The 57,671-nt window shown below is 45.1% G+C and carries 51 protein-coding genes, 1 tRNA gene and 2 rRNA genes (1 of these 54 running past the window's edge); 33 read left to right on the forward strand and 21 right to left on the reverse strand.

The features are described from left to right. The 5 genes from CBX98_RS06745 to CBX98_RS06765 form a co-directional block, all read left to right on the forward strand. Window positions 1–95: ribosomal RNA gene (locus CBX98_RS06745) — 23S ribosomal RNA — on the forward strand; the annotation flags it as partial. 164 nt (window positions 96–259) lie between these two features. Then, window positions 260–376, forward strand: a 5S ribosomal RNA gene (gene rrf / locus CBX98_RS06750). Between the two features lie 101 nt (window positions 377–477). Next, a tRNA-Ser gene (locus tag CBX98_RS06755) sits at window positions 478–568 on the forward strand. Between the two features lie 277 nt (window positions 569–845). Then, entirely contained in the window at window positions 846–1,607 is a 762-nt protein-coding gene (locus tag CBX98_RS06760) for a cytosolic protein (RefSeq protein WP_109168815.1), read from the forward strand. A gap of 103 nt (window positions 1,608–1,710) precedes the next feature. Further along, window positions 1,711–2,742, forward strand: coding sequence for a hypothetical protein (locus CBX98_RS06765; protein WP_005393521.1), 1,032 nt, complete (start codon window positions 1,711–1,713; stop codon window positions 2,740–2,742). Between the two features lie 156 nt (window positions 2,743–2,898). Here CBX98_RS06765 and CBX98_RS06770 read toward each other — a convergent pair whose 3' ends face one another. Further along, the gene (locus CBX98_RS06770) at window positions 2,899–3,255 is read right to left on the reverse strand and encodes a YibL family ribosome-associated protein (RefSeq protein ID WP_005374274.1); all 357 of its coding nucleotides are present in this window, start codon (window positions 3,253–3,255) and stop codon (window positions 2,899–2,901) included. An 85-nt stretch (window positions 3,256–3,340) separates the two neighbouring features. Beyond that, a complete protein-coding gene (locus tag CBX98_RS06775) occupies window positions 3,341–4,336 on the reverse strand; it encodes a 2-hydroxyacid dehydrogenase (RefSeq protein ID WP_109168816.1) in 996 nt (331 codons plus the stop codon). A gap of 289 nt (window positions 4,337–4,625) precedes the next feature. Here CBX98_RS06775 and CBX98_RS06780 point away from each other — a divergent pair, with 289 nt between their 5' ends. Then, complete coding sequence (locus tag CBX98_RS06780; protein WP_041853100.1) at window positions 4,626–5,108, forward strand: L,D-transpeptidase family protein; 483 nt, start codon at window positions 4,626–4,628, stop codon at window positions 5,106–5,108. Window positions 5,109–5,143: 35 nt separating this feature from the next. Here the strand turns inward: CBX98_RS06780 and CBX98_RS06785 are convergent, their stop codons facing one another. Continuing rightward, the gene (locus tag CBX98_RS06785) at window positions 5,144–5,854 is read right to left on the reverse strand and encodes a glycerophosphodiester phosphodiesterase family protein (protein ID WP_109169002.1); all 711 of its coding nucleotides are present in this window, start codon (window positions 5,852–5,854) and stop codon (window positions 5,144–5,146) included. Between the two features lie 239 nt (window positions 5,855–6,093). Here CBX98_RS06785 and CBX98_RS06790 point away from each other — a divergent pair, with 239 nt between their 5' ends. The 10 genes from CBX98_RS06790 to CBX98_RS06835 all read left to right on the forward strand — a co-directional run bounded on the left by CBX98_RS06790 (window position 6,094) and on the right by CBX98_RS06835 (window position 16,494). After that, on the forward strand, window positions 6,094–7,047 hold the full coding sequence (locus CBX98_RS06790) for an L-lactate dehydrogenase (RefSeq protein ID WP_109168817.1): 954 nt from the start codon (window positions 6,094–6,096) through the stop codon (window positions 7,045–7,047). A gap of 147 nt (window positions 7,048–7,194) precedes the next feature. Next, window positions 7,195–7,860, forward strand: a complete 666-nt coding sequence (locus CBX98_RS06795; protein WP_046873911.1) for a response regulator transcription factor — start codon at window positions 7,195–7,197, stop codon at window positions 7,858–7,860. Next, a complete protein-coding gene (locus CBX98_RS06800; RefSeq protein ID WP_046873910.1) occupies window positions 7,860–9,233 on the forward strand; it encodes a sensor histidine kinase in 1,374 nt (457 codons plus the stop codon). The genes CBX98_RS06795 and CBX98_RS06800 overlap by 1 nt, the downstream gene beginning before the upstream one ends. Window positions 9,234–9,440: 207 nt before the next feature. Next, window positions 9,441–11,540, forward strand: a complete 2,100-nt coding sequence (locus CBX98_RS06805; protein WP_109168818.1) for a TonB-dependent siderophore receptor — start codon at window positions 9,441–9,443, stop codon at window positions 11,538–11,540. A 74-nt stretch (window positions 11,541–11,614) separates the two neighbouring features. Continuing rightward, window positions 11,615–12,382 (forward strand): DUF3450 domain-containing protein, encoded by a 768-nt coding sequence (locus CBX98_RS06810; protein WP_053807981.1) that lies wholly within the window; start codon window positions 11,615–11,617, stop codon window positions 12,380–12,382. Next, complete coding sequence (locus tag CBX98_RS06815) at window positions 12,383–13,750, forward strand: MotA/TolQ/ExbB proton channel family protein (RefSeq protein WP_109168819.1); 1,368 nt, start codon at window positions 12,383–12,385, stop codon at window positions 13,748–13,750. Next, on the forward strand, window positions 13,750–14,304 hold the full coding sequence (locus tag CBX98_RS06820) for a MotA/TolQ/ExbB proton channel family protein (RefSeq protein ID WP_006741219.1): 555 nt from the start codon (window positions 13,750–13,752) through the stop codon (window positions 14,302–14,304). Before CBX98_RS06815 ends, CBX98_RS06820 begins: the two co-directional genes overlap by 1 nt. Then, complete coding sequence (locus tag CBX98_RS06825; protein WP_005374257.1) at window positions 14,301–14,705, forward strand: biopolymer transporter ExbD; 405 nt, start codon at window positions 14,301–14,303, stop codon at window positions 14,703–14,705. The genes CBX98_RS06820 and CBX98_RS06825 overlap by 4 nt, the downstream gene beginning before the upstream one ends. Next, entirely contained in the window at window positions 14,705–15,325 is a 621-nt protein-coding gene (locus CBX98_RS06830) for an energy transducer TonB (protein WP_006741220.1), read from the forward strand. Before CBX98_RS06825 ends, CBX98_RS06830 begins: the two co-directional genes overlap by 1 nt. Then, window positions 15,322–16,494 (forward strand): hypothetical protein, encoded by a 1,173-nt coding sequence (locus tag CBX98_RS06835; RefSeq protein WP_046873906.1) that lies wholly within the window; start codon window positions 15,322–15,324, stop codon window positions 16,492–16,494. The genes CBX98_RS06830 and CBX98_RS06835 overlap by 4 nt, the downstream gene beginning before the upstream one ends. 66 nt (window positions 16,495–16,560) lie before the next feature. On the opposite strand, the gene CBX98_RS06840 is transcribed toward CBX98_RS06835, so the two are convergent. Continuing rightward, a complete protein-coding gene (locus CBX98_RS06840) occupies window positions 16,561–17,049 on the reverse strand; it encodes a hypothetical protein (RefSeq protein ID WP_109168820.1) in 489 nt (162 codons plus the stop codon). A gap of 379 nt (window positions 17,050–17,428) precedes the next feature. Here CBX98_RS06840 and CBX98_RS06845 point away from each other — a divergent pair, with 379 nt between their 5' ends. The 10 genes from CBX98_RS06845 to CBX98_RS06890 all read left to right on the forward strand — a co-directional run bounded on the left by CBX98_RS06845 (window position 17,429) and on the right by CBX98_RS06890 (window position 25,033). Continuing rightward, window positions 17,429–18,058, forward strand: coding sequence for a PepSY-associated TM helix domain-containing protein (locus CBX98_RS06845; RefSeq protein WP_046873933.1), 630 nt, complete (start codon window positions 17,429–17,431; stop codon window positions 18,056–18,058). A 21-nt stretch (window positions 18,059–18,079) separates the two neighbouring features. Further along, entirely contained in the window at window positions 18,080–18,619 is a 540-nt protein-coding gene (locus CBX98_RS06850) for a DUF2271 domain-containing protein (protein ID WP_006741224.1), read from the forward strand. Window positions 18,620–18,633: 14 nt separating this feature from the next. Beyond that, window positions 18,634–19,464 carry a DUF4198 domain-containing protein gene (locus tag CBX98_RS06855; protein ID WP_109168821.1) on the forward strand — a complete coding sequence of 277 codons (831 nt, stop codon included), beginning with the start codon at window positions 18,634–18,636 and terminating at the stop codon, window positions 19,462–19,464. A 42-nt stretch (window positions 19,465–19,506) separates the two neighbouring features. Further along, complete coding sequence (locus tag CBX98_RS06860; RefSeq protein ID WP_065645581.1) at window positions 19,507–19,827, forward strand: hypothetical protein; 321 nt, start codon at window positions 19,507–19,509, stop codon at window positions 19,825–19,827. Continuing rightward, complete coding sequence (locus tag CBX98_RS06865) at window positions 19,824–20,378, forward strand: DUF6162 family protein (protein ID WP_109168822.1); 555 nt, start codon at window positions 19,824–19,826, stop codon at window positions 20,376–20,378. The genes CBX98_RS06860 and CBX98_RS06865 overlap by 4 nt, the downstream gene beginning before the upstream one ends. Window positions 20,379–20,400: 22 nt before the next feature. Next, on the forward strand, window positions 20,401–21,327 hold the full coding sequence (locus tag CBX98_RS06870; RefSeq protein ID WP_065645583.1) for a zinc ABC transporter substrate-binding protein: 927 nt from the start codon (window positions 20,401–20,403) through the stop codon (window positions 21,325–21,327). Then, window positions 21,327–22,055 carry a metal ABC transporter ATP-binding protein gene (locus CBX98_RS06875; protein WP_005393557.1) on the forward strand — a complete coding sequence of 243 codons (729 nt, stop codon included), beginning with the start codon at window positions 21,327–21,329 and terminating at the stop codon, window positions 22,053–22,055. Before CBX98_RS06870 ends, CBX98_RS06875 begins: the two co-directional genes overlap by 1 nt. Next, entirely contained in the window at window positions 22,055–22,930 is an 876-nt protein-coding gene (locus tag CBX98_RS06880; RefSeq protein WP_109168823.1) for a metal ABC transporter permease, read from the forward strand. The genes CBX98_RS06875 and CBX98_RS06880 overlap by 1 nt, the downstream gene beginning before the upstream one ends. Before the next feature lie 22 nt (window positions 22,931–22,952). After that, window positions 22,953–23,822, forward strand: coding sequence for a zinc ABC transporter substrate-binding protein (locus tag CBX98_RS06885; RefSeq protein WP_109168824.1), 870 nt, complete (start codon window positions 22,953–22,955; stop codon window positions 23,820–23,822). 215 nt (window positions 23,823–24,037) lie between these two features. After that, a complete protein-coding gene (locus CBX98_RS06890) occupies window positions 24,038–25,033 on the forward strand; it encodes a porin (RefSeq protein WP_006741232.1) in 996 nt (331 codons plus the stop codon). Between the two features lie 215 nt (window positions 25,034–25,248). Here CBX98_RS06890 and CBX98_RS06895 read toward each other — a convergent pair whose 3' ends face one another. The 4 genes from CBX98_RS06895 to speA form a co-directional block, all read right to left on the reverse strand. After that, window positions 25,249–27,414 (reverse strand): S9 family peptidase, encoded by a 2,166-nt coding sequence (locus CBX98_RS06895; RefSeq protein ID WP_109168825.1) that lies wholly within the window; start codon window positions 27,412–27,414, stop codon window positions 25,249–25,251. 311 nt (window positions 27,415–27,725) lie between these two features. After that, window positions 27,726–28,931, reverse strand: coding sequence for a multidrug efflux MFS transporter EmrD (gene emrD, locus CBX98_RS06900; RefSeq protein WP_005393574.1), 1,206 nt, complete (start codon window positions 28,929–28,931; stop codon window positions 27,726–27,728). Between the two features lie 411 nt (window positions 28,932–29,342). After that, complete coding sequence (gene speB / locus CBX98_RS06905; RefSeq protein ID WP_005393578.1) at window positions 29,343–30,263, reverse strand: agmatinase; 921 nt, start codon at window positions 30,261–30,263, stop codon at window positions 29,343–29,345. Between the two features lies 1 nt (window position 30,264). Beyond that, window positions 30,265–32,175, reverse strand: coding sequence for an arginine decarboxylase (gene speA / locus CBX98_RS06910; RefSeq protein ID WP_161444533.1), 1,911 nt, complete (start codon window positions 32,173–32,175; stop codon window positions 30,265–30,267). A 323-nt stretch (window positions 32,176–32,498) separates the two neighbouring features. Here speA and CBX98_RS06915 point away from each other — a divergent pair, with 323 nt between their 5' ends. Then, the gene (locus CBX98_RS06915; RefSeq protein ID WP_046873896.1) at window positions 32,499–33,224 is read left to right on the forward strand and encodes an MBL fold metallo-hydrolase; all 726 of its coding nucleotides are present in this window, start codon (window positions 32,499–32,501) and stop codon (window positions 33,222–33,224) included. Window positions 33,225–33,290: 66 nt separating this feature from the next. On the opposite strand, the gene CBX98_RS06920 is transcribed toward CBX98_RS06915, so the two are convergent. From CBX98_RS06920 to CBX98_RS06940, 4 genes are all read right to left on the reverse strand, one after another. Then, window positions 33,291–33,719: a RimK/LysX family protein gene (locus CBX98_RS06920; protein ID WP_005393584.1), complete on the reverse strand. Its 429-nt coding sequence runs from the start codon at window positions 33,717–33,719 to the stop codon at window positions 33,291–33,293. Window positions 33,720–33,781: 62 nt separating this feature from the next. After that, the gene (rimK, locus tag CBX98_RS06925) at window positions 33,782–34,687 is read right to left on the reverse strand and encodes a 30S ribosomal protein S6--L-glutamate ligase (protein ID WP_005393586.1); all 906 of its coding nucleotides are present in this window, start codon (window positions 34,685–34,687) and stop codon (window positions 33,782–33,784) included. Window positions 34,688–34,987: 300 nt separating this feature from the next. Further along, a complete protein-coding gene (locus CBX98_RS06935) occupies window positions 34,988–35,896 on the reverse strand; it encodes a LysR family transcriptional regulator (protein ID WP_005393588.1) in 909 nt (302 codons plus the stop codon). A 529-nt stretch (window positions 35,897–36,425) separates the two neighbouring features. Next, window positions 36,426–36,671, reverse strand: a complete 246-nt coding sequence (locus CBX98_RS06940) for a hypothetical protein (protein WP_109168828.1) — start codon at window positions 36,669–36,671, stop codon at window positions 36,426–36,428. A gap of 167 nt (window positions 36,672–36,838) precedes the next feature. Here CBX98_RS06940 and CBX98_RS06945 point away from each other — a divergent pair, with 167 nt between their 5' ends. Further along, window positions 36,839–37,705 (forward strand): AraC family transcriptional regulator, encoded by an 867-nt coding sequence (locus CBX98_RS06945; protein WP_109168829.1) that lies wholly within the window; start codon window positions 36,839–36,841, stop codon window positions 37,703–37,705. Window positions 37,706–38,336: 631 nt separating this feature from the next. On the opposite strand, the gene CBX98_RS06950 is transcribed toward CBX98_RS06945, so the two are convergent. Continuing rightward, window positions 38,337–38,675: a 50S ribosome-binding protein YggL gene (locus CBX98_RS06950; protein WP_109168830.1), complete on the reverse strand. Its 339-nt coding sequence runs from the start codon at window positions 38,673–38,675 to the stop codon at window positions 38,337–38,339. Window positions 38,676–38,941: 266 nt separating this feature from the next. Between CBX98_RS06950 and CBX98_RS06955 the strand changes: the two genes are divergently transcribed. After that, window positions 38,942–40,978: a PhoX family phosphatase gene (locus CBX98_RS06955; RefSeq protein WP_109168831.1), complete on the forward strand. Its 2,037-nt coding sequence runs from the start codon at window positions 38,942–38,944 to the stop codon at window positions 40,976–40,978. Between the two features lie 99 nt (window positions 40,979–41,077). Here CBX98_RS06955 and ascB read toward each other — a convergent pair whose 3' ends face one another. The 3 genes from ascB to CBX98_RS06970 form a co-directional block, all read right to left on the reverse strand. Next, entirely contained in the window at window positions 41,078–42,469 is a 1,392-nt protein-coding gene (ascB, locus tag CBX98_RS06960) for a 6-phospho-beta-glucosidase (RefSeq protein WP_109168832.1), read from the reverse strand. A gap of 191 nt (window positions 42,470–42,660) precedes the next feature. Further along, on the reverse strand, window positions 42,661–43,788 hold the full coding sequence (locus CBX98_RS06965) for a conjugal transfer protein TraF (protein ID WP_109168833.1): 1,128 nt from the start codon (window positions 43,786–43,788) through the stop codon (window positions 42,661–42,663). 213 nt (window positions 43,789–44,001) lie between these two features. Further along, complete coding sequence (locus CBX98_RS06970) at window positions 44,002–46,074, reverse strand: ATP-binding protein (protein ID WP_109168834.1); 2,073 nt, start codon at window positions 46,072–46,074, stop codon at window positions 44,002–44,004. A gap of 169 nt (window positions 46,075–46,243) precedes the next feature. Between CBX98_RS06970 and CBX98_RS06975 the strand changes: the two genes are divergently transcribed. Beyond that, entirely contained in the window at window positions 46,244–47,593 is a 1,350-nt protein-coding gene (locus CBX98_RS06975) for a sigma-54 dependent transcriptional regulator (RefSeq protein ID WP_006741248.1), read from the forward strand. A gap of 45 nt (window positions 47,594–47,638) precedes the next feature. Here the strand turns inward: CBX98_RS06975 and CBX98_RS26565 are convergent, their stop codons facing one another. Together CBX98_RS26565 and brnQ are read right to left on the reverse strand one after the other, a co-directional pair. Continuing rightward, window positions 47,639–48,292, reverse strand: coding sequence for a GGDEF domain-containing protein (locus tag CBX98_RS26565; protein WP_242446576.1), 654 nt, complete (start codon window positions 48,290–48,292; stop codon window positions 47,639–47,641). A 658-nt stretch (window positions 48,293–48,950) separates the two neighbouring features. After that, window positions 48,951–50,261, reverse strand: coding sequence for a branched-chain amino acid transport system II carrier protein (gene brnQ / locus CBX98_RS06985; RefSeq protein WP_109168836.1), 1,311 nt, complete (start codon window positions 50,259–50,261; stop codon window positions 48,951–48,953). A gap of 836 nt (window positions 50,262–51,097) precedes the next feature. On the opposite strand from brnQ, the gene CBX98_RS06995 reads away from it, so the two are divergent. The 3 genes from CBX98_RS06995 (at window position 51,098) to lhgO (ending at window position 55,555) form a co-directional block, all read left to right on the forward strand. Next, the gene (locus CBX98_RS06995) at window positions 51,098–52,108 is read left to right on the forward strand and encodes a TAXI family TRAP transporter solute-binding subunit (protein ID WP_005374185.1); all 1,011 of its coding nucleotides are present in this window, start codon (window positions 51,098–51,100) and stop codon (window positions 52,106–52,108) included. Between the two features lie 88 nt (window positions 52,109–52,196). After that, entirely contained in the window at window positions 52,197–54,320 is a 2,124-nt protein-coding gene (locus CBX98_RS07000) for a TRAP transporter permease (protein ID WP_047007972.1), read from the forward strand. Between the two features lie 8 nt (window positions 54,321–54,328). Continuing rightward, window positions 54,329–55,555 (forward strand): L-2-hydroxyglutarate oxidase, encoded by a 1,227-nt coding sequence (gene lhgO, locus CBX98_RS07005; RefSeq protein WP_109168837.1) that lies wholly within the window; start codon window positions 54,329–54,331, stop codon window positions 55,553–55,555. A 46-nt stretch (window positions 55,556–55,601) separates the two neighbouring features. On the opposite strand, the gene CBX98_RS07010 is transcribed toward lhgO, so the two are convergent. The 3 genes from CBX98_RS07010 to CBX98_RS07025 all read right to left on the reverse strand — a co-directional run. Then, on the reverse strand, window positions 55,602–56,006 hold the full coding sequence (locus CBX98_RS07010) for a cystatin (RefSeq protein ID WP_109168838.1): 405 nt from the start codon (window positions 56,004–56,006) through the stop codon (window positions 55,602–55,604). 174 nt (window positions 56,007–56,180) lie between these two features. Beyond that, window positions 56,181–57,179: a cytochrome d ubiquinol oxidase subunit II gene (gene cydB / locus CBX98_RS07020; RefSeq protein ID WP_109168839.1), complete on the reverse strand. Its 999-nt coding sequence runs from the start codon at window positions 57,177–57,179 to the stop codon at window positions 56,181–56,183. Window positions 57,180–57,190: 11 nt separating this feature from the next. Continuing rightward, window positions 57,191–57,671, reverse strand: the 3' portion of a protein-coding gene (locus tag CBX98_RS07025; RefSeq protein ID WP_109168840.1) for a cytochrome ubiquinol oxidase subunit I. 908 nt of this gene lie beyond the right edge of the window; the window shows 481 of its 1,389 coding nt (coding positions 909–1,389); its start codon lies off the right edge, out of view — the gene reads right to left on this strand; the stop codon is at window positions 57,191–57,193.

Here is a 57,671-nt window from a genome sequence, read left to right on the forward strand (position 1 = left end):
AGGGTTGTCGTAGACTACGACGTTGATAGGCAGGGTGTGTAAGCGTTGTGAGGCGTTGAGCTAACCTGTACTAATTGCCCGTGAGGCTTAACCATACAACACCCAAGGGGTTTTGATGGACTCAATGAAAGAACGTTGAATGTGTAAGAACGAGAATTAAGAAACAGCTTTCCGAATTATTCGATTTGCAAGCAAATCTCACCCTAAAGGGCCGCACTAAAGTGCGTTTGAATTTGCGAGCAAATTGATAAAGAATTTGCTTGGCGACCATAGCGTTTTGGACCCACCTGATTTCCATGCCGAACTCAGAAGTGAAACGAAATAGCGCCGATGGTAGTGTGGGGCTTCCCCATGTGAGAGTAGGACATCGCCAGGCTTTAAACATCGCTTTCAAGTTTTCTTTTTAATTAAGATAACTGAAGGCAAAACTAAAAATTAGCATCGATAGTATAAGACTAAGTTTTAGTGACAATTTGTGGAGAGATGGCTGAGTGGTTGAAAGCACCGGTCTTGAAAACCGGCATACGTTAATAGCGTATCTAGGGTTCAAATCCCTATCTCTCCGCCACCTTTAAAAAACCGCTGTTCTTACAGCGGTTTTTTTGTATCTGCTGTTTTTTAACAGCTGTTATCGAAAACTTCTAATTGGCTTTTCTCCGGCCCTTTCTCTAAGTTCTTTAGCGTACTCACTTTGGGTGTAGTTTACGCAGTAATATCTTCAATCGAAGACATTTCCATAGGTCATTTGGGCTTTAAGTAGAGCTTTGTTAAGTCTCAACGTGGGATGCTTAAAAGCATTTTGATAGAGTTTCAGTCTAAATACTGCTGATGTACTTGGAGAAAAAATGAAGCTACTTTACTGGTTAGATGAATGGCAAGCGCTTACTCAAAAAGAGCAAAATGCTGCTTTACCAATTTCTGGCTACGATTTACTTGATGATGTATTTGTGAAGTATGAACTCGTCGATCTTAACAAGTCATTGTTGTTCACATTTTCTCCTTCCGGCACTGATGTGCAGGTACAAGATTTAACTCCGGATTTTTCTCCTTGGGGTTACGACCTCGGAATACAACAACAAATAAATATTATTGCCTTTCAACATTTAGGTAAAAGTAATTGGTTCCGTAGCCGGAATTTAATTTTCTTTCTGGAGCAGTTGTCGGAGTTGCTAAATCCCTTCAAATGTCGTTTGGGTTATGGGCAGAGCCGAGGTGGTTTTGCTATTGGCGCATTCGCTGACTTATTGAAGTTGGAGCATCTTTTGTTGTTTTATCCTGTTAGCACAAAAAATAAAGCGTTAGTGCCATGGGATGATCGGCCCAGTACTGAGCTTGCTCAACAGTTCGATTGGGAAAGCGGCTATCATGATCGAGATTTGGGCAATGCCAAAGGTTACATTATTTATGACCCCACCAATCGTATTGATCGTCTTCATGCTGAACGTTATCCAGAGCTTACTCATTTAAAAGTCGTCGGTATGGGGCACGGCACTCAATCCACACAATTAGATAAATTAGAATTTTTTAATCTGGTGGCGAAGGAGTTTGTTCGTCATCAAACCATAGATATTGACCAATTTAATAAGCAAATTCACGCTTTGTTTTAAAAGAGGACTGATATCAGAGTCCCCTGTAACCAGGGGGAGATGATCACACACTAAAAACTAGATTTTTAACACAATTGCTAGGCGCAATTTAGATGGAGGATTAATGAAGTTACTGTACTGGTTGGATGAATGGCTGGCTCTTTCTCGTGAAGAACAGCAAACCAGGCTACCGATGTCCGGGGAGGACTTACTTGATGATGTGTTTGTTAAGTATGAGTTTGTCGACCGCAATAAACCGCTGTTGTTCACCTTTTCCCCTGCTGGTACGAATCTACAAGTACAGGACTTACACTCAGACTTTGCGCCTTGGGGCTATCGATTAGCCCAGAAACAAAAAGTAAATATTATTTCTTTTCAGCACCTTGGGAAAAGTAATTGGTTTCGCAGCCGTAATTTGATTTTCTTTCTAGAGCAGTTATCGACATTACTTGAGCCTTTTGAATGCCGTTTAGGTTATGGCCTTAGCCGCGGTGGTTTTGCTATTGGCGCTTTCTCTAATCTATTAAAGTTGGATCAAGTATTGATGTTTCACCCGGTCAGTACAAAAAACAAAGTGCTAGTGCCATGGGATGACAGGCCAAGTACTGAACTTGCCCAACAATTTGATTGGGAAGGAAAGTACCACGACCTCGACCTTGGAGATGCAAAAGGTTACATCATTTATGATCCAACCAATGAAATCGACCGCCTTCACGCCAAACGCTACCCAGAGCTCACTCACTTGAGAGTTTTCGGTATGGGACATGGTACCCACGCGACGTATTTGAATAAATTCGGTTTTTATAAGCAAGTGGCTGTAGACTTTATACGTTATCAGAAGATAGATATAGCGCAGTTTCGTCATCAGACTAAAACGCTGCGATTAAAAGAAGATTACTATCAGTGCCTTAACAAGGCGAATGCGAGTTCACAGCATCGTTTGAACTTACTGAGTACCGCTCATAATGTGTTAATTGAAGAAAAGAAAGAACATGTGAAGGAGCATCAAGCGCAAATCGATATTCAGCCACTTGTTGATATTGCGATGAAGCATGAGCATGACAATCCGCAAGATGCAGTACAACTTTTGGAAGTGGCTCAGCAGTTAGTTCCGAATGACCCCGTTGTGGAGCACAAGTTGCAGCAACTGTCGTAGGCGAGTAATGCAGACTGGCATTTTGAATTTGGTCAGTGGCTTTTGTCGCTGGCCTTTTTAAGAGTTTATGGGTTGATATTTCGATGAAATTTAATGAAGCAGTACAAAATAAAAAGCCCAAGCAAATGCTTAGGCTCAACGAGTATTAATATGAGTTTAAAACTCTTTTGGCGCAAAGCCTGTCATGACATCGAGGCGAAGCTCTTTACCAACTTTTGTTAGTGGGTGAACGATTACTAAGCCGCGTACGCGTTTTTTCAGTTTGCCGATGTCCGCTTGTTCTGCTTTGGTGATTTCACGAGAGAATGGCATATCAAGTAAGCTTTTACGTTCTTTGTTCAGCTCATAGTTTTGCTTATGCTTTAACTGGTTAAGCTTTTTGGTTAGCTGTTCTACTTCATCCGTGAACTTTGTAATCATTTCGTGATCACCACGAGAACGTGCCGCATCAAGTTTACGTTGGCATGTATCTAAACGGTTGTGCAGCTTTTGAATATCAGTTTTTATGCTCATGGTAATTTGGCTCAAATTTTAAATAAGCGAGAAGTATAGCATAGCTGAGATCACACGCTCTACTATACTTCTCGATTGTCTGGCTTTAGTTAATCAGTTCATTGCCCGATACGTTACCAGAGAAGAAGGCTTCGACGTTATCAAGCGTCACAGAGGCAATATTATTAAGTGCTTCGTGAGTCAAGAATGCTTGGTGGCCAGTAAACAGCACGTTATGACAAGCCGATAAGCGACGGAAAACATCGTCTACGATGACATCGTTAGATTTATCTTGGAAGAACAAGTCTTTTTCATTGTCATACACGTCTAGACCAAGCGCGCCAATCTTACCTTGTTTCAAGGCTTCTATCGCCGCTAGTGAATCCAGCAACTCGCCTCGACTAGTGTTAATGATCATCACACCATCTTTCATTTGCGCGAAGGCTTTTTCGTTCAATAGGTGATAGTTTTCTTCACTCATTGGACAATGGAGAGAGATAATATCCGCATTAGCGTAGATTTCTTCAAGCGAACAGTAACGCGCTCCCATTTCTAGTGCTAATGGATTTTCGTAAGGGTCATAGCAAAGCAGCTCCATGCCAAGCCCTTTGAAGATACGCATCGTCGCGATACCAATCTTACCTGTACCAATGACACCAACGGTTTTCCCGTAAAAGTTAAAGCCAACTAGGCCCTCTAGCGAGAAGTTGGCGTCACGTGTACGTTGGTAGGCTTTGTGAAGGCGACGATTTAGGCACATCATCAAACCGACTGTGTGTTCAGCCACCGCTTCTGGTGAGTAAGCAGGAACTCGAACCACTTGTAAGCCAAGTTCTTTAGCGGCTTGTTGATCCACTTTATCAAAACCCGCGCAGCGCATGGCAATAAGCTTAGTTCCGCCTAGAGAAAGCTGTTTAAGAACGGGAGCTGAAAGGTCATCATTGACGAAAGCACACACGACATCGCAACCATGTGCCATTTTGGCGGTTTTTTCGGTTAGCCGGAAGTAGTGATAGTGGAATTCAAAATCTCGGTTATTTTTAATTTTATTAAAAGAGGCCTCGTCGTAGGATTTTGCACTAAAAAAAGCAATATTAATCATGGTTCCCTCTCAAAAAGTGCGGACTTTATAAATAAATATACTTATAAAGTAATGCAACTTAGGCGGAATGAATAGAGAAATCTTCTCTTTAACTTTTGCACTATCAAACAACGATAACGATCACGTCTTTCAATGAGTATTATCTTACGACTCTGCACTTGTGCGTTCATCACATTAGCTCCTGGGGTAATACCGGTTCTACCCTAGATACTGTTTGCTTTACGGGCGCTAACTGACTAGCATAATCGCTCTTTTCTTGTTCACTTTAGTTAGGTTAGGCGTTCCGGCAATGTCAGTGAAATGGTGCTCTATGTTCTTGTGTTGCGTGTTGGCTTCTGGCGTCCATGCAGCTGTAGATCTTGTTAAAGTCGACAAGTCAAAGCGTCGAATGTATTTAATGGAACAAGGCACAATACTAAAAGAATACCGCATTGCTTTAGGGGCGAGCCCTAAAGGGCATAAACAAGAAGAGGGAGACAATCGTACACCTGAGGGCGAATACACCTTAGATTACGTTATAGAAGACTCTGCTTTTTATCGTTCTGTGCATATTAGCTACCCTGATGCGATTGATACGTTGGAAGCGAAGCGCCGAGGTGTGTCCCCAGGAGGGAACATCAAAATTCATGGTTTAAAAAACGGTGAGAGTCAGTTGCCGATTTATATCCAAAGTTTTGATTGGACCAATGGGTGTATTGCGATTACCAATGAAGAGATGGATGAATTTATCCAGCTTGTAGAGATGGGGACACCAATTCAGATTGAGTGGTAACGAAATGGTGCCTCTGAAGCTCAAGGTGGTATGTGCTATGGCATAAAGCGTTGTGGATGATCACTGAATATACCGTCTAACTGAGGTAGGTACTTCAGTTTGTTTGGATTGTTCACTGTATAACACATCACTTTGTAACCCGCCTGCTGGAGTTTGTTTATTTGGCGCGAGCGAACCCAGTTAATGTTTAGGTTGCAGCTATAGGCGTTAACTTCTTCCAAAAGGCGTTTATCTTTTCTCGTTAAGAATTCACTCAATACACCTAATCGATACTCATTGCAGTATTTATGCAGCGCTCTAATGACATCATGACTAAAACTGGAGAGTAGTACCTTCTCTTGCGGCATGGGACTTTTTGCTAGTACGTTGGCGAGAGCTTGTGCCACTTCTTCTGCTGGGTGGCGATCTACCTTAACTTCAATATTCAAGTTAAGCTTGTGCTCAGTAGCTAAAGTGAGCAGCTCATCTAATGTCATGATTTTCTCACCTGAAAAATCTGCGCTGAACCAGCTACCAAAATTCAACGCCTTTAACTCTTCCAGAGTCAGTTCATCGACACGCCCTTGTCCATTACTGCATCGATTTATGGTGTGATCATGGCAAACCACTAAAACATTATCTTTGGTCGGTTGTACATCAACTTCAACCCAATTTAATCCGAGGTCAATGGCGGCCTGAACGCTCACTTTTGTATTTTCTGGGTATGAGCCAGCAACACCACGATGACCAATTACTAATGTTTCCATGTTCTTCATCTTCTGCTTTGTGTTGAGCAGATTGTACTCGTTTTTTGCTTTGAAGATATACCTCAAGGTGCATGTTGTCAGATCGTCTTAATAAAAGCCAAATCGCCCATTCGTCAAGGTAGGTCGTTGGAAGCACTCCTGTCGAATCATGAACCAAAGTTGGACTTTTATTCTCCTGCCGCTCATTTTTAAAGAGCAAGGTAGTTGCGAATGCATCATGGTTATCGGGAGAGAGAAATATGAAGATCGGTGTTATTGGTGCAGGTGCTGTTGGTGTGGGAGTATGTAATTACTTACTCACTCTGGGTGGTTTTAGCGAGCTTGTTCTACTTGATAAAAATTTAGAACGTGCCGAGGGTGAAGTGTTTGATTTTCGTCACACGATGGCACTGACTTTTTCAAAAAACACACGCATTATGCCGTCGGATGATTACTTAGATTTACTCGAAGCCTCTCTTGTTGTTATCACCGCTGGTACGCAGATTAAACAAGGACAAACTCGTTTGGATATTGCTGAGGTTAATGCTCAAATTGGAGTTGATATTGCTCGTCAAATAGAACGCGTAGCGCCAAATGCGGTGTTGATTGTTGTGTCAAACCCATGCGATATCGTGGCGCACTTTATTGTCACCAACACCGGTTTTGAGCCGAGTAAAGTTATTAGCAGTGGCTGTGTAGTTGATACCGCTCGTTTAATGAGTATTGTTGCTGGCCGTGTAGACCTAGACCCGAAGAACGTGTTTGGTTATGTATTAGGAGAGCATGGTAGCCATTGCTTTACTCCTAAGAGCTTAATTTCTATCGCTGGGCAACCGGCCGACTATTACTGCGATACCCATAACATTGAGAGAATTGATCCGCACGCACTTCTTGAGGCGGTGAAACAGGCGGGATATGAAATCTTTCGGCGTAAGCAGAACACCGTTCATGGCATTGCCGCCAGTGTCTTTCGAATCATTCAAGCTGTGACGATTAACGAACGATCGGTGTTGCCCGTCGGTACGATGATGTCGGGGCAATATGGTTTGCATGATGTTGTTCTCAGCCTACCTACGGTTATTGGAAAAAGCGGAGCAAATTCAGTTCTGATGCATCCCTTCACTGAAGAGGAGCTTGTCACATTAAAAACGATCAGCACCCATTTAAAACACATCGCGGAAAATGTCGCTAAGCAGACGAATCTAACGCCCTGATCTACCCTCATTATCAGGTGCTAGTTAGCTTAGCACTCCGGGCTACTGCTATAGAGCTATTTGTACTAAAGCCCTAGGGTGTGTAGTTGTTTAATTTGTAAATGAGTAATAGAATGCGAACCATTTTTATTTGAATGGTGAGTGGTAATGTCTCGAGTTTTGATAGTGGATGATGACGTTCCTTTGTGTGAGCTATTAGAAGCAGTTTTGCAAGAGGAGGGCTATATTGTCTCTTCTGTACATTGCGGTGAAAGTGCTTTGCAATATATGGAAAAAACGCCGGTAGATCTTGTACTGCTTGATGTCATGTTACCAAACCTTAACGGCATGCAAGTTGCCCGTAGAATCTGTCAACGCTTCGCGACACCTATTCTAATGCTTACTGCGCTTAATGATGAAAACTCGATGCTTGATGGCTACCAAGCGGGAGCCGATCAGTACATAGGAAAGCCTTTTAATGTTGCTGAGCTTCTGATGCGCATCAAAGCGATTCTTCGTCGTGTTGGTTTAGAGCGCCAACGTCAGGCGATGTGCAGTACCGTTCAAACGATCAGTGATCAGCTCAATAGCTTACCACTCACAAGCACGGAAGCCGAATTACTGAGCTATTTAGTCAAAAACCAAGGTGTGGTGATTTCAAAAGCGGAACTCCAAACCGAAGTATTAAAGAAAGAGCTAAGCCCTTTTGACCGCAACCTTGATATGCACATCAGTAATATACGTCGCAAGCTAGTAGAAGCAGGGCTCTCTAAGCAACATATCAAAACCTTCCGTGGCAAAGGTTACAGCTACCTAGAGGCTGTAAACAATTAATGAAGCTCACGTGCCCACCTTTTATCGCGAAACGTAAAGACAGCTTAGCGTTTAAGTTGTTTAGTTATATGACTGCAATTGTGATAAGTATTTTGGTCGTACAAGCAATGGCGGAGCAAGCTCTCGTGAAAGCCATGCTAAAAGTGCCGGACAGTGTGCGAGAAGAAATGCTCGATCTTGCACATCAAGCCAATGTGCTGATTGAGCACGGAGACATGGATGAACTTGCTGACTGGGCGAACGCGCAAAACTTTTATCTGTTTGTGCTGAATGAGCACCAGCAACCCGTCACTCACCGTTTAATGCATCCACACTTCGAGTTCAAGCTTCAATTTAAAAGAAGTATTGATGATCAACTTGAGGGAAAGGTAAATCGCCCGATTATCAATATCCCTTTGGTTAAAGATAATAGCTTGGTGATTCAACTGCCACATCGACTGCATCCCGCACATGACTTCATTTTATATTTCTCTATTCTCAAAGTGGTGATTGCGGTAGTTATTTTGGCGTTGTTCTCATTGCTAATGGCACGTAACTTACAACAGCCGCTTGATCGCTTAAGAGAAGCAAGCAAAAAGCTATCTAACGGCGACTTTAATGTCAGTGTGGTGAAAGAGTTAAAATCGAATACGCGCGAGTTTAACGAGCTGGCGCAAGACTTCGACCACATGACACAGCAAATTCATTCTCTTGCCGAAAAGCAGCGATTGCTTATAAGAGATGTCTCCCACGAGCTCCGAACGCCGTTAGCAAGACAGAATTTAGTTCTACACCTTTTGCGTAAGCGAGTTGGGGAGAACGAGCAAAGCTTGGTGACCAGGCTAGAAGATGAAGCTAAAGAGCTAAACCATTTGATAAGCGATATCTTGGAGTTCAGTCGCTTGGAAAATGCGCGTTTCGACAAAGGTGCGAAACGCCGTGATTTAGAGGTGTTGCTCGCACCGCAAGTAGAGCGGTGCAAAATCGATTTAAAACCAGAACAAACATTGTCATTCCGTTCAGAAGCAACATGCGCCAAAGCTTTTTGCGAAGAAACGCTCGTCATTCGTTGTTTGAATAACCTTGTTGGAAATGCCATCAAATATTCAGGGCAAGCATCTCAGATAGAAGTTTATCTGGCTAATCATGTCAAAGATGGGCAGCAATTGATTTCCATGTCTGTATCCGACAATGGGCCTGGTATTCCAGAGAACAAGTTGGTCGATATTTTTGACCCGTTTACTCGCTTAGATGCATCAAGAGATAAGAAGCTTGGCGGCTACGGCTTAGGTCTCGCGATTGTCAAAGAATCCATGCGCATTATGGGTGGATCCGTTACGGCGAAAAATCGTGAACAAGGAGGCCTGAGTGTTACTTTGGTGTTCAAGCAGTAAGTATGGTTAAGTCTTATTAACCGTGATTTTGATCACGTTATTGTAGCTCATCATCAGAGAGTACTTTACAAAAGTTTGCAAATGCAAAGAATGTAAATTTAATGCAAATGGTAATACTTATCACTTATATTCACCCGCGAAATAATTAAGAGGGAATCGCATTCAACAAGTATGTGACCCGAAAAATAATAATCGGAGTGAAAGGATATGTTTACTAAGAGCCATTTGGCGCTAGTGATCGGTGCGGTGTTAGCAACACCTGCAGTGGCGGACGTTCAAACAGACGAACATGTAGTTGTAGAAGGTCGAGAGTTCGGCTACAAGGCGGATACAAACAGTACAGCAATGCGCATGGAAATGACGCAGCTGGAAACGCCAGGACAAGTAGCGGTTATCGATGAAACGGTAATTGATGAGCAGCGTGCAAGTACACTTGGTGAAGTGCTACGTAACGATGCAAGTGTTAGCGCGGGTGGTACAAGCCGTAACCGCGAACGTTTCTCTCTACGTGGTTTTGAGCTTAGCAGTTCAGACGGTTTTCTTCGTGATGGCCGTCAACACTGGTCACACTACCGTCAGCCAATTGAGCTTTTAGAACGTGTTGAAGTGCTTAAAGGTCCATCAGGCCTGCTATATGGTAAATCTGAGCCGGGTGGCTTAGTAAACATGGTTTCGAAAAAACCAACAACTCAAACACAAGCTAGTTTGAGTCAAGATCTAGGTTCGAATGATCACTCACGTACTGTGCTTGATGTGAGTGGCGCGCTAAATGATGCAGAGACACTGCGCGCGCGCGCAATTTTTGCCAAAGAAAGCTACGGCTCTTGGCGCAGATACGGCGATGGTACCGAGTCAGAAACGGATCGTACGGTTGCGGGTCTAGTGGTTGAGTACGACATCACCGACAACTTTATGGTGTCAGCGCATTACGATCGCACGAAAGACGATGGTAGCGTGGATTCTGGTGCTTACATTGTGGATGGTAAAGCGGTTCGCGGTGACAAGCACATCTGGGATGCCCAGTGGTCAAAGATTGACAACGAAGTAGAAAACTACGGTATCGATATTAATGCTCAAGTGACTGACAATGTAAACGTAAAAGCGGGTTACAACCGTCAAGACTTTAAGCGTTTTGATGTAGAGTCTTACCCTAAGTTTGACAATTATGACAAAGACGGTGTGATTCGACACAAAGGGAATGATCGCTCCGATAATTGGGTATTTGATACTGCATATATAGATGTGACGACGGACTTTACTTTGTTCGGTACGGAAAACACGTTGTTAGTGGGCGCTAACTACTTAGATTACAGTTATGATCGCTTTATGGCATTTCATAATGAGGCGAGTATTGCGCCAGGAGAAACGGTGCCTAAGCCTGGCTATCGTAGTTCGAAGAAATCACCAACAACTGAGTACGACACTTGGGGTATCTACGCGCAAAACATGATGACGATTAATGATTACTGGCAAGTGCTTGCAGGTGTTCGTTATGACGAAAAGCGTGACGATGACCTGACTGAAAACCAGGTTTCTCCAAAATTTGGTGTAATTTTCCACCCAGCGACGAATGGCTCGGTTTACGTTCAGTACTCTGAAAGCTTTATGCCGCAAGGTGAAGTCAGCAGTGGTCGTGGCAAAACTTACGTGAACGATGGCGAGAAGCTAGATGCAGAGCGCGGAATTTCTTATGAAATCGGTACGAAGTGGGAACTTTTTGATCAGCGCTTATTTGTATCCGGTGCAGTGTTTGATATCACATTAGAGAACATCTCGCTGGATGTTGAAAGCGGCAAAGACGCGGGCGGTAACCTCCTACACAAGAAAACGCAAGGTGGTGAGCAAGTTCACAAAGGTGCTGAGTTAATGGCTCAAGGTTTTGTGACCCCAGAGTTGTCGCTAACGGCTTCTGCAATGTATTTGGATGCAGAGTTGACGAAAGCGGATAAAAAATTCGAGGGTAACCGCCCTGTAGACGTGCCAGAGTTCTCGGCAAGTCTATGGTCTAGCTACAAGGTTCAAGACAACACTAACTTAAACCTCGGTTTGATTTATGAAGGTGATCGCTACGGTGATGCAAAGAACACCTTCAAGAAAGATGGCTACGCTCGCGTTGATATGGGCGTGTCATACAAACATAAGTACGATGAAAACTTGGATATCATTGCTCGATTCAATGTCGAGAACTTATTCGATACCGACTACTTCGCAGGTGGCGGTAGCACGAATAGCGAGCAAAAAGGTGCGAGTGGGGTTGTGGTTGGAGAAGACCGCAACTACATGGCAACAATCCAGTTCAAGTACTGATAACAATTTGATTATTAAAGGGGAAGGGTAGTCTTCCCCTTTGGTCGTTTTTGGAACACAGAAATATAACTCGTATGAATCTAATGAAATCAAGTATCGCTCTGTTGATATCATCGGTTTTGATTCCCGCTCACGCGGCGAACTTAAACGATGCACAAGCTGTGCAGAGTAAAACAAACCAGTCGTCGGCGGTAAGCCAAAAACGTATTGATGCAAGCGCAGAAAAATCACTTACTCTAGAAGCTGAAATTGAGCAGCTGCAAGAGGAAGTCGGTAACTTGAAGATTTATCGCGATCATCTTGCAAGCCTTGTTGAGAGCCAAAATCAAGAAGTTGATAGCTTGAACGAGCAAATTGAGCAGATTGCTCAAACTCGTCAAGGTGTTGTGCCTTTGATGTATCACATGCTTGAGGGCTTAAAAGTGCTCGTCGCTAACGACAAGCCTATACGCAAAGCGCAACGTGAGGAGCGAATTGCAAAGCTGGATTCCATGATGACGCGTGCAGACGTTGCGGATGCAGAGAAGTTTCGTCGTATTTTAGAAGCGTACCAAATTGAAATGGATTACGGCACCAAGCTTGGCGTTTACCAAGGCAAGATTAACCTGGGTGACAATGAAGCTGTGGAGGCGGACATTCTCTATTTAGGGCGTTTGTCTTTGGTAGCACGTAGCTTATCTGGTGAGACATTCTGGAGCTGGTCACAGCAACAACAAGCATGGCAACAAGTGGGTTCTGAGCAAAAATCAGAGCTAGATAAAGCGTTCGCTATGGCGAATAAACAGATCGCGCCGAGTATGTTAACTCTGCCAGTGTCGTTAACCGCTGCGGAGGGCAAATAAATGATGAAAAAATGGTTATCAGTTGCACTAATCTCGACATCCGCATTAATGCCTCATACAACTTTTGCTAGTGATGCGTTGTTACAAAAGGCGCAGCAAGAAAATCGTCAACAGCAATCGCACAATGTCGCGCGTGAATCAGGTTTTAAGAAAACAGAGCAAGAGCTACAGGCTATAAAGAATAAATTGGCTGCAGAGCGAGCGGCTCTTCAAGCAGAAGCGGACTCATTAAGTGTTACTTTCGGTGAAAACGAAGCGGAACTGGCGCAGCTAGAAGAAAAGCTACGTCTAGAAACCGGGAGCTTAGGTGAGCTATTTGGCGTCGTTCGCCAGAACGCAAAAGAGCTAGAGTCAGAGCTCAAGAGCTCAGTAACGGGTGTTGATGCAAACTCATATCAGAAAGATATCGATGCTATTGTTGCAGCTAAATCACTGCCAACGTTGACCCAACTTCAGGCGATGTGGCGCAGCATGGAAGAACAAATCAAAGCAAGTGGTGAGATGGCAAACGTCTCTTTCACACTGCTAAATGGCGAAGGTCGTGAACAAACGGTTAATGGTGTTCGTCTTGGTTCTATGGCGCTGCTGGATGACACTGGCTACGTTAAGTGGAATGGTCAACGCGGAGATGCGGTAAACTATCTTCGTCAGCCTGAAAGCGGTCCAACAGCGAATACTATTTCCTCTGGTGACATTGATGCGCTTGTCATTGACCCGTCACGCGGCATTCTTCTTGAGCAGCTCGCAAACTCACCGACTTTGGCTGATCGCCTAAATGCAGGCGGCGTTGTCGGTAAAATCATCCTTGGTTTATTAGCTATCGGCCTATTGATTGCTCTCGTACGTGGTGCATCTCTGATGATTTCGCGCCAGAAAATCATGAAGCAACTGAAAACTCCAGCACAGCCAGGAGACAACCCTTTAGGTCGTGTGCTTGCGGTGTATCAGAAAGATAAGCATCGCAGCGTAGAAGCGTTAGAGCTACGTCTTTTGGAAGCCGTTGTTGATGAGCAAACCCACTTAGAAAAAGGGTTGTCGATGCTGAAGCTTCTTGCTGCGCTGGCCCCTATGCTTGGTCTACTGGGCACGGTAACGGGTATGATCGAAACCTTCCAAGTCATCACTCAATTTGGTAATGGTGATCCGAAAGTAATGGCGGGTGGTATTTCGATGGCGCTTGTAACTACTGTACTTGGCCTTGTTTCAGCCATGCCATTGTTATTGGCGCACAACGTATTGAGCTCTCAAGCAGAAAATATTCGCAGTATCTTAGAAAAGCAAGGTATCGGTTTAGTTGCAGAACAAGCTGAGCGTGATATGCCGAGCAACAAGAGTCACTCTAACACCTTAGGGGAGAACGCAGCGTAATGGAGCAGATCCTACTCAACACATTGGGTTTGATCAGTGAGGATTGGGCCACAACCTTGATGAGCTTTATGCAGCAAGGTGGTCAAATCCTATGGTGGCTGGCTGCCGTCGTGGCGGTGTGCTGGCTGTTGGTTATGGAGCGGGTTATTTATCTCACAACGGTTTTCCCTGGGGTAAAGAAACAGCTTTGTGAGCAGTGGCAAGCAAGATCAGAGCACCACTCTTGGTACGCGCATCAAATCCGTGAAGGATGGATTGCAAAAGCGCAAATCGAACTGCGCCAAAACCTATCGACTATTAAGCTGCTTGTGGCGGTTTGCCCAATGCTAGGGTTGTTAGGGACGGTGACGGGCATGATTACGGTGTTTGACGTAATGGCATCGCAAGGCAGCAGCAATCCGAAATTGATGGCTTCTGGTATCTCACTTGCTACGCTGCCAACCATGGCGGGTATGGTAGCAGCGCTTGCGGGCATGTTTATTCATGCTCGCCTTAGCAAAGTGTGTGAACGAAAAGCTATCCAGTTAGAACAATCTTTAAGGAGTCAAAAGTGAGACTCGGACGCAGACCTAACCAACAAGATGAAGCTCAAGTCGATTTAACGTCGATGCTTGATATCGTCTTCATCATGTTGATCTTCTTCATTGTGACCAGTTCGTTTGTACGTGAGTCCGGTGTAGAAGTGAATCGCCCTCAGGCTTCTAATGTAGTAAGCCAAAAAGACGCGGGCATTTTTATCGCAGTAACGGCAGCGAATGATGTGTACATCGACAAACGAGTGGTTGATATTGAGCGTGTTGAGGCCTCTATTGAGCACCTGTTACTTGATCAACCTGATGCCTCGTTAGTTATCCAAGCTGACGAGCATGCTTACAATGGCACTGTCGTGAAAGTGATGGACGCTGCAAAGGCGGCGGGCGTGAAAAACATCGCATTGGCGGCGGAGAAACCTTAATGGGCAGGCTGTTACTTGCACTACCAGCATCATTGTTAATTTCTGTGAGCCTGTTTAGCTTTATGGCGTGGATGGTTGATAAAGGCAACCAGCGTGCGCCAGAAGCTTCGGAAGCGGTTCGTTTTGATATGGTGATGGTAGAGAATGAAGCAGACGTGCAGCGTCGTCAGCGTTCAGTGCCGGAGCAACCAGAACCACCCCAAGCGCCGGAGCCAATGGATCTGTCTCAAGCCGACACTCAAATGGAGCCAATGAGCCAGATGACGCCAGTCAGTGCTTTAGGTTTGAACACTGCCCTTGAAGGTATCGCGATCAGTGCACCAAACTTGAAGGGAACAATGGGCAACCAACAAGCACTGCCGTTGTATCGTGTTGATCCTCGCTATCCAAGTAAGGCGCTGAAACGTAGAGTTGAAGGCTATGTCATTATGCGTTTCACGATCGATGCAACTGGACGACCAAAAGATATTGAAGTGATCGAGGCTGAGCCACAGCGTATGTTCGAAAGGGAAGCAATCCGTGCGCTTAAAAAATGGAAGTATCAGCCAAAAGTTGAGGATGGTGTGTCAATTGAGCAGTATGGACAAACCGCTAAAGTGGAGTTCAAGTTAGCCAAATGATGAAAAAATTCTTAATCGGTACGGTATTAAGCCTGAGTGCACTTTCAACCATTGCCAGTGAGTTAAGCCAATACACTGCCGCGAGAGTTCAACGAGCACACAACTTGGCTCAAGAGGAGAAACTAAAAGAAGCGATTTCATCTCTTGAAGCTATGGAGCTTTCTCGTGGATATGACCAAGCTTATGTCGCTCGAATGTTGGGTATTTTTTACTGGCAGAACGAGCAAACTCAAGCGGCGATTAAGCAACTTGAGTTGGCAGTCAATAGTGGGTTGCTACAAGATGAGCAAGCATGGCAAACCCGAAAAATGTTGGCAGATATACTGCTGAACGAGCAACGCTTTTCTAAGGCGTTACCTCATTACTATGCCCTGAGCAAAAACATTCCTAAAGGTCAAAAAGCGCATGAGCTATGGCTGCGTATTTCCCAATCTCATTATCAACTGAGTCAGTGGCAGAAAGTGCTTTCAGCAATGGCTCGTTATGAGAAGTTTGGTCAGCCAGACAAGCTTGGCGCATTGTCGATAAAGCTTTCTGCTGAGCTAGAACTGAAAAAGTGGAAGCCGGCAATCTCGACCATCAAACGCTTGATCGCGATTGAACCTGAGCGAATTGAATGGTGGCGTCAGCTTGTTGCTCTTTACCTGCGTGTTGATGACAACAAACGTGCTCTGGACTCTTTGGCGTTGGCAAAACTGAAAGGATTACAACTTAGCCAAGATGACTTAAAGCTGCTGGCACAATTGTACGCGAAACGAGGTATTCCTGAGAGAGCTGCGTTGGTGATGAACGAGCTAGAGGATGTAAACTCGAATAGTAAACTGAAAGCTCAGCAAGCGACGTATTGGCAAATGGCAAAAGAGTGGGAAGAGTCTATCGATAGTTGGCGTGTTGCTGCTCAGTTAGACCGACAGTATTACTGGAACTACTCTCAATTATTGGTGCAAGAAGGCCACTATAAAGATGCCCTTGCCGCGCTCGATAAGGTCAGCGGTCGTAAAGCGGATGTCGCACTTATCAAAACTCGCGCTTACTACAAGCTTAAGCGGTTTGACGATGCACTTGCTAATGCCAAAAGAGCGGATGAGATAAAACCGTCGAATCAGGCAAAAAGTTGGGTTAAGTATCTATCTCAGCTACGCAAAGTAGAATCGACGCAAAACTCATAGCGAACATTTTTATTAAATACCCGAGCTCAGTCTCGGGTATTTTTTGTCTAAAGTCATAAAAGCTATTTACTGTATGAGCTTTTCATAAAAAGCTAATGCATCAAATGGTCGGGAGAAAAAAGGGCTTTTCTCTATATATTCTTGATGTACCTTGCTCAGTGTTTCAAACTTTTCTCTCGATGTAGGTTCGATATGAAAAGTAAGGCTTTCAGTCGATTCTACAAGCTTTAATGTTGAGGTTCTTGAAGCGTTATTTTTTGCTATTAATAGATAATATGCTAGCTCTTGCTTCTCTTTTAATACACAAGCCTCAAAAGCTTTCTCGCTTAAAAACGGCAGAACAGGAGTTAATGCTTCTATATGCTTCTTTGAATACTCTAGGGTTTGTTTGTCAGGTGTATTCTGGTCTGCCATAGATTCGCACTGCTTTATTTTCGCACCATAATTATCGATAGATTGGCTTACGTTGTTAAACAAACTGGCTTCAAACTTTTCACTTGCGAAAGTGACACCTGAGAAAAGTGATAAGAGAATTATTACAACATTCTTGTTCATATTTTTCCTTCTGAACTGCACCATAGCGTTTGGCTAGCATCAGAAAATTTTCTCTATCTAACCCTACACTAACTTCTTAGCTTACCTTTTTAATCTAGCTTATCGATAGCTTTTAAGCTTTTCATTAAATATACATAAAGGCGCATTTTGGTGGAGTCTATCCCACTTTTTAGTATTGGAAATATCATTAAATTTTTAGTCATTAAAATCAATAGGGTTATTATCTAGAGGGTAAGCAATCGGTAACTCACATTGGCTCAAATAGTTACAACATGCGCCAGCCAAGCTGAATTGAAAAGGTAAACAATGTAAATTAAATGCCAATACGAATGATTATCACCTAAATTATGCCCCACATTTATTGGTGATGATTGTTTCTATGTTGCTTAAAAGCAAAGGTGTTCAAACTTGGGCTCGCCGCCTACATATCTATATTTCGATGGCTCTTCTCTTAGTTACGCTGTTTTTTGCAATAACTGGAATTACCCTCAATCGCCCCGAATTATTTGAACGCAGTGAACCTATCATTCAACAACATACTCTGACGGTTCCGCACTCAGTTCTATTCTCACATTCAGATACCTTTCAACCTAATCGTGAAGGGCTGGTGGCTTTCTTGACTAAAGAAACCGAGCTTCGCGGCACTCCCTCCGCACTAGATGTGTATACCGAAGTTGAGCAAGGTGAGTTGTTACTCGGAGAGCTGTCTATGGATTTTAAAGGCCCAGGTTATAACGCTACGGTCTTCATTGATATGACCACCGGTGCGGCAGAGGTTGAAACGACGCACTACGGTATTGTTGCGCTGCTGAACGATCTACATAAAGGACGCAACAGTGGTGGGATTTGGAAGTGGTTTATCGACGTCACTGCGCTTTTGATGGTGTTTTTTGTTCTAACAGGTGTGTGCTTATTACTGCCTAAGAAGAAGACGCTTAGAACGTCAATGCAATGGATGAGCTTTGGTACGTTACTGTCGCTCGTGATTTATTTTGTTGCTGTTCCATAACAGCTTTTTTAGAGAACACTTATGTTGAACACAGGAAGATTTTTCCGCCGTAATCACTTTTGTAAAGCCGCTTTGATCGCGGCTTTTGCTCCTTTCTCTCTTTCTGCGGCTCCTCTACCAGATAACGCGAAGATCGATTTCGAATTCGAACTTCCAAAGATAGACACTTCAATGTACGCACGCCCTTATGTGGCGGTGTGGGTTGAAAATGACCAGCGTAAACCGGTTAAAACCATTCAGCTATGGGTAGGAAAAGACGAATGGCTAAAAGACCTGCGCAGCTGGTGGAGAAAAGCGGGTCGTTATGATCGTGAACTTGTTGATGCGGTGACGTCTGCAACGCGCCCTGCTGGACAGTACCGTTTTGTCTGGGACGGAACCAATGATGCAGGAAAGCGTTTGGAGCAAGGAAATTACACGTTGTACGTCGAAGTTGTTCGTGAACATGGTGGGCGAAACTACTTACGTCAAAAAATAACGCTAGCGGACAGTGAAGTGCGCTATGAGCTTAAACCAACACAAGAGACGGGTGTCATCACCGTCAATTATCAAGTTAAGTGATTAAAGGACAAACAATGAAAACCAAAATGAAAGCAGTGGCATTGGCGAGTGTAATGGCAATGGGATTGGCTGCAACAACCACCGCACAAGCGCATCCACGTTGGGTTCTGCCTTCTCACTTTACGGTTTCAAAAGAAGGCGGTGACTGGCTGACATTTGATGTTACTGCTTCTCACGGAACGTTTGTTTTTGATAAGCCTGCGGGTAGTGACCAAGCGTTCGTGGTGATGCCGGATGGCCGTTCTGAGCGTCCTAACTTTGTTGTTCGTGGTAAACGTCGTTCTATGTTTGATTTCTTTTTTACGGAAGAAGGCACGCACAAAGTCGCGATCAATAATCAGCCGAGTTACTACACCCAATACAAAGCGGGTCGTCGTGATACGGTGAAGTGGGCGCGAGCAAACAAAGCTGAGCGTGGTGATGTGCTTCCCGAGCAAGCACGTGATGTGGTTACTCAACTAAGCTACACCCGAGCAGAAAGCTACATTACGGTTGGTATGCCAACGGACAAAGCGTTGGAGATTGAAGGCAAAATGCTGGAGATGAAACCGATCACGCATCCATCGGACATCATTGAAGGTGAACCAGTCACTTTCCAGTTTTTCTTCAATGGTGAGCCACAAGAGGGCGTCACAGCGGAGATCACACGTGAAGGCACCATGTACCGAAACCATCAAGAACAAATCGATGTGGTGAGTGATAAAGATGGCAAAGTGATCTTCACGCCAGAGGTCGCAGGGCGCTACTTAATGAAAGCGAACTACAAAGGTGAGTTAAAAGATAATCCATTGGCGGATAAAGCGAGTGCCAATGTTCACCTTACGTTTGAAACTCAACTTAACTAATCGAATTAGGCTCAGCAATCGCTGGGCCATTTTGGAATCACCATGAATAACACTTCTCTTCTCAAAGCTGCTTTGATTTTTTCTGGATTTACTTCTTTTCACGCTGCTGCACATTTCCCTCTGATGAGTTGTCACTTGGCGCAAGATAAAGTGATTTGTGAAGCGGGCTACTCGGATGGATCGACAGCGGTCGACTACGATGTCGAAATGTACGATTACGACGACAATCTGATCGCCAAAGAAAAAACAGATAAGCGTTCCATCGCAGAATTTACTCACCCTGAAACAGATTTCTATTTGGTATTTGATGCCGGACATGAAAGCCCGGTGGAAGTGGATATCGTTGAGCTGAAAGAGAAATGAGTGTACAGAAAGTTCGCCCTGATGATGGTAACCGAGAAGGAAAGTGGGTCGTACTGACAATCGCAGCGATTCTCAGTTCAGCAGCCATACTTATGCCCTACCATCAGGTCGCGACTGAAAAGCCAGACATACAGGCTCATCAAGTTTTAATCACGGACTTACATCAAAACGAGTTGGGTTTGATCGCTGAACTTAAGCTTGCTCATGAAGAGATTCGTGATTTGCAGCTAGAAACTGGAACTTGGCCTGAGGTCTCTGACATGGAGGCGCTTTGGATTGCTCCTTTCGTAAAAGACCAAAATTGGAAGCGCAAAGGGTCTCATCAGTGGAAACGAATCGATGACGGAGTCTACATTGGCATGAAGAAAAATGCCCAAGGTTCTGCCTCTATGCTTCTAGATAGCCGTGGCTCTCAAGCTGATATTTGGTTTAGTGATTCTAGCCGATCGTTAAATGCGGAGGTACTAAGCGATCTAGCAAAACGCCGCCAGCATGGCTGGCAACAAATCGTTCTGTCAGATTCCTTTTCTTCCCATTCTCACGCCCATTAAGACAACATAATTGATAAGTACTATGATCAAACGCTCTCTTTTACGTCGTATTCTTACAGCCACCGTGTTATTGACGGTGCCTTCTACTGGCTTTGCTGCCGATAAACTCAGTATTGGTATTACGCTTCAACCTTATTACAGCTATGTCAAAGCTGTTGTTGATGACAAGGCGAACATCATTCCTCTGGTCGATGCTGGTTTTAACCCTCATAACTATTTACCGCAACCCAATGATCTTAAGCGTTTGAATGAAATGGATGCGATAGTGATCAATGGTATTGGTCATGACGATTTTGCACTGAAAGTGATCAAAGCCTCTCAGCGTGATGATCTCGTGGTTATCGAAGCAAACAAAGAAGTGCCTCTGTTACCCGCTATGGGGCAGTCAGTTGGTCAAGGTGCAGTGAACCCTCACACCTTTGTTGGTCTATCGACCACTATTCAAAAGGTTTACACCATCGCGAGTGAGCTAAGTAAACTGGACCCAGACAACGCTACTTTTTATCGCCAAAATGCTCGTAAATATGCGAAAACTTTCCGCCTGATGAAGCGTGATGCAATGTTGTCTCTTGGTGAGTTGGACACGGCTGGTATGAAGGTGGCGACAACCCATAATGCTTACGGCTATATCCTTCAGGAGTTTGGTGTTGATGTCGCAGCTGTCATTGAGCCTGCTCATGGCGTTGAACCAAGTGCCAGTCAGTTGCAGGAAACGATTGAGAAAATTCGTGAATCCGGCATTGATGTGCTGTTTTATGAGCTCAATATGCCGAACCGTTTTGTTGATACCATCGAAGAGGCGACAGGGGTGCAGCTTTATCGCTTTTCTCACATGACTCACGGTGAGTATGAGGCTGATAAAGTCGAGGTTGAGATGCGAGATAACGTGGAAACGCTCATTGAAGCAATGAAGTTTGTTGCGAGCAAGCGAGCAGGGGAAAAGGCGTAATGACAGGTCCTTCCGTTTCCTTAAATAACGTGGGCCTGAAATACGCCGACAATATTATTTTGCAGAACATCAGCGCTGAATTCGAGAGCGCCAAATGCCACGTTATCATGGGGCCGAATGGTGGTGGGAAAACCTCTTTGCTTCGTTCGATACTTGGGCTAACACCATTTTCGGGAAACATTGCACTCAATTGGCCAGAGCAATCAGCTGCATCGGGTAAGATAGGATATGTACCACAAAAGGCGATGTTCGAGGCAAGCCTCCCGTTAACCGTGATGGATTTTGTGCTGCTTAATCAAACCCGTATTCCTCTATTTTGGCGACGTAAAACAAAGCAGACTCAACATGCTCTGGCCCAGCTTGATCGTGTGGGCATGGCAACGCGTTGCGATCGTCGTATGGGGCAACTCTCTGGCGGAGAGCAACAGCGTGTTTTGTTTGCGCAAGCTTTACTGGATGAGCCCAATTTATTGGTTTTAGATGAACCTACAACTGGCATGGATGAGCAAGGTGTTCGATATCTTGAAGGTTTGATTCATGAAGTCGTTGGAGAAGGCAAAACGGTACTGGCAGTACACCATGACGTGACCGCAGTGCGCCGTTTAGATGCGCAGGTCCATGTTGTAAATCGTCAAATTGTGGCGTCAGGGCACCATTCAGATGTGCTAAGTCCTGATCGTATAGAAACATTATTCAAGCACTACACAGCAAAAGTGGAGGCTGCATAATGGATTGGTTACGAGAGTTAGCGGTTAGCGGCGTTGAAGCTGGATGGTTAAGCGATAGCTTTTCTTATGCCTTCATGGTGAACGCAATTGTGGCAGCGCTGATATTAGGACCATTACTTGGTGGTCTTGGGACCCTAGTCATCGCAAAGCGACTGGCTTTTTTCTCCGAAGCGGTTGGGCACGCTGCGCTTACCGGAATCGCGATTGGTGTGTTGCTCGGTGAGCCGCCAGAGAATCCGATCATCGGATTGTTTAGCTTTTGTATGATTTTTGCGCTGTTGCTTCACTTTGTTCGTAATCGTACCAATGTACCTTACGACACACTGGTTGGGGTTTTTCTTGCACTAGCGTTAGCGGTTGGTGCTGCGCTGTTAATGTACGTCGCTCGTAAGATCAACATTCACATGTTGGAGAACGTGTTGTTTGGATCGATCTTGACTGTGACGGACAACGATATCCTTATTTTAGCGATCAGTTGTTTGATCATATTACTGCTTCTTATTCCAACGTTTAACCGCATTTTGCTGACTTGTATCAGCCCGGATATTGCACGTGTACGCGGCTTTAATACCAGCTTTTATGATTACTTATTTGTCATGATGATCACCTTGGTCACCATCGCCGCGGTAAAGATTATTGGCGCGGTATTGGTTGGTGCATTGCTACTGATTCCTGGTGCAACGGCTAGGTTATTGACTAAACGCATGGGCAGTTTCGTTCTCCTTTCTTCTTTATTGGCAACCATTGCGTGTTTAGTCGGAGCCATACTGCCGATGGAGCTTGAGCTACCAGTGCCATCAGGCGCATCCATCATCATTGTTTCTGCGGCCTTTTTCCTAACGGCAACGGTTTACCGAATTATCCAAAAAGCGTAACCCTTTTTATAAAGTAATGAACATGAAGATAAAAAAATTAGCGATAACTTTTGGTTTGGTTATAGCGACGACACTTCCATCGTTGGCAAGCGCCAAAGACATTTTAACCAGCACTCCCGTCACGTACATGTTGTCTGAGCAACTCATGAAAGGTACAGGGATAGAGACTCAGTATCTGCCTCCAAAGCGTTACGGCGTTGAGCGTCTTGAGAACTGGTTCGCAAATAAAGGTACAGAGCAAGTTAAGCAAGCGGGTCAAGCCGCGACGGTTGCTATTACTCTTGGTGCGATTTGGAAACAAGACCCGACTTATGTTTACGCTCGACAGGGCAACATTCACTTGATTGAAATCGATGCATCGCAGGCCATTTCTCCTAGAGCTCAAGGAGTTGCAGCACTGACATTGGAAAACGGGTCAACATCGAAGTACGCGTGGCTGAACCCTACAAACTTAATCCGAATGGCGGGCATTGTTGGAGAGGATCTACAACGTGTATATCCTGAACACCAAAAGGCGATTCAAACGAATCAACAGGCTTTTATGCTCAATGTGCGTGAACTGATCAACCAACAACAGGCAGAGATCTTCGATAAAGGCATCGATTCAGTGGTACTGATGAGTGAGTCACTAGAGAACTTTGCCTCTGGCAACCAATTGTTTGTGGTTGGGCGCGAATTTAAGCCAGAACTCGAGTGGACAGAAGAAGACAAATTATCTTTAAAAGCTCAGTTTGAACAAGATAAAACGCTATGGTTAGTGACGGATAAACGACCGTCGAAAACCTTGACATCGCTTATTAAACCGAGTCGTATACTGCAAATTGATGTTATTGACCGCTGGGGCAGTAAGGGTATCAAAACTGAGAAGCCACTCGCACGTTGGGAGATGTGACACGTAAAAAGCCACAGATTTTATGATGGGGAATGAAAAGTTCCCTATTTTTTTGTGATTTAGTTCAAAACGTGAGCATTAATACCACTGGTTGCATAAGAAAGTGTTTGTTTCATTTCTATTTCATTACTACTTTGTTATGTGTTCGTTGCGATTGATTCGGATTTAATCTGTCTCTAAGCGAACCGGTACAAACAACTATACGGATGTTAACAATGAAAATGAAAACTCTAGCCGTTGCAGTGGCGGCACTAGCATGTGGTTCACAGGCCTTCGCAGCAGAAGTTTATAACAGCGATGGTACATCTTTATCGATCGGCGGTCACGTTTCAGTTGGCGTGGGTGAGTACTACGAGGAAGATGTGAAAGTTCATCAAGTGTCTCCACGTATTAACGTCGCGGGTAAGAAAGACATTGGCAACGGTATCACTATCGACGCTAAAGGCGAATGGGCGCTTAACTACCTAAATGGTGGTGAACAGTCATTCAAAACTCGTCTAGGTTACATCGGTGCAACTCACGAGCAGTACGGTCGCCTTGTTGCAGGTACTCAATGGTCACCTTACTACGATGTCGCTGGTGTTGCGGATCTACCAATCGCGTTTGCGAACGACTTTTTGTACGACAACCACGGCAACCTAGGCTCAGCTCGTGCTGATAAAATGCTTAGCTACCGTAAAGGTTTTGAATTTGGTGAAGGCTTTGCTTTCAACCTAGGTCTAGGTTGGCAAGGTGAGCAAACTTCAGATGCAACAACATACGAGCAACGTGGTCAAGTTGCACTGAGCGGTTCTGTAGCTGGCTTTGGCCTAGGCTACGTATACAGCGGCGGTGATGTTAAAAACGCGACTCTAGGTACTAAGAACGCTGAATCACACCTATTCTCTGTAAACTACGGTCAGTACGGTTCAGGTCTATACGCAGCAGTAGTATACGGTATGAACGATTACTTCTACGAGATGCGTAAAGAGACTTCTCAAATTGAAGCTCTTTTGGCATACGGCGTGAACGATTGGACATTCAGCGTTAACTACGAAGGCGTAGAAGACGAAGAAGACAACAAGACAGTTTCAAGCGAAACTGCGCTACAAGCAGAGTACGCTGTAACTCCTGCTTTCGTAACGTTTGCTGCTTACCAGTTTGACCTAGGTAACGATTACACTAGCGAAGAGAACGACTACTGGACTCTAGGTGCTCGTTACTACTTCTAATAAATAGGCCAGTTTCTACTGCCTAAACACATTTATTGTGTTAACGCCTACTCGTTGTGAGTAGGCGTTTTTCTTTCTGCTTTCCGTTGGCTATAAGAGACACTGGTAATGATGTGCTTAGGTACCCCAACTCTCTGTTTAGAGAGCGCGTCTATAAAAAATGCCCGCAAGTTGCGGGCATTTTTGTTGTTAGAGATGCAGTTCTATTAATACGCTTATTTTTTATCGAGTAAATCGAGGAAGAACGCGTACTCTAACGCATCTTCTTTCAAGCGCTTAAATCGACCAGATGCGCCGCCGTGTCCGGCTTCCATATCGGTTTTGAACAACAAGACGTTATCGTCAGTCTTCATTTCACGAAGTTTGGCGACCCACTTCATTGGTTCAAAGTACTGCACTTGAGAGTCGTGCAAGCCAGTCGTTACCAACATGTTCGGGTAGTTTTGTGCCTTGATGTTGTCGTAAGGCGAGTAACTCAACATATAGTCATAGTATGTTTTGTTATTTGGGTTACCCCATTCATCATATTCATTGGTGGTCAATGGAATTGATTCATCGAGCATAGTGGTTACCACGTCCACAAACGGAACATGAGCGCCGATACCGCGATACAGTTCTGGTGCTTGGTTGATGACTGCCCCCATTAAGAGACCACCTGCAGAGCCACCAACAGCGAAGACTTTATCTTTCGCGCCGTAGCCTTGTTCAACCAAACCTTTAGTTACATCAATAAAGTCGTTGAATGTGTTTTGCTTGGTGAGTTTTTTACCATCCTCATACCAAGGACGGCCAAGCATTTCAGATCCACGGATATGAGCGATGGCGTAAACAAAGCCGCGGTCTAATAGACTCAAACGTGTCGAGCGGAAAGTTGGCTCAATGGTTGCGCCATAAGATCCATAACCATATTGGTAGAGTGGATTCGTACCATCCTTCTTAAATAAGTCTTTACGATACACCAAAGAAACGGGTACTTCTTTACCGTCACGGGCTGTGATCATAATGCGTTCTGATTGGTAATTGTCAGGATTAAAATCACCAAGTACAGGTGTTTGCTTCATGATTTCTGACTCGCCCGTTTTTAGATCGAAATCGTAGTAGGTTCCTGGAGTGGTTAAACTGCTGTAATAAATACGAACTTTCTCGTTATCCAGCTCTAGGTTACCTGTCAAATAGGCTGCAAACGCATCGTCATTAAATGTGAGGGGGAATTCTTTTCCTGTAGAGAGCTGACGTACAGTGACGCTTGCTAGGCCGTTAGAGCGCTGCTCATAGACGAGGTGATCATCGAATAGCTCGAAGTCGACAAGTTGAGTGTTGTCGTCTGCGGCAATCACGTCTTGCCACTTAGAGCGATCGTGCATCTCTTCTTGCTTAACTTTCATCAAACGGAAGTTCACGGCTTGATAGTTGGTATAAATGTAATACCAATCGCCTAGCTTAGAAATGCTGTATTCAATGCCATTTTCACGAGGATAAAAAGGCTTCGCCTTTGCTTTAGGGTTGTTCGCATCGAGGATGGAGACGCCGCTGGTTTCTGTACTGGAATGCCAGATATAAATATCTTCGCCATCTTTGCTTTTGCTTAGAGAGGTGTAATAGGCGCTGTCGGTTTCTTCAAAAATCAACTCATCGCTGCTTTGTGGCGTACCTAAAATATGACGATACACTTGGTAGCCCAGCAAGGTCTGTGGATCTTTTTTGATGTAGTAAAAGGCGTTGTTATCGTTCTGCCATGCAATCGCGCTTGAGGCGCCTTCGATTTCATCTTGCAGGTAATTGCCTGTTGTCAGGTCTTTGATCTTAAGAGTGTAAACGCGGCGGCTTAATGTATCTTCGCCATACGCCAGTAAGTTTTCATTCGGACTGAGGTACAAGCCGCCAATACTGAAGAACTCATGTTCTTTTGCAAGTTCATTGACATCTAAAATGACTTGCTTGTCTTTGCCTGCAAAATCTTTCGCTCGAAGATGAACTTCATACTCGTTATCTCCGGTCACTTCACTAGAGTAGAAGTAGTTGCCTTTACGCACAGGAACGGAGTTGTCGTCTTTTGCTATACGACCTTTAATTTCTTCAAATAGCTCATTTTGAAGAGCTTCAGTGTGCTTGAGAACGGTTTCCGCATACTGATTTTCTTGCTCTAGGTGCTGCAAAATTTCCGGATCTTTACGTTCGTCGTCACGCATCCAGTAGTAGTTATCAACGCGAGTATCACCATGAATAGTCATCGCGTGAGGGACTTTTTTCGCAACCGGAGCTTGAGTTTGTTGAGCAACGATCTGTGATTGGGAGTATTGATTCATGCTGGGAGTTCCTTGATTGCTGCATCCGGCGACAAGCGCGACCGAGACGGCCAACGTAGTTAAAGTGAAACGCATCTGTTTTTATCCTTATTGTACACCCAAGTGGCCTCATCCTGAGGGCTGGGCTTTCATTTCGTTAGTGGTTTTCAGTTGTCCATTCTTTGTTATGGGGTGTGCCGAAAAAGTGAGAATTCTCAATATTTCCGAGTTGGCTACTCAATTTGAAGGGAGCTGAAAACACATTGTGTAAGCAGCTGTTATTTTTAACAAATATCAATTCGAAAGTTAAATCATTCTCATCGGTAAATCGATATAGTGTGATATGAAAAAAGGGACACACTAGTTTAGTGTGTCCCTTTTGGATTTTGAACGTTAGTCGATAATGATCAGATGACTTGCGGCACTTCGTTTGAGTGGTTGTGCGCTCGATTTACCCACATGAGCCCAAGCATTGCAATTACCGACATTGCCATCATCAAAACACCTAGTGGCATCTGGTTGTGCGCTGGAAATAGTGATGCAAGCAAGGTCGCAATACCTGCTCCCAAGTTTTGCATGCCACCCAATGTCGCGCCTGCTGTTCCTGCATGATATGGGAATGGCGCAATTGCTCCGGTTGTTGCGGCTGGGAATAGGATACCCGCACCCAAAAAGTACACGGTTGCGCCGCCAACCAGCGTTAACGCCGTGGTTAAACCAAACAAGCCAGGGATGAGCACAATAGCAGAGCCAACAAAAATCGATACCAAACCCACATTTAAAGCACGACGCTCAGAGCGGCGCTGCGCGATGTAGCTAGATAAGCCCGCACCCACCAAGTAACCCGGGATCGGCAAGATAAACAGCAAACTTACTGTGGTCGCTGGTAATGCCAATACACCACCTAGCAATACCCCAGCTGCTGCCTCGAACACACCTACGCCAGCAAACGTCGCAACTAGGCAGATCAAAAAGCCTTGGAAGCGGCGGTCAGACAAAACGTGTTTGTAGCTTTTGGCTACTGGTTCGAACTTGCGTTTCTCTTTTGGTAGCGTCTCCATCATGCTGGTCATCATGGTAATCACCACTGCAATGCCAAACAACGCTAAGAATAGGTAGCTAGAGCGCCAGCCAAACGCTTCGGTTAAGTAGCCGCCAAGTACGGGAGCCAACAATGGTGAGAAAATCACACACATGCTGATTAAGCTATTTGCTCTGTGTAGCTCAGAACCTTCAAAGCAGTCGCGAGTCAGAGTACGTGACATCGCACCACCGCAGCCAATACCTAAACCTTGGATGAAACTACCAATCAAGAACCATTCAAATTGGTGTGCAAAGAGCGCCACCAATGTACCTACGATGTAGATAAGTAGGCCTGCTATGATGATTGGCTTGCGACCTAAGCGGTCCGATAACGTACCGTACACGAATTGCGATAAGCCATATGGAATTAGGTAACAAGCCATCACAGCTTGAAGTGATGACGCAGACACCAAAAACTCACCCGCCATATGACCGATTGAAGGCACGTACATTGTTTGGGTCATTTGACCCACGGCAGTCAATATTGCGATTAAAAAGGTAAGTTTCGCTAATGGAAACGAAGCAGACATTTGCGTATCTCTCCAAAAAATTTAAGACGTAAAAACCCTTAGCGCTCTAATGCAGAGTGCCAACAGACTTTTGGTGTTACGGGGCTATTTGCGCGAGATATTAGTCTTTGCGTGTACAATTAGCAATCGAAAAGTGTGAAGTTGAGCAAGATAAAAATCTATAATATGCATTAGAAAAACTAATCTTGATTTGCATTCGGAAATAGGCTGCTTTTCTTTGTTGAATTACGTTAAATCTCTTATTTGTTGTGAATGTAAACTCACTTATAGGTCATTGGTTTTTATGGTTAAAATCGAGGGGAGAAGAATTGCTTTGGTTAGCCAGAGCAAGACATGGTTCGAACGAAGAAAAGACTGGAGAAGGCACCATGAACAAAAAGGGAGCCGAAGCTCCCTTAGAAATGATTATGTTTATTCGCGGCCAGATGCGTATGCGTAAAGCATTTCTAGCGCGATGGTTGCTCCTGCTAATGCGGTAACATCACTGTGGTCGTACGGAGGCGATACTTCTACAACATCCATACCCACAATATTCATACCGGCTAAGCCACGAATGATCTTCAGTGCTTTGTCTGAGTTCAAGCCACCACAAACGGGTGTACCTGTTCCTGGTGCGAAGGCTGGGTCCAAGCAGTCGATGTCAAAAGTAACATACACTGGCTTATCTGCGACGGTACGACGAATCTCTTCTAAGATCTCGTTCACCGACATGTCATTCGCCTGCATCGCATTAATCACATTAAAGCCGTGATCCTGCTGTTTGTATTCAGTACGAATACCGATTTGTACGGAGTTCTTCGCAGAGATCAAGCCTTCTTTCGGCGCATGGTAGAACATTGTACCGTGGTCGTATGAACTGCCATTTGCGTAGGTATCCGTATGAGCATCAAAGTGAATCAGAGCCATTTGACCATGATGCTTCGCGTAGGCACGCAGGATAGGCAGTGTGATGAAGTGGTCACCGCCCAATCCCAACATGGTTTTACCGCTTTTTAGAATTTCACTGGTTGCTGCCTCTAGACGGTAAGTGAAATCTTCCGCATCACCGCAATCGAACACGAGGTCACCCGCGTCGATCACTTTCAGCTTATCCAATACGTTGAAGTCCCACGGGAACTTCTTACCTTCCCATGCCAAGTTGACTGAGGCACGGCGAATCGCATCTGGCCCCATGCGTGCGCCTGGACGACCAGATGTAGCCATGTCCAGAGGAACCCCTAGCACCACAACGTCTGCGTCTGCCGATACCGGATTACGAATGTACGGTAGACGTAAAAACGACATAGAGTTGGAGTAAAGCGAATAATCGGTTTTAGTAAACAAATCATTCATATCAGAAGTCCTCTAAATAGGTGTATCCCGCTAGACCTTGTTCTAGTTCTGCTAGGATTTGTGCTTGTTCATTGGCTTCAACTCGTTGGGAAACCAATTGTTTGTAATTGTCACGAATCGCATCCACGTCGATATGAACGTAGCGCATCATGTCTTCTACACTATCACCTTCATTGATGTAACTGATCTCAAATTGACCGTGTTCATCAACATTGACTACTGCACTGTGGGTGTCACCAAATAGGTTGTGCATGTCACCAAGGATTTCTTGGTATGCGCCTACTAGGAAAAAGCCCATTAGGTATGGTTTGTCTTTGCTCCAAGCTGGTACAGGTAGCGTGCTCTCGATGCCTTGACCATCAACGTAGTGATCGATCGCGCCATCAGAGTCACAGGTGATGTCCAACATTACGGCACGACGCTCTTCCGCATCGCCAAGGCCAGAAAGTGGTAGAACAGGGAACACCTGATCAATACCCCAAGCATCTGGTAGAGATTGGAAGAGAGAGAAGTTCACGAAGAACTTATCTGCAAGACGTTCGCTCAACTCGTCCAGAATCGGACGGTGGAAGCGATTTTTAGTGCTCATCTTGCGGCTTAGTTCGAAGTAAATGCGCAGTGACAGTTGTTCTGCCCACGCACGTTGCTCCAAGTTAAGCACGCCAGTTGCGAATTGAGAGTGTACCTCTGCCAAATCACTTTGGGTATCGTTGTAGATCTCAATTAACGCACGAGCGTCTGTACCATCTTGTAAGTTTTCCCAGTTTCGCCACATGTTTTGTAGTAAAAGTGGAGCATCTGCGCCAAGTTCATGCACTTCTTCCGGTTGGTATGTTTCTGTACCAATTACGTTAGAAATCAACACAGCGTGGTGCGCTGTCAGTGAACGACCGGATTCAGATATGATCACTGGCATCGGTTGTTCGTATTGCTGACACACGTCGCCCACTGTGTTGACGATATTACGTGCGTACTCTGCAAGGCCGTAGTTCATCGAGTTCGATGATTGGCTGCGTGTGCCGTCGTAGTCGACTGCCAAACCGCCGCCCACATCGAAGTATTCGATGTTTGCACCCAGTGCGCGCAGTTCGCAGTAGAAACGTGCAGACTCATTCACACCATTACGTACATCACGGATGTTTGCCATCTGTGAGCCAAGGTGGAAATGAACCAGTTGCATCGCATCTAGGCTGCCTTCGCGTTTCAGACGTTCAATAACACTAAGCACTTGCGATGCAGACAAACCAAATTTCGATTTTTCACCGCCACTTGCTTGCCATTTCCCCGCACCTTGAGAGGCGAGGCGAATGCGTAAACCAAGGCGCGGTTTTACGCCCAAGCTTTTCGCTTCTTCTAGCACCAGATCCAGCTCAGAAAGCTTCTCTAGTACGATGAATACCTTGTGGCCCAGCTTTTCACCGATCAGTGCAAGACGCACATACTCACGGTCTTTGTAGCCGTTACACACGATCACGGAGCTGCCTTGTTGAGCCAATGCAAGTACTGCCAACAATTCTGGCTTGCTACCCGCTTCAAGACCAAGCTGTTTGGTTTCTAGTTGAGCTTGGCTCGCTAGAATTTCATCCACCACTTCACGTTGTTGGTTTACTTTAATTGGGTACACCAACAGGTATTTGTTTGGATATTGGTATTCTTCAATTGCTTGGTTGAAAGCGTGGCAAATTCCATGCACACGTTGGTGCACGATTTGCGGGAAGCGCACTAATACAGGCAGATTTAACTGCTTCGCTTCTAGCTCATTTACAATGGCACTGAAAGGGATTTGATGTGCACGATCACTACGAGGTGATACGTAAACCTCGCCTTGGTCATCAATACCGTAGAAACCTTGGCTCCAGTAGTGAACGTTGTAGTCCGCGCGGATGCGGTCTAATTTAGTTGCTTTTTCCAACTCGATTCTCACAAAAATGTACTTAAGTCCTTAATTAATTAGAAGGAAAAGTACAAAAAAGCAAATCATGAGGCATTAACCTCATACCCTGACACGAACTCCGTGTGCGCGCATTAACGGATAAAAGTGCCGCTGAGTCTAATGATTAAAATCTATCATCTCGATTATGATTTCTTGTCGTGCGCTGATGTGAACATTTGTTTACCAGTGCGTCCATTCAGCTGTTATAGTTGGTCTGACCAGCATGGAAGCGGTCATGAAAAATCTCACTCAAATAAGGACATATTTTGCAGCTGCACAGAATTCAGGGATACATTCAGACCATGTATCTCGCCGAATATCCCGATAAATTAATGTTGCTTGATGGTGCAAGTCGAGCAGACATTCCTCACCTTAAAGATTTTATTGAACATCAACTCCATCGTCCTTTTTCTGACCTAAAGTTGGTCGTTGTAACTCACATGCATCCAGACCACGCTGGTGGCGCGCACAAACTGCGTGATTTAACTGGATGTAAGCTATTGGCCGCAAAGCGAGAGAGCCAATGGTATAGCGGTGTAGATGGTTGGCTAATGCATTTGACCGATTTGATGTTAGCGCGCTGGATGGCGAACCGGATGCGTAAACCAAAGCAAAACCTGTGGTATTCGCGCAAGTTAAAGCCCGATATAGAACTCATCGATGGTGAGTGTATTCCGGGGTTTGATGATTGGCAGGTGCTAGAAACGCAGGGACATACCGATAGAGATTTGTCGGTTTATCATTCTGAACAAGATGTATTGTATGTGGCGGATTTGATGGTGCAGGTTAAGAAACATCTTATTGCGCCGTTTCCCATATTTCATCCAAACCAATATCGCCAATCATTAAAGCGTGTGTTTGAGATGAATCCGCAATGTTTGCTTTTGGCGCATGGGGGAGAGGTGACTTTTGATGAGAAAGCGTATCAGCACATTCTGCATACTGCGCCAACTAAGCCGATGACCCATTGGCGAGTTACAAAGGTCAAAGCGAAGGGATTGTTGTTTGCGCTATTTAGTAGGAAGTAGACGAAGATAAAGCCAGACGAGTGATGCTCAACAAAAACGTTCGATCACTCATCTGAAGCTACGGGGTTAAGATGCCAATAAGTGAGATTGGCTAGGGTCTACCAGCACTTTGTCTGCCATGCCCTGACGACCTAACAGCATCATGTAAGTCATTTTTTCACGGTTGGTCAACGTAATGTCGATTGGCCATTGTTTGTCACCCATGCGCAGCATGGTGGTGATAACGCAGCGATGCTCAAAGGTACCGTTTGAAGATTTAACTTTACGGTTTGCCTTTAGCTTCGCTGTGCAGCGAACCACTTGTTCTAAATGATAAACATCCGGGTGTAGATCGAATGCAACGTAAGACTGACCATCTTTTTCAAAGCAATCAATGTTATCTACATGCAATGAAGAGGTTTGTGCGCCCGTATCAATGCGCGCTTCAAGGTGAGTAATCCCTAACTCAGGTAAGCAAATAGCTTCGGCGTTCCCAATGATCATTTTCTGATTCATAGTGTCATCCTAGCGATGAGTAATACGAGAGCCTACTAAGCAGGCTCTCACTCAAACAATTATCAACCTTTACCACGAGTACGGTTTGCGTGTGGTTTTGCGTTTTTCTCGATAAAGTCGAAAATCATACCAGCAACGTCTTTTTCTGTAGCGAGCTCGATACCTTCAAGACCTGGTGAAGAATTCACTTCCATTACCACTGGGCCGTTTTTAGATTGAAGGATATCTACACCGCATAGGTTTAACCCCATGACTTTTGCCGCGTTAATCGCAGTAGCGCGTTCTTCTTTGCTTAGTCGCACTAACTGTGCAGAGCCGCCGCGATGTAAGTTAGAGCGGAACTCGCCTTCTTTCGCTTGGCGCTTCATCGCTGCAATCACTTTATTACCGACAACAAAGCAACGTATGTCTGCGCCTTTAGCTTCTTCGATGAACTCTTGCACCATGATATTTGCTTTCAACCCCATGAATGCTTCGATCACGCTTTCTGCTGCTTTGTTGGTTTCAGCAAGCACAACACCGATGCCTTGAGTTCCTTCTAGCAATTTAATGACTAGAGGTGCGCCACCAACATTTTTGATCACGTCCTGAATGTTATCAGGGTGGTGAGCAAAGCCAGTGCGCGGCAAGCCGATGCCTTTACGCGATAACAGTTGCAACGAGCGTAATTTGTCACGAGAACGACTGATTGCGACCGATTCGTTGACACAAAATGTGCCCATCATTTCAAACTGACGTACAACCGCGGTACCGTAGAATGTGATGGATGCACCGATGCGAGGAATCACAGCGTCGTATTGTGGCAATTCTTCACCCTTATAGCGGATCTTAGGGTTGTTGCTCGTAATGTCCATATAACAGTGCAGAGTATCGATGACGTCTACTTGATGTCCACGCTCTTCACCTGCCTGTTTTAGGCGCATGGTTGAATATAAATTCTCATTACGAGAGAGAATAGCAATACGCATGGCAATTCCTTAGTAAGTCAGTACCAAATTAAAAATATAAGTATAGAGTATAGAATGCAGCAGGTATGTGATATTTAGGTGATATTACCTACTGACTTCAACGATTTAGATGTGTGGTTGGACAACCACTTCGTTAGAGGTGCGCACCTTAGTTTTTTTTCTTGCGAGAAGAAAACGAAAAAAACTCGTCGTTACGACAAAAGTAATTTGTTGAATCATCGGACATTCTCGCGTCGTAAGCCGGAAGTTGTCTATGGACTTTTTTAAGCAAACGGATTACGACGAGTTTAAAACGCTAGGCTATTCTGTAGTTTGTTTTGAGTTTGTGATGACGTCCAATAACACATCTTTAATTGTTTGATAGCGCAGTGGCAGAACACGACTTCGTTTGCGAACTAAAAATAACTCTTCACACACGGTGTTTTTCAGTTGTGCGATGTGCAAGGTATCTTTTTGTGGGAAGTTGTCGACAGCACTTTGAGGCAGCACGGTGAAGCCGAGTCCTTTACTCACAGGTAGTAAAATTTGGCTTAATTGATTCACGTAGCCGGATAATGGTAAATCGCTCATCTTAATTTCTTGGAGATCTTGTTCCGCGCATTGGTCAAAAAACAGCGTCATGTAGTGCTTGGCATCAGGATGGGCAATGACACCACAGTCGTGCAAGAGTTGTGGTGTTATCTGCTTTTCGCGGTATTGATTAGGTAGGACTAAGCACAACTGCTCCTTACCAATTCTTTCACTGTGAAATAAACCTTTGTGAGGAACATCAGTTACGATACCAATATCAATGCTTCCTTCCGTTATTGCATTGAGAATCGAGTGATTGGGTGCGGCTTCTAAATGCAGCGATAAGCCTGGGTGCTGTTTTTGCTTTTCTAAAAGAGGGCCATACAGCATCAATGCCATTGCGCCAGAACAGGCCAGTTTACAGTGACCTGAAAATGCATCATCAAAACTGAGTTCTTCGAGCAACGCTTTCTCTCTTTCTTCTAACTCCAGCGCGTAGGCGTAAACAATCCGACCTTGCTCTGTTAATTCGAAGCTTTTGTTTTCACGTTTGATCAGCGCATGCTGACAACTTTGCTCTAACTTTTTGATGTGTTGGCTGACACCAGGTTGGGTCATAAAAAGTTTTTCTGCCGTTTGTGTGAAATGACCGACTTCAATCAATGTCTTAAATGTATGTAACCAAACAGGATTAAGCATAATGTGAGATTTGCTGTGAGCTTGCTGAAAGACGTAGAGAAAATGATAGCACGGCACGAAATAAATCGACGCAAGAGAATCGGGTGCCTCGCGAATAATAAATAGCAGACAAAATAAAACCCCGCCTGGTTTCCCAGACGGGGCTTATTCTTTTTCGCAGCAATCCGGCTACTATAGGTGCTCCCTGCATCTATCCTTGATTGTGGTTAAGTCCTTTAACCGAGTTCCTTGTTCATCGCCTTCCTAGCGGTGTCCATTCTTGCCTATCATCCTGACGGGCGAACTCTATCCTAGAGCTTAACTACATCCTTGCTGATAACTCATCCTAAGCTACCAAATCTTCATCCTGAAGATACCTAGTCCATTAGGTTTTTTTCCTGTTCCCGCCAACATCCTGTCGACACAATCAGTATTGATGTTTTGCTGATTACTCTCAATTAGCTAGGTAAAAAAACTTTGGCAGCGAATATTGTTTGAAATGATATAACTGATAATTTTCAATGGCTTATGTTAATTTTTCGATTTTGTCTTAGTCAATGATGGTCGTTTTGCTTACATTGCTTGTAAGAGATTTCGCACAAGGTGTCGAGCAAATGTCCGAACTGGCGTCGTTTTCATCCTGTTTAAGAATTTGCTCAAGATCACAACTCGATTTGTAGCCATAAAATTTGGCGATAGTGTCAGGTGGAATTTCCATTTCTTTGATGGCGAATGTTGCCCATTCATCACGTGTTTTGTGCAGGGCTTGGCGTAGCTTGACAGTGAAGTGACTCATGAAAGCCTCCTTAGTTATCTTGTCTTTCAAGGCAACAATAAGGAGCGTGACGACACAAAGTTGATAGTATGCCGCTTAATATCAATACTATTTCGGCGTGATGAAGATTAAGCTGGCAATACTGATATTATTTGAGCGTGAAACAATACTATTTTGTGGAGTAGCCAATGGCACACATCGAAAAAGTACCACAAAGACCAGGTTTTTCTTGGCGCTATCGTCGCATTGATGAGCCAGAAAAAGAGTACGATCTCCATTTTCACGATGATGTGTTTGAATTAGTCATCCATCGCCACTTCACTGGTAGTTTGCATATTGGTCATCACGAATTAGAAGTGACTCACAACCAAATGCTATTGATCGCGCCTGGTGTGCCTCACTCTATTCACTCCACATTGGTCGAAAGCAAGTGCGAGACTCATGTGATTTGGTTTAAGCGTGAGTGGATTGCCAATTTGATGTTCTATTGCGCAGAGCTTAGAAAGCTTGATCCGCTTTTAAAAGCGGCCAACAAAGGTGTGATGTTTTCTGAGCGGACAGCTCAGCACGTTGTGGATCTTCTGCATGAGCTCATGACGTTTCCTGCAATGGAGCAACTCTCGAGATTTCTCCATGTTTTGTCTTTGATTGCTCACGATGAAGGGGCGAAAACACTGATGACTCACTCTTACTTATCGATGAGTGAACACGAATTACAGGAAAGAGAACGAGTGGCAAGTGTCAACGCGTATCTCGAACAGCACTTTGCAACTAAGGTGACGCTCGCAGACTTGGCGAACTACTTATCGCTGAGTGAAAGTGCGGTCACAAGATTGTTTCAAAAGCACTTTAAAGAGCCGTTTAGCCAACGCCTAATGAAATTGCGGATCAATCATGCCGCAGATTTGCTGCAATCAACGCCTTTGCCGATTGGAATTGTGTTTGAGAGAGTAGGGTATCGAAACCAAGCCCTGTTTAATCGTCACTTCAAAACGTATAAAGGGCTTACGCCACGCGAGTACCGTCAGCAATATCAGCAGCGAATCCAGCCTTAATTGGGTCGCACACAACTGCGATCACGAACGCGAAAAGAGTTACTCGGCTGAAAGTGATGGGCAATTGATATCTTACTTGCAAAATTTTTCAGGAATCATTATTAAGATTCAGTGACAGATAATATAGGGAACTTGATTGCCATTTTTCTGTCATATCTGGTGAGTAAGTTAACCGTGTCAGAGAGATAATACGCCGTTTACTAGCCAAAGATGACTGCAAGAAATCGGTAATTATCATTATGTTGTGAAATTGGTCACGGTTAAATAATTGGTTCCCTTATAGATTGAAGGGGATTCGACCTTAGACAATAAGCTCCATAAGGAGCGTTACTTATATAAGATGAGGGATTTTACTATGAAAAAGACTAGAAGAGCTCAGCTACATCGTGTGCGTATTCAATACTGGAAAGACACGAAAGACGCACCAGCTAAAAAATCATAGTTAATGATACCTAAAGGCACGAGCTGGCAGTGGAACGCCGTTTCCCGCTGATTGCCAGCTCAAAAACGCCACAATCACATTCACTCCGCACAACCTCCCAGCACTCTACTTTTACTATCGCACACTTCCAAAAGTAAAAAAGCCAGTCCGGAGACCAGCTTTTTATTATTGTCAGTATGACTCTGTTACTTACAGGTAGTTTGCGTCAACCAAGTCGCCAGCTTTTGCGCTTTTCACTTCTGGACGTGCTTCTAACCATGCGATAATTTGTGCTTTTTGCTCTTCAGTAGCACTGCCGTAACGGTCAGTAGAGCATAGGAAGCCTTCAAACAGTTCTAGACCACCGCCGCCGAAGCAAAGGCCAAGACCATCAATATAGTCGATAAAGTCATCAACGAATGCATCGTAACGGTCGAAGTCGTTGATGTCTGTTTCACAGCTGATCTCGAAACCTAGGATTGCGAACTCACCTAAGAACAGCTTTTTACGGATACGACGGCTCTTGTTATCGATCTTGTCTAATTTCATGATTATCTCTCGTAGATGATTTGAATTCGTACACCTTATACCTTCTATCACACTTTAGCCCAAGTAAAATCAGAATGAAGCGATACAGTTGGTGATTATGTGACCAAAACTTAATTGCTCAATTGGTAACGCTGCTGAGTTTGCAGCACTGCTGAAACACAAGTTTCATATGTTTTAAGCACTTTTGTCATTTTTCTTCTCCAAACTTCTTGCCGTTCAACTAATCACTTATTTATTAATTAAACTATAAGATCGGGAAAGTAAAAATGAGCAAGGAAACCTTTGACGCGACGCGTTATAACCAAAGTGAAAACAAACCATTTGAAGAAGTATTAGAAGCGAGCCTATCTCGACGCAGCATTCTGAAAGGTGGTTTAGGCATCAGTGCGATGACCGCATTTGGTGCTTTCGGATTGACTGGTTGTAATTCATCGGACTCAGGAAGTACAGTAAGCAGTGGCTCGGGCGTATCTAAAGCCGTTCTTAACTTTGAATCTATCCCTGGCTCACTCACTGACGCCGTTTCAATTCCACAAGGCTACACCGCACAAGTATTGGTACCTTGGGGAACACCACTTAATGCACAAGGCAGCGCATGGCAAAATGATGGTACCAACACCAGTACCGATCAGTTAAATGCGCTAGGCATGCACCATGACGGCATGCATTTTTTCCCATTGAACGATAGCACCACAGATGGCTTGCTATGTATTAACCACGAGTACATTGATACATCAGCACTGCATCCAAACGGTCCGACGGTTGAAAATGGCGTACGTACCATTGTAGATGAAGTGCGTAAAGAGATTAACGCGCACGGTGTGTCAGTGGTTCGTATTCAGCTTGAAAATAACATGTGGAAGCTAGTCGATACTGATCCATTAAACCGCCGTTACACTGGTGCGACAGCAATGGACTTATCTGGCCCAGTGGCGCACACGTCACTAACTGTCACTCGTTTCTCGCCAGATGGCAGCCAAGCACGTGGTACGTTAAACAACTGTGGCAACGGCTACACGCCATGGGGCACTTACTTAACTTGTGAAGAGAACTGGCCAGGTTACTTTGTTAACGCCGGGACTCGTACAGAAGAACAAGATCGCATTGGTGTTGATGACCAAAGCACACGCTACTTGTGGGAAACACTTGCAGGAAATGCAGAAGAGCGTCTCGATGAGTTCTCTCGCTTTAATGTGGCTCCAACAGGAGCAAGTGCAATGGATGATTACCGTAATGAAGCCAATGGTCACGGTTACATCGTCGAAATTGACCCTTACACGCAAAACTCGCGTGCGAAGAAGCGTACTGCACTAGGTCGTTTCCGTCACGAAGGCTGTACGTTTGGTAAGCTTGAAGAAGGCAAACCAGTGGTATTCTACTCTGGTCACGACTCTCGCTTTGAGTACCTATACAAATTTGAATCTGCGGCAGCGTGGGATCCAGCAGATGCAAACTCGGAAAACCGCCTAGCGACAGGCGATAAGTACATGGACGAAGGTACACTTTATGTTGCGCGTTTCAATGAAGACAGTACAGGTACTTGGTTGCCGTTGACGCTTGATAGCGTAACAAAATCTGGTGGTACGTTAGCGGAGCACTTTAACTCATTGGCTGAAATTATCATCAATACGGCAGGCGCGGCTGACCTCGTTGGGGCAACTCCAATGGATCGCCCAGAGTGGTGTACGGTTGATCCATTCACAGGCTCGGTTTACTTAACATTGACGAATAATACGCGCCGTACTGATGAAACCAATCCTGCGAACCCACGTTTGAACAATAAGTTTGGTCACGTTATTCGTTGGGATGAAGGGGCTTCAGCTACAGACTTTACTTGGGATATCTTTGTCTTTGGTTCGCCAGCAAATGGTGATGCAGATACTAACCGTTCTGGCCTGAATGAGCTAAACCAGTTTGCTAGCCCTGACGGATTAGCGTTTGATGGCCGTGGTATTTTGTGGATTCAGACCGATAACGGCGCAGATGAAGTTACGTCTTACACTAATGATCAAATGTTGGCCGTTGTGCCATCTAAGCTAACAGATGAGAATGGTGACCAAGCAGTGATTGGTGCGGATAACCAAGCGGAGCTTAAACGCTTCTTTGTTGGACCAAATGGTTGTGAAGTGACAGGCTTTACTATCAGCCCTGATTACAAATCATTGTTTGTGAATATTCAGCACCCAGGCAACTGGCCATACAGTGAAGATGCCGCCGAAGAAACGCCTGCTGGTGTTTCTGTGCGCCCACGAGCGGCGACGGTTGTCATTCGACGTGAAGACGGTGGAGAGATTGCAGTTTAATCTCTAAATGCATTCACACCTTAAAATTCAAGCCCTGCAAATGCAGGGCTTGATGGTTTAGGCGAATGCCTAGTCGCACTTTATATCCAGACAACAGGCTTAGCTTTTCAATGAACCGCCTGAAGTACGAATTACGTCTTGATACCAGTAGAAGCTCTTCTTGCGTTTACGCTCTAGCGTTCCTTGCCCATCATCATGACGATCGACATAAATATAACCGTAACGCTTGCTCATTTCGGCTGTTGAGTTAGCCACCAAGTCGATAGGCCCCCAGCTGGTGAAGCCCATCAACTCAACGCCATCAAGAATCGCTTCGTGTGCTTGAACCAAATGATCATTAAGGTATGAGATTCGATAATCGTCTTGGATTTCCCCGTTTTCATCGAATTCATCACGAGCGCCTAAGCCATTCTCGACGATAAATAGCGGTTTTTGGTAACGATCGTGAAGGAAGTTGAGCAAAACGCGCAGGCCTTTTGGATCGATCAACCAGCCCCATTGGCTCTTTTCAAGGTATGGGTTTGGTACGCTATCGACGATGTTACCCACTTCTTTCTGTTTCGGATCGGCACTCGCACAGCCACTTGCGTAGTAGCTGAAGGAAATAAAATCGACACTGGCCGATGCAATTTCTTCTAAGTCGCCAGCTTCCATTTGTATTTCAATGCCGTTTTCACGGAAGTAACGTTTCATGTAGCCTGGGTACTGACCACGAGTCTGCACATCACCGAAGAACAACCACTTATTGTTTTCATGCATAGCAGCAAGCACATCATCAGGGTTGCAGGTGTATGGGTAGTTGATTGCGCCAAGCAGCATGTTACCAATCTTGCCGTTTGGTACGATTTGCTGACACAGTTTTACCGCTTTCGCGTTTGCTACAAGCTGGTGGTGAATCGCTTGATAAATGTCTTGTTCACTGGCGTCTTCTTGCAAGCCCACTCCCGTAAATGGCGCATGCAGTGACATGTTGATTTCGTTAAAGGTAAGCCACAGCTTCACTTTGTCTTTGTAGCGTTCAAGCACGGTGCGAGCGTAACGCTCGAAAAACTCGATCACTCGACGATCGCTCCAACCACCATAATTCTCAACCAAGGCGTAAGGCATCTCGTAATGAGAAAGCGTAACAAATGGTTGCATATCGTGTTTGGCTAGCTCATCAAAAATTTTGTCGTAAAACGCCAGTCCTTCTTCGTTTGGCTCAAGCTCATCGCCATTAGGAAAAATACGACTCCAAGCGATGGACAAGCGCAGGCAGGTGAATCCCATCTCTTTAAACAGGGCAATATCTTCTGGATAGCGATTGTAGAAATCGATCGCAAGATCTTTGATACCAGGCGTTCGTTCTTCACGCGTTTGATGCGGGCTTAGAATGCCGTTTGGCAACATATCTGATGTTGATAAACCTTTCCCCCCAAAGTTGTATGCCCCCTCTACCTGGTTTGCCGCAATGGCACCACCCCAAAGGAAATTATCTGGAAACTTAATCATGTTTCTCACTCTTTATATTTAGGAAATGTTTGTGGATTTATTGCTTGAGAATAGTGTAGGAGACATCTCGATACTTGTAGCGAGATCGTGTTTTTATCAGTTCATCACCAAACGTCAGTAATGATAAACATTGAGATATAGGATGGTTGTTAACAATGCCAACCTAAGTGAATTTAGGTTGGCATTCGTATTCAAAACGTAAATGCTAAATTCGCCGCCGCGCCAAACTGGTTATCGCCAGCGTAAGACCCTGCTAGGTCTACACTGATTACATCAAAAGGACTGATGCCAATGCCCCCTGTCACCGAGTTATCGAGGTTATTTTCTAGGTCAACTTCATAACCAGCACGCAGTTGCGCCCATCCCCAAGCATTCCCCTCGATACCAACTCGAATAAACTGGGTGTCATCGTCGAGCTCTTTAAAGCGCTTTTGTTTGGTGAGATCGGTGTCTAGACTCAGAGCGACATAGTCGCCGACATAGCCGATACCAAGGGTCGCTTGTGGCGTGAGTTCGTAGGTATAGTTGCCAAGTTTTGTTTCTATATCTTGTTCGAAGACGTCTTTTAACGAGAGACCAGCTCTAAATGCGTTGTGATACCAAGCGACCCCAAGATCCATATTGAACGTGTTCTTTGATACTTCACTTTTGTCGTAATCCTCGATATCAAAGTCATCTAGTGTTGTACGCTGCGTATAGGTTTTAAGTTGTTGGTATTTGGGCGTAATACCAAATGCGAATTGCTGCCCACCTATCGTGTACGCGCGAGCTAAGGCAACGCCATATTCCGCACTACCGAAAGCCGCTAGGTCGACGGCAGAATTGAGGTATCGATCTGCGGTGTTTGTTGAATCTGAGATATCGGGTGCCGCAAGTATCTCCACATAACCAGCGCTAAAAAGGTTTACCGACATGTAGCGTGTCGGAATCGCAATCGCGAGGCTCAGACCTCCGTTAATGACGACTGGAGCACTCTTATCTAATTGATCGAGTAGTCGATTAAGTTCGGCTTCGTTCGCAGGTGTGGGAATGCCCTGAATACTATCGTAAAGGTCTTGAACATCATCAACGGCTGATAAAGCTTCATCCTCATCGTGAATATTGACGCCGAGAGCAGGAATGAGTAGGCCGATATCGTCATTTTCTCGATAGAGAGCGCCTAGGGCTGGGTTGTGTAGAGGAGCGGTTAAATAGTCAGCGGAAACGACGCCTGTATTTCCCATTCCGTGACTTCGAGCGTCTGCTGCGTAAGGTGCTGCAAAAGCGTGAGGTGATAAAATAAAAAGCGCCCCTGTTGCTGCTAAAGTTAGTTTTCTCATAACGCATCCATTCTTACTTTAAATAATTACTTATCAATAAATTAGATGGTGGGAGCTAAAACTTGGTGTCAACCACCAAAAATTGTGCTGATGAATAGCATGTGGCGATTCATCAAGTTAAGCGTAGGTTAGGCAACTCGCTTTATAAAGTTGATTAAGATTTATTGCTCTTTAATTGTGTGGAGAAAAGCTGAAGAGGTAGATGGCGTTGGATTAGCTACGATGAGGAGCGAGCTCAAACATTAAGGTGAAGGACATGCCTTTATCAGCGTTGAGCTGCGCACTGACTTTCCCTTGCATATCTCGCATATTGTTGGCGGTAATGGAAAGCCCTAACCCCAGTCCTTCACCAATTTTTTTACTGGTTTGGAAAGGCTCGAACATGGTATCGAGTTGGTCTGAAGGTACCCCACACCCATTATCACTTACCACGACCTCGATATTATCGGAAGTGGGTGTAACGGCAATCATTAACTGTGGATCTTGGGTCTCTTTCATCGCATCTAATGCGTTGGAAATTAGGTTGCCGAGCACTTGTTGTAGGCGTTGCTCTTCGCCAATGATATTGGGTAAGTCGTTGGGAATGCGTACCCGAACATCTACCTTCGCGAGTTGAGATTGATAGACGCGTAGCGTCTCTTCTAAAGCGTTTGTCAGCGATATCTCGTGCAGTGTCTCTGGTTTATTGTAGGCAAACGTTTTTAGCTGACTGGTCATGCTTGCCATGCGGTCAATCAACTTTTGAATCAACTTGTTATTAGCTTTCATCATGTCTGTTTGTCCACGTTCTGCTAGCAACTCGTTGGTGGTTAAAAGGGTACGCAGGCCAGTCAATGGTTGGTTTAACTCGTGGGTAATCGCGCTCGACATTCTGCCCAATGCTGCCATTTTGCTTGATTCAATCAATTGCTCTTGGGCTTGTTTTAAAGCTTGAGTTCGCTCTTCCACCCTTTGAGCTAGCTCTTGGTTAATCAGCTGCAGCGATTGTTCCGCTTTTTTACGTTTGCTAATGTCGATTACGGTAGCAAGGAAATACTGCTCACCGTGCCATGGGAAGCTAGTGAGTGAAAATAGTACAGGAAATACGCTGCCATCACTGCGTCGCGCCATGGTTTCTACAGCGCTAATCTCTGCCAGTTCCTTATGCTTTGGCAGATCTCTAAGCAAAGTGAGTGTGGTTGAATTTGAATTACCTGCATCAAATAATTCCCAGGCGAAGGTATGACGATTCACACTTTCAGGAAGACAAAAAAGGCGTTTTGCCATTGGGTTGAGGTCGAACAATAGACCTTGTTCATCAATCAACAACAAACCAACATGTGTTTTATTGATCATCTGTTTAAGTCGGCGTTGCGATTCTTCTAGTAAGGCTTGAATACGCTGCTGATTGAGATGCTTTTGTCGACGCTGTAAACCAATGATCACCAACAGGATAAGGAGTAGGAGGAGCGCTGCGATGCTCCATCCAATGACACTAATCGTTTGCTGAACAGGTTTGGTCGGAATAAGGTAACTGACAAACCAGTTTAAGTCGTCCAGCTTTACTGTGTGTGCAAAGTAGCGCTGCTGATTGAGAGTCCAGAAATGAATCACCGTATTGTCATATAGCGTTTGAGTTTCGACTTTGACTTGGTTATTCGGTTCATTAAACCAGTCGGCGTTATAGTTTGTGCTGCTGGAGAGGAAGAAGCGTTGATGGCGATTTTGTAGCGTGATGATGTCTTGGCTGGTGATGGTCTGCTCTGTTAGCAAACTCAGGTTGATTTGAACAACAACGATGCCCGCTATCTCCAAACCATCAAAAATTGGTGCAGAGAGGTAGTAAAGCGGACTAGAACCTTTTGTTTTATTCACCAGTGAGACGCCTTCTCCCTGACGTTGTATTTGTTCGACAATCGCACGGCGGTCAGAGCGGCTGAACCGTTCATCGATCAGACTCGATACCAACACTTCTCCCGAGGTTGAAAGTATCAACCAGCCCTCTGTATTCGCGGCTTTATCGAGCTGTGTCAGTTGTGCTTGAAGTGGCTCGTAGTAGTTTAAATTGCCTTTCACAAACGAAATTGTTTCTGGGTTATTCGTGACGAGATAGGGAAGGTGATAGAAACGTTTTAATGCTCGGCGGACTTCACCAATGTAGTCGAGGAGTTTCTGTTGTGCTTCTTGTTGAGTTTGGACGCTCAGCCATTGATGGGCCACCTCTCGGCTAGCACCGTAGAAAAAGATCACCAGCGCACTGATCAATACGGCGGTTAGCCACATTTTCCCATTCTTAGTGCGCTGCATACGAGCTCCGTTTGGCTGAACATAGTTATCGTAGTTGGTAGTGAAAGAGTGCGCTTAACTGATTGGATGTTAAAGAATTGTGATTAAGAAGTGGGATCTAGCTCCTTTTCTATAGCATGGTTTTTGCTAACTTTAGCAAAGACTTCTATCACCGATCAGGCAGTAACTCATGACTTTTGACGACATTCCGCGTATCGCCCTAATTGAAGATGATGACATCGTTCGTCAAGCAACAAGCCAATGGCTGCAATTGGCGGGGTTTGACGTCATAGCTTTTAGCTCGGGGGAGGAAGGTAAAACCGCCATTCTGAACCAAGAGTTTGATGCGATAGTTAGTGATGTTCGTTTGCCAGATACTGATGGAATTTCGATTTTAGAGAGCCTTATTGCGAATCACATTCCAACACCAATGATACTAATTACTGGTCATGGTGATGTGGATATGGCGGTGAATGCGCTACAAAACGGCGCGTTTGATTTTATTGAAAAACCTTTCCAACCGGAGCGTTTGTCTCAACGTGTCACAGATGCGGTCGAGAGCCATCGCGCGCAAACATCGACGCTTCACCGCCAAGAGTATCTAGCTAGCGTGAGTGGTTTAGAAGAGGTGCTCATTGGTCAAAGTCGAGTGATGCAGCAATTACGCGAGCAAGTTGCGAAATTGGCGAAAATCGATACTAACGTGATCATCTACGGTGAAACGGGTTGTGGTAAAGAGCTGGTAGCGACCAGTTTACATAATGAAAGCCAAAGAAAACCTCATCACTTTGTGCCGATAAACTGTGGTGCGATTCCAGAACACCTTTTCGAGAGTGAGTTGTTTGGTCACGAAGCTGGGGCGTTCACTGGTGCAAACAAACGACGCATCGGCAAATTGGAATACGCCGATAAAGGCACGTTGTTTTTTGACGAGATAGAAAGCATGCCGTTGTCCATGCAGGTGAAAGTGCTGCGGGCGCTTCAAGAGCATACCGTTGAAAGAGTGGGGGGGAATCAGCAGATCGGCGTTGATTTACGAGTGATCGCGGCTGCGAAAGAAGATCTCAATGATCATGAAGAGTTTCGGCAAGATTTATACTATCGGCTCAACGTCGCGCAAATTTATTTGCCGCCACTCAGGGAGAGAGAAGAAGATTCACTGATTTTGTTTGAGCACTTCACCTTGCAAACTAACCCTGAAACCAGACCATTGAGTGATGCCGACAGAAACGCAGTGCTTTCCTACGCTTGGCCTGGGAATGTTCGAGAGCTGCGAAACGTGGCTATGCGTTTTGCTTTGGATGAAACGGTATCTGTGATGGAAATTCTCTCTAGCCGTCCTTCGTCAACCACGGAGGAGACGCAAGTGGGTGTTCCACTGGTTATTCAATTACATAATTTTGAGCGCAAGGTGCTGCATGATTCATTGGTCAGGCATCACGGACGCATCAATGAAGTGATGCAGGAGTTGGATTTACCACGTCGAACCCTTAACCAAAAAATGCAAAAGTTTGGTTTAAATCGCTCTGATTATACTTAACGCAATTTTTAAGCTGACTTACCGCTATGGGCGTCACAAATATGATTATGCGCTTTTCGAGGGAGTTGGGACAAACTTATAAGTTAGGCCTTTCCCTTCTCCAAACAAGGTGACTTGGTTTCTGCCCGTATGTTTAGAGCTATACAGCGCTTCGTCTGCTTCAGCAACGACCTCGTGAAGCGGTTGTCCCTCTGATAACTCACTGATTCCAAAGCTCATGGTGATCTCATTTTCGAATGACTGCAATGAGGCTTCAGTTTCCACCGCCAGGCGAATTTGCTCGGCAACAATTTTGGCGCGTTGTGCTTTTTCAAGTAAAACAATCATGAACTCATCACCACCAAATCGTACTGTGCAAGCTGACTCTGGGAGGTGTTTCTTAAAGATAGCGGCAATCGTAGCCATGACGGAATCTCCTACCGTATGGCCGTAGTGATCATTAATCGCTTTGAACTCGTCCATGTCGGTCATGATGATGCTTATTGATTGCTTCCGTTTGTGCGCTTGATTAACAAGGTTTGGAACAATTTCTTCCATCGCGCGACGATTATGAAGCCCTGTGAGGGCGTCTAAATGTGAGAGATCATTGATTGACTGTATCAAGCGGCCATTAATTAGCCACAACATGCTAAAGCTCATAGCGACAATCAGACAGATGCTAAGTAAAAACGTCATCTGGTGGATAAAACCTGCGGTCATAAAATTTGGCACTTCATTGGCGAAAACGCTCCAAAGTGCTCTGAAGCCCATAAAAATACTGAAGCAAAAGAAGGAGCACGCCATCACTATGATTGGGAGTTTTTGGTCTTGCTTGGTGCCTTTCAGCATGGCGATCCCACTAAAAAACGTAACGATGCAGATATAAACACTTAAGTAAATGATACGGCTTTTAATTGAATGGTCATGGAAGGTGAAATAATAAAACGAACCGCTGAAAATGGGCGTTAAAAAAGCGAGTGAGTGGGCCAGTTTTAGAGGGAATTGACGAAAAATGCTCACGCTGTAAAGCGTAAGCAAGAAGCCGATTAATATGAGCGTATTAGCTATGACGATGGTAAGCCAATCTGGTGCGGAGCCTCTAAATCCCAGTAAAAAAGGCCCAAAGCCAATAAATAACAGCGAGAGAGAAAAAGTCTTTAAGCCTTTGATTTTTTTCTGTGTGTATTGGTAACAAAGTAGACTGATTGAGTAAATGCAAGAGAACAGAATAACGATAAAGTTGAGCGTTCTGATGTCTAAATACTGATTGTCCATAAGCGCTCCACATCAATCCATAGTTCAGGCAACTCCTTTGCCTGATATCAATAAGCGAACTACATATTAACTTACTTATTGAGTGATGTCTTATGTTAAACGGCTATTCATTTACCAGCTCGAATTGTTCGGTTTGGTTGGTTTTCGTCGTAAACAGCAGACCAACAATCATCATAAATACGCTAGGCATAATCCAGCTAGCAAAGTCATTGTACAGAGGCATGTAATTACCCATCCACTCATCGGTGGAATCTGGCATGTAACCTAGGATGTGCAGCGCATCAACACAACCAAACGCTAGAGCAGTGAACGCCGTCGCGACGACCATGATTTGCGACATCTTGTTGCGCACTGGTGCCATGATCATCAACGCAATCGCTACTGGGTGAAGCGCCACAACGGCTGGTAATGTGATAGCCAATAGTTGTTCTAGACCTACGTTAGCGATCAAACCTGCCAACACCATGGTCGTGATCACGCAGCCTTTGTAGTTCACTTTGCTGAAAGTGTTGTCGTAAAACTCACTGCCTGCGGTGGTTACGCCGATAGCAGTAGTCAAACACGCCAATACCATCACGGCACCTAGTAATAGTGAGCCAAATGCACCGAAGTGGCTGAAGGTGAACGCCGTTAAGATGTCGCCACCATTGCTGAACTCAGAACCCAAGTACGAGCTCGTCGAACCAATGTAAGCCAATGAGATGTAAACAAATGCCATGGCAACGGCGTACATCAAAGCTGCAATTAGCGTGTATTTTGCGGTGGCTTTCGGACAATCCACACCCATGCTGCGAATCGCTCGGAAGATGATCCAACCAAAACCGATAGAACCTAGCGCATCCATCGTCATGTAGCCTTGGGTCAAGCCTTCAGCAAATGCGCCAGATACGTATGGTCCCGTTGCGGCAGTTAGCTCTCCTGTAGGAGAAACCAAAGCAGTCACGGACATGATGATTAAGATAGCCATCAATGCAGGCGTTAAGATCTTGCCTAGGTTGTCGACCAATTTACCCGGATATAGGGCAAATAGAATGGTGATAGCACAGAAGGCAATAGTGAAAGGCACCAAAGCGGCATCACCAAACATTGGTGCAAAGCTAAATTGGTAAGCGACGGTAATCGCACGTGGTATTACGAACGCAGGACCAATTACGATAAATACCATTACCCAAAAACTGGTCGCCAAAGGTTTAGGTAGGGCAGCGGTTAATTTGTCTGAACCGTTTACGATAGCCACCATCACCAGTGCCATCGCAGGCAGACCTACGCCCGTCAAGAGGAAGCCAGACATCCCGCTCAGAAAGTTCTCACCTGCTTGATAACCCAAAAATGGAGGGAAGATCAGGTTACCCGCGCCTAAGTACATGGCGAAAGTCATGAAGCCCAAAGCGGCGATATTGCGTGCGCTTAACATTGTTATTCCTCTTATGTTTCGCTTGGAAGAAACTGAAAGGAATGGGAGGAGTATGTGGTGTTCCCGTCAGCTTCTTCTCAAGCTGACAGAAAGTTTAGATATAGCCTGTCAGCTCTGAATCAGTTTCAGAGAGAGCAGGAGGATCGCAGCAGCAACGCCAGATGGGCGTTTTAAAGCGAATGGTAATTGCGCAGTTGCTGACATGGATGATCCTTAATGACGAAAAAATACCAAGGAATACGTTTGCCTTGGTGTGTTGTTACCCTAACGAACATAGGGCTATTGGCACAACCCCGAAGTAGAAAATAAGTTGATACGGTTAATGTTTGTTTCTGAACTGGTGGATCGAACTGCTTTTTAAATTCAAAACTAGAATAAATGACTTTTCATTTCTTTAACATGGCTTGTTTTGCTGTTTTTTTGTGCTATTTGTAGTCGTTTAGGCTATAAACCTCCGCTGATAAAGTGAGCAGTTTAGAATGATGCGCTTTTTGTTCTTATTGTTAAGACGCTCATTAGTTGCAGTTCAATCCAAAATTGCATCGGCAAAATATTGCTTATTAGTGAATCGTGCATTTATTTTGTCTTGATCACATTTTATTAACCTTTTGCGATCTAGGCGTGCAACCTTCTTCTCTTCAATGAGCAAGATCTTGCTCATTACTTTACTATCAAATCAGCATGATTTTGCTCATTTTTTATGTCTTTTAGCACTTAGTTCAATAAATACAAAGGGTTAAAAGTTGGCATTTCAATTGCTCTAGGGAATATGTTGTTAATAAAGGTTTAACATTATGTAAATCCCCAATCGTGAAACGACTACACGGAGAGTAATAATGAAAATGAATAAGCTGGTAAAAGCTTTGGCTGTCGCTGTGACTTCTTTTGGTATTGCTGCTAACGCTGCGGCAGAAGATCGTAGCTACATTCTTGCAACGGCATCGACAGGTGGTACTTACTACCCTGTGGGCGTAGCACTGGCGACTTTAAGCAAAGTGAAATTGGCACCAAAGCACCACTTCTCCCTTTCTGCAATCAGCTCTGCGGGCTCTGGTGAAAACGTTAAACTGCTGAACGAAAACGAAGCACAGTTCGCGATTCTGCAAGGTCTTTACGGTGCATGGGCTTGGTCTGGTGAAGGTCCTTATGAGAAGAGCGGTCGCCAAGAGCAGCTGCGTTCAGTCTCTATGCTATGGCAAAACGTTGAGCACTTTATTGTTCGCTCTGATCTAGCAAAAACTGGCACTGTGACTGACCTGAACAACCTAGATGGTAAGAAGTTCTCTATCGGTAAGAAGAACTCTGGTACTGAGAACTCGGGTCGCCAAATCATGAAAGGTCTGAAGGTAGACCCTGATAAATTCAATCTTGCTTACATGGGCTACGGCGGCAGTGCGAGCGCACTTCAAAACGGCACCATTGACGGCATGAACACGCCTGCGGGTGTACCTGTTGGTGCGGTTACTCAAGCTTTTGCTGCGCTGGGTAAAGACATTTCGATTCTTTCGTTTACTGACGAACAAATCAAAGAGGCGAACGGCAATTACAACCTATGGACGAAGTACGAGATCCCAGCGAACACGTACCCGGGTCTAGATAAGCCGATCACCACCATTGCACAGCCAAACTTCTTGGCAGTTCGTGAAGATATCTCGGAAGAAGACGTTTACCAGCTAACCAAAGCGATCTACGAGAACCTGCCTTTCCTACAAGGCATCCACAAAGCAACAAAAGCAATGGCGATTGAGAAAGCGATCGCTGGTTTGCCAGTGCCTCTTCACCCAGGTGCGGCGCGTTACTACAAAGAAATGGGCATCGAAATCCCATCAGATCTAATGGCGAAATAACGCCAACTTCGCCCCGAGTTTCGGCTCGGGGCATTTTATCCCTACCGATTTCTAAGATGGAAAAAGCCGTCAGAGCTTGGAGTATGAGATGAGCGACTCAATAGAAAAGGAATTGCAGAAATTTGAGCTGCCCACGCGCACTGATTTTCCGTGGGTAACCACCACAATCACAGTGTTTGGCGTGGTGTTGTCTGCTTTGCACATTTGGTTTAATACCTTATCGACGTTACCGGAGTTATGGATTTCCGCGACCCACTTTGCTGGCTTTGCGGTGATTTGTGCGCTTTGGTATCCGGCTCATATCTCTCTCAAGCAGAGTAAGGTTGCACTCGGTATTGATGTGTTAATTGCCATGGGCGCGGTCGCGTGTTTGCTCTATATTCCCTATGCCGAAGACGCGCTGTATGAACGTGGCGTGAAGTTCGTGACCAGCGATTGGGTCTTTGCCATCATGGCAATTTTGATTGTTATTGAGCTGATCCGACGCACCATGGGCTGGTTTATTCCAGTGCTGATTGTGGTGTGTTTGAGTTACGTTGTGCTTTGGGGTAAGTGGGCAACAGGCATTTTCCATTTCCCGGGGTTGAGCATGGAAACCTTGCTCTACCGTAGCTTTTATTCTTCTGAGGGCATGTTTGGTTCTATCTCGCGCATCAGTTGGACTTTCGTATTCATGTTCATTCTGTTTGGTGCGTTTCTTGTTCGCTCAGGTGTTGGTGATTACATCATCAATGTGGCACGTGCTGCGGCTGGCAAAATCATCGGTGGTCCCGGTTTTATTGCGGTGATTGGCTCCGGTTTGATGGGCTCAGTATCTGGCTCTAGTGTGGCAAATACGGTTTCCACCGGTGTTATCAGTATTCCTTTAATGCAAAAAGCAGGTTTCCCTTCGCGCTTTGCGGCGGGTGTTGAAGCTGCAGCGTCAACAGGTGGTCAGTTGATGCCTCCAGTGATGGGCGCGGGTGCTTTCATCATGGCGTCTTACACACAAATTCCTTATGTTGATATCATTGCGGTTTCTTTCATTCCTGCTCTTATCTATTTCTTGTCTGTGGCGTTCTTTGTGCGTATTGAAGCCAAACGCAGCGGCGTTCAAAAAATCACGACCAGCGATGAATCTCTACTGAAAGTGTTGATCAGCGGTTGGCACAACCTTATCCCGCTGGCGGTATTGGTTACTTTGTTGGTTCAAGGCTTTACGCCAACTTACGCTGCTGGCTTATCGATCATTTCTGTGGTGGTGGCTTCTTGGTTCTCGAAAGATCACAAGATGGGACCAAAAGCGATCATCGAAGCACTCTCGCAAGGCGCGAAAAACATGGCAACAACAGCCGTATTGCTGGTGGGTATTGGTTTGGTGATCAACGTGATCAGCACAACGGGTATCGGCAACACGTTCTCACTGATGATCGACGGTTGGGCGAATGGCGACTTGTTCATCATGATCGTTCTGATTGCGCTCGCTTCTCTTGTTTTGGGTATGGGTTTACCTGTGACAGCGGCGTATATTGTATTGGGCACACTGTCTGCCCCAGCGCTTTACAAGTTGATTGCGGAAAACCAACTGCTTGAATTGATGGTGTCAGGTCAATTGCCTGAACAAGCAAAAGCGATCTTTATGTTGGCGGCGCCAGAAAAGCTGGAGCTGCTTAATGCACCAATGGCGTTGGAAACGGCGAAAGAAATGGTGGCGTTAGTACCTGCTGACTTTATGGAAACCCTACTAGAGCAAAGTTTGGGTATGGAAGCGGTAGGCTTGGCGTTGTTGGCTGCTCACCTCATCATCTTCTGGCTATCGCAAGACAGTAACGTTACTCCTCCAGTGTGTTTGACCGCATTTGCTGCGGCAACCATCGCGAAAACACCGCCAATGCGCACTGGTTTGATGGCGTGGAAAATCGCCAAAGGTTTGTACCTTGTGCCGCTACTTATTGCCTACACAGGCTTAGTAAGTTGGGATGTGACGTCAGTGATTACCGTGGGCTTCTTTGCCATCATCGGTACCTATGCATTGATTGGTGCGATTGAAGGTTACTTGGAAGGTCCTCTAAACATTCTGACGCGTCTCTTGTTGGTAGTGGTGGGTACATTGCTGGTTTGGCACGACATCCCAATGTTGGTTCGTGTGGCAAGCTGCGCGGTATTTGTCGCGGTGTTCATTTACAGTGGTCGCAAGTTCAAATTGCAACAATCTCAACTATCGGTTTTATAAGAGGTCGTATGAAATCAGTCTATGACTACATCATTGTTGGTGGCGGTATCGTTGGCGTGTCGACAGCATGGCAACTGCAGCAACGTCACCCAGACAAATCCATTTTATTGGTTGAGAAAGAGTCCGGTTTTGCCAGGCACCAAACCGGACACAATAGCGGCGTGATTCATGCTGGGGTGTACTACGCACCGGGCAGCTTAAAAGCCGATTTTTGTAAGCGTGGGGTAGAGCGAACCATTTCGTTCTGTGCTGAGCACGATATTCCGGTGGAGAACTGTGGCAAGTTGTTGGTTGCGACCAATGAGCAAGAAGTCGAACGTATGAATGCCCTTTATGAGCGCTGCCATGTCAACGGTATCGACGTAAAGCTACTCGATGAAGTTCAACTCAAACTGGCTGAACCAAACATCACAGGCTTGGGCGCGATTTATGTCAAAACCACCAGTATTGTCGATTATCGTTTGGTCACTGAGCAGATGGCGGAAGAGTTCAAAAAGCTCGGAGGTCAAATTAGCCTGAGAACCAAAGTTGTGGCTGCCGAAGAGAAGGACGAAGAAGTCCAACTGACCTGCACTTCAGACGGGCAAACCATGCAGCTCAATGCTAAGTTCTTGGTCACTTGCAGCGGCTTGATGGCGGATCGTATGACTAAGATGATGTCTATTCCGACCGATTTCCAAATCATCCCTTATCGTGGCGAATACTACCGCTTAGATAGCAAACACGACCAAGTGGTGAATCATCTTATTTATCCAATTCCAGACCCTGATTTGCCATTCTTGGGCGTCCACCTAACTCGCATGATTGATGGCAGTGTGACTGTTGGTCCAAATGCGGTGCAAGGCTGGAAGCGAGAAGGGTACGACAAGGTTAATTTCAGCTTGCAAGATACCATGCAAATGCTCAGTTTCTCCGGTTTCTGGAAGGTGACACAAAAGCATCTAAAAACCGGACTGGATGAGTTTAAGAACTCGTGGTGGAAGCCGGGCTATCTCAAGTTGGTCAACAAATATTGCCCCAGCATCAAGGTCGAAGATCTCAAACCATATCCTGCGGGTATTCGTGCGCAAGCAGTGTTATCCGATGGCACTTTGGTTCATGACTTTTTGTTTGCCGAGAGCGCAAGAAGCTTGCATGTTTGCAACGCCCCCTCTCCTGCAGCGACATCTGCAATGCCTATTGGAGAGTACATTTGCGATAAGGTGAATGAGAAGATAGAGGCGAAAACGGTATAAAACAAAGGCGACGGAACTGTCGCCTTTATTGTGTTTGAAGTGGGAATTAGGAGTTGCCATCTTTAGGGCAAAGCTCACCTTTCTTGGCGTGTCTCTCGATCATGTAATCGCCGCGAGCACTGTGCAGAACGATCGCATTCCAGACTTGGCCATCTTGCAACTCGAACTCAAATGCATAATGGGTGCCTCCGACCATTTTCGTTCTCACTTCATGAATCGCTTTCAATTTATCATCGGCATTCATTTGATAAAGCACCATGTTAAGTGAGCGTCTGGCGTCAGGAGTTGCTTCAGCAACTTGCCAATGGCCCTGCTCTTCTGTTGCGGAGCAAATAGACCGCATTTTACTTTTCATGGTGGATGACATCTGCTTGTCTACGGCCAATGCATTTGGTGAAAACAGTAGACCTGTCAAAGGAATCAAAGTTGCCAGAATCTGCTTTAAGGTCATAAAAACACTCCGTTGTTTTACTCTTGCTTGAGTATAGACCTCAATGACTTCAGATGTGGTGCAGTAGACTCTTGGCCTACAATATCGCAGCTCGTATCAGCGAACTGACGATAAACAAGGCGACCACGCTTGCCAGCCAAATGCCAATGAACCACAAAATGGGTTTTAGTTTCATTAGTGATATCCCTCTCCACGTTTCATCTTACCGCGGAAAACCCAATACGAATAAGCCGTGTAGGCTATGATCAGAGGAAGTAATACCACCGCACCGGCAAGTAAAAATGCCAAACTTTTATCTGGCGCGGCGACGTCTTGATAAGTGAGTGCGAATGGGACCAAGTAAGGAAATGTACTGACACCGAAACCCATCGCGGAAACAAGAAACAGGCCGATGGCAAGTACATAGGCACGAACAGCTTTGTGGTCGAGTAAGGCTTTGAATAGCTGCCAAATGAGTGCCGCTGCAATGATTGGTAAAATGAAAAACAGCAGCGAGTTTGGTAATGAGAACCAACGTTCAAATACGATATTTTGGCTCAATGGCAGCCACAAACTGGCGATGAATATACAGGCTACCATCGCTAGTCCCCATCGTCGCGCGACCACGTAATAGCACCCCATCAGCTCTTCTGGAAGCTTGATTAATAACCAGCATGAACCGAGCAGAATATAAGCACAGACAAGCGCCAAGCCACAAAATACGCTAAATGACGAAAGCCAATCAAACCATCCACCTGCGTAAGCTCGTTCACTAACCTCTATACCTTGGAGCAGGGTTCCAAGCATAATGCCTTGCATCAATGCCGCGGTGAGTGAACCAATGAAAAAAGCGCTATCCCATAAAAACTTTCCGCGTTGTGTTCGGAAGCGATACTCAAAAGAAACCCCGCGCAGAATTAACCCGAGCAGCATTAAAATCAGGGGAGCATAGAGTGCTGGCATAATGACCGCGTAGGCGAGGGGGAACACGGCAAAAAGCCCACCACCACCAAGAACTAGCCAAGTTTCATTCCCATCCCAAACAGGAGCGATGCTGTTCATCATCATGTCGCGCTCTTCATCGTCATTAGCGCTAAGGAATAGGATACCAATACCGAGATCAAAGCCATCTAACACGACATAAATCAGAACGGCGAGCCCAATCAAAGCGTACCAAATTAATGCGTAATCCATGAGCTAGCCTCCTAGGTTAGATGGTTAGAGTGTGTGATAGCATCGGTTTTCGTGCCATCAGGAAGTCGGCTGTCTAAGCCTTCTTCATAACGAGTTGGAGATTTGCGCATCAAACGCAGTAGATAGAAGAAGCCTGATCCAAAAACCACAAAGTAAACCACGATGAACGCCGTCAGGGAGACGCTCACCGCGGCGGCATCAATAGGCGATGCCGAATTGGCTGTGGTTAAAAGACCGTACACGGTGTAAGGCTGGCGACCAACTTCGGTGGTTATCCAGCCTGCTAAAACCGCAATGAATCCAGCTGGAGCAAACAGCACACAAATACGTTGAAGTGCCCTTGAATCAAAAAGTTCGCGACGTGTTCTTAGCCATAGGCTCCACAAACCAATAACAAGCATGGCAAAACCAAGCGCGACCATTACTCGGAAAGACCAGAAAACGATGGACATAGGAGGGTGTTCTTCCTCTGGAAAAGCATCTAAGCCCTTT

Origin of the sequence: Vibrio sp. T9, assembly GCF_003123985.1 — a bacterium.
Classification (GTDB): Bacteria; Pseudomonadota; Gammaproteobacteria; order Enterobacterales; family Vibrionaceae; genus Vibrio; species Vibrio diabolicus.

Bases quoted from the DNA above. Each gene is read 5' to 3' on its own strand.
- CBX98_RS06760 (WP_109168815.1), top strand. From the start codon at position 846: ATGAAGCTACTTTACTGGTTAGATGAATGGCAAGCGCTTACTCAAAAA.
- CBX98_RS06765 (WP_005393521.1), top strand. From the start codon at position 1,711: ATGAAGTTACTGTACTGGTTGGATGAATGGCTGGCTCTTTCTCGTGAA.
- CBX98_RS06770 (WP_005374274.1), bottom strand. From the start codon at position 3,255: ATGAGCATAAAAACTGATATTCAAAAGCTGCACAACCGTTTAGATACA.
- CBX98_RS06775 (WP_109168816.1), bottom strand. From the start codon at position 4,336: ATGATTAATATTGCTTTTTTTAGTGCAAAATCCTACGACGAGGCCTCT.
- CBX98_RS06780 (WP_041853100.1), top strand. From the start codon at position 4,626: ATGTCAGTGAAATGGTGCTCTATGTTCTTGTGTTGCGTGTTGGCTTCT.
- CBX98_RS06785 (WP_109169002.1), bottom strand. From the start codon at position 5,854: ATGGAAACATTAGTAATTGGTCATCGTGGTGTTGCTGGCTCATACCCA.
- CBX98_RS06790 (WP_109168817.1), top strand. From the start codon at position 6,094: ATGAAGATCGGTGTTATTGGTGCAGGTGCTGTTGGTGTGGGAGTATGT.
- CBX98_RS06795 (WP_046873911.1), top strand. From the start codon at position 7,195: ATGTCTCGAGTTTTGATAGTGGATGATGACGTTCCTTTGTGTGAGCTA.
- CBX98_RS06800 (WP_046873910.1), top strand. From the start codon at position 7,860: ATGAAGCTCACGTGCCCACCTTTTATCGCGAAACGTAAAGACAGCTTA.
- CBX98_RS06805 (WP_109168818.1), top strand. From the start codon at position 9,441: ATGTTTACTAAGAGCCATTTGGCGCTAGTGATCGGTGCGGTGTTAGCA.
- CBX98_RS06810 (WP_053807981.1), top strand. From the start codon at position 11,615: ATGAATCTAATGAAATCAAGTATCGCTCTGTTGATATCATCGGTTTTG.
- CBX98_RS06815 (WP_109168819.1), top strand. From the start codon at position 12,383: ATGATGAAAAAATGGTTATCAGTTGCACTAATCTCGACATCCGCATTA.
- CBX98_RS06820 (WP_006741219.1), top strand. From the start codon at position 13,750: ATGGAGCAGATCCTACTCAACACATTGGGTTTGATCAGTGAGGATTGG.
- CBX98_RS06830 (WP_006741220.1), top strand. From the start codon at position 14,705: ATGGGCAGGCTGTTACTTGCACTACCAGCATCATTGTTAATTTCTGTG.
- CBX98_RS06835 (WP_046873906.1), top strand. From the start codon at position 15,322: ATGATGAAAAAATTCTTAATCGGTACGGTATTAAGCCTGAGTGCACTT.
- CBX98_RS06840 (WP_109168820.1), bottom strand. From the start codon at position 17,049: ATGAACAAGAATGTTGTAATAATTCTCTTATCACTTTTCTCAGGTGTC.
- CBX98_RS06845 (WP_046873933.1), top strand. From the start codon at position 17,429: ATGTTGCTTAAAAGCAAAGGTGTTCAAACTTGGGCTCGCCGCCTACAT.
- CBX98_RS06850 (WP_006741224.1), top strand. From the start codon at position 18,080: ATGTTGAACACAGGAAGATTTTTCCGCCGTAATCACTTTTGTAAAGCC.
- CBX98_RS06855 (WP_109168821.1), top strand. From the start codon at position 18,634: ATGAAAACCAAAATGAAAGCAGTGGCATTGGCGAGTGTAATGGCAATG.
- CBX98_RS06860 (WP_065645581.1), top strand. From the start codon at position 19,507: ATGAATAACACTTCTCTTCTCAAAGCTGCTTTGATTTTTTCTGGATTT.
- CBX98_RS06865 (WP_109168822.1), top strand. From the start codon at position 19,824: ATGAGTGTACAGAAAGTTCGCCCTGATGATGGTAACCGAGAAGGAAAG.
- CBX98_RS06870 (WP_065645583.1), top strand. From the start codon at position 20,401: ATGATCAAACGCTCTCTTTTACGTCGTATTCTTACAGCCACCGTGTTA.
- CBX98_RS06875 (WP_005393557.1), top strand. From the start codon at position 21,327: ATGACAGGTCCTTCCGTTTCCTTAAATAACGTGGGCCTGAAATACGCC.
- CBX98_RS06880 (WP_109168823.1), top strand. From the start codon at position 22,055: ATGGATTGGTTACGAGAGTTAGCGGTTAGCGGCGTTGAAGCTGGATGG.
- CBX98_RS06885 (WP_109168824.1), top strand. From the start codon at position 22,953: ATGAAGATAAAAAAATTAGCGATAACTTTTGGTTTGGTTATAGCGACG.
- CBX98_RS06890 (WP_006741232.1), top strand. From the start codon at position 24,038: ATGAAAATGAAAACTCTAGCCGTTGCAGTGGCGGCACTAGCATGTGGT.
- CBX98_RS06895 (WP_109168825.1), bottom strand. From the start codon at position 27,414: ATGCGTTTCACTTTAACTACGTTGGCCGTCTCGGTCGCGCTTGTCGCC.
- emrD (WP_005393574.1), bottom strand. From the start codon at position 28,931: ATGTCTGCTTCGTTTCCATTAGCGAAACTTACCTTTTTAATCGCAATA.
- speB (WP_005393578.1), bottom strand. From the start codon at position 30,263: ATGAATGATTTGTTTACTAAAACCGATTATTCGCTTTACTCCAACTCT.
- CBX98_RS06915 (WP_046873896.1), top strand. From the start codon at position 32,499: ATGTATCTCGCCGAATATCCCGATAAATTAATGTTGCTTGATGGTGCA.
- CBX98_RS06920 (WP_005393584.1), bottom strand. From the start codon at position 33,719: ATGAATCAGAAAATGATCATTGGGAACGCCGAAGCTATTTGCTTACCT.
- rimK (WP_005393586.1), bottom strand. From the start codon at position 34,687: ATGCGTATTGCTATTCTCTCTCGTAATGAGAATTTATATTCAACCATG.
- CBX98_RS06935 (WP_005393588.1), bottom strand. From the start codon at position 35,896: ATGCTTAATCCTGTTTGGTTACATACATTTAAGACATTGATTGAAGTC.
- CBX98_RS06940 (WP_109168828.1), bottom strand. From the start codon at position 36,671: ATGAGTCACTTCACTGTCAAGCTACGCCAAGCCCTGCACAAAACACGT.
- CBX98_RS06945 (WP_109168829.1), top strand. From the start codon at position 36,839: ATGGCACACATCGAAAAAGTACCACAAAGACCAGGTTTTTCTTGGCGC.
- CBX98_RS06950 (WP_109168830.1), bottom strand. From the start codon at position 38,675: ATGAAATTAGACAAGATCGATAACAAGAGCCGTCGTATCCGTAAAAAG.
- CBX98_RS06955 (WP_109168831.1), top strand. From the start codon at position 38,942: ATGAGCAAGGAAACCTTTGACGCGACGCGTTATAACCAAAGTGAAAAC.
- ascB (WP_109168832.1), bottom strand. From the start codon at position 42,469: ATGATTAAGTTTCCAGATAATTTCCTTTGGGGTGGTGCCATTGCGGCA.
- CBX98_RS06965 (WP_109168833.1), bottom strand. From the start codon at position 43,788: ATGAGAAAACTAACTTTAGCAGCAACAGGGGCGCTTTTTATTTTATCA.
- CBX98_RS06970 (WP_109168834.1), bottom strand. From the start codon at position 46,074: ATGCAGCGCACTAAGAATGGGAAAATGTGGCTAACCGCCGTATTGATC.
- CBX98_RS06975 (WP_006741248.1), top strand. From the start codon at position 46,244: ATGACTTTTGACGACATTCCGCGTATCGCCCTAATTGAAGATGATGAC.
- CBX98_RS26565 (WP_242446576.1), bottom strand. From the start codon at position 48,292: ATGACCGCAGGTTTTATCCACCAGATGACGTTTTTACTTAGCATCTGT.
- brnQ (WP_109168836.1), bottom strand. From the start codon at position 50,261: ATGTTAAGCGCACGCAATATCGCCGCTTTGGGCTTCATGACTTTCGCC.
- CBX98_RS06995 (WP_005374185.1), top strand. From the start codon at position 51,098: ATGAAAATGAATAAGCTGGTAAAAGCTTTGGCTGTCGCTGTGACTTCT.
- CBX98_RS07000 (WP_047007972.1), top strand. From the start codon at position 52,197: ATGAGCGACTCAATAGAAAAGGAATTGCAGAAATTTGAGCTGCCCACG.
- lhgO (WP_109168837.1), top strand. From the start codon at position 54,329: ATGAAATCAGTCTATGACTACATCATTGTTGGTGGCGGTATCGTTGGC.
- CBX98_RS07010 (WP_109168838.1), bottom strand. From the start codon at position 56,006: ATGACCTTAAAGCAGATTCTGGCAACTTTGATTCCTTTGACAGGTCTA.
- cydB (WP_109168839.1), bottom strand. From the start codon at position 57,179: ATGGATTACGCATTAATTTGGTACGCTTTGATTGGGCTCGCCGTTCTG.